Below are 45,386 nucleotides of genomic sequence, written 5' to 3' on the forward strand. Positions count from 1 at the left end.
AATGCCTGTGGACCCATTGACGAGTAGATTCGGGAACTTGGCTGGCAATACGACAGGTTCATAAGATGTATCATCAAAGTTCTCAATGAACTCAACCGTATCTTTACCGATATCCCTCAGTAATTCGGAAGCAATACCAGAAAGGCGGGCTTCCGTGTAACGCATGGCCGCTGGTGGATCACCATCAACGCTCCCATTATTCCCATGCATTTCAACAAGTTCTTGACGTAATTTCCATCTTTGACTCATCCGTACCAAAGCTTCATATACAGAGCTATCACCATGTGGATGATAGTTACCGATGACAGTACCTACTGTTTTAGCCGATTTTCGGAAAGCTTTGTCATGTGTATTTCCTTCTTCATACATGGCATATAAAATTCTTCGTTGTACAGGCTTTAGCCCATCCCGCACATCGGGAAGGGCACGTTCTTGAATAATATATTTACTATAGCGTCCAAACCGGTCGCCTATTACTTCTTCTAAAGGTAAATCCATTAAGTTCGCTTCTTCGGCCACTTTGTTCACTCCTAGTTAACCAGTCTATCATTTTCCAGTATTGTGTCGTTCTCTTCTAAACCGAATTCGACATTGCTTTCAATCCATTTCCTTCTTGGTTCAACTTTATCGCCCATCAACGTTGCTACACGTCGTTCTGCTTTTGCAACGTCTTCAATGGTCACACGTATAAGCGTCCTAGTTTCTGGGTTCATCGTCGTTTCCCATAACTGGTCATCATTCATTTCACCAAGACCTTTATATCTCTGAATGGTATAACCGGATTTATACTTCTTCAATAATTCATCCATTGCACGTTCGTCCCAAGCATAGTCTTCCTTGTATGTCTTCCCCTTACCTTTGGAAATTTTAAATAAAGGTGGTAGGGCAATGTAGATCTTCCCATGCTCTATTAGTGGTCTCATATATCGATAGAAAAAAGTCAGCAAAAGCACTTGAATGTGCGCGCCGTCCGTATCAGCATCCGTCATGATGATGACTTTTTCATAATTCGAATCTTCTATCGAAAAATCTGCTCCGACGCCTGCATTAATCGTATGAATGATGGTTGAAATCTCTTCGTTTTTGAAAATATCATCGATTTTGGCCTTTTCTGTGTTAATGACCTTGCCTCGAAGCGGAAGAATCGCTTGAAAACGCCTGTCTCTTCCTTGCTTTGCGGAACCACCTGCGGAATCACCCTCTACGAGAAACAACTCGTTTTTGTTTGGGTTTTTCGATTGCGCAGGCGTTAATTTACCACTAAGTAACGCATCTTTTCGTTTGCGCTTTTTACCATTTCTTGCATCTTCACGTGCTTTACGGGCAGCTTCTCTTGCTTCTCTTGCTTTAATCGCCTTTTTAATCAACAACTGTGCAATTTCAGGATTTTCTTCAAAGAAAAAGGTCAACTTTTCACCTAAGACATTTTCCATGGCACTTTTTGCTTCAGGTGTCCCGAGTTTACTTTTCGTCTGCCCTTCAAATTGCAATAAATCTTCTGGAATACGGACTGAAATAACAGCTGTCAAACCTTCACGAATATCGTTTCCATCTAAATTTTTAGCCTTTTCTTTCAATAACTGCTTGTTTCTTGCATATTCATTGACTGTACGGGTAATCGCCGTTTTCGCTCCAGACTCATGCGTTCCTCCGTCGATTGTTCGCACATTATTGACAAATGACAGGATGTTCTCTGAGTAACCATCATTGTATTGGAATGAAAAATCGACTTCAATTTCATTGTGGATACCTTCAAATGAAATGATTTCATGTAATCCGTCTTTTTCTTCATTCAGATAAGCAACAAATGCTTCAAGACCTTCTTCATACAAGAATTCATCTTTCATATCATTCCGTTCATCAATCAATTCAATTTTGACACCTTTTAATAGAAAGGCAGTTTCTCTTAGACGCTCAGCTAATAATTCATATTGAAAGCGTACCGTTGAAAAAATCGTCGGATCCGCTTTAAAGGTAATCTTTGTACCAGTTTTATTCGTATTTCCATGTTCTTCAAGTGTGGTAGCTGGCTTCCCACCATTTTCAAATCGCTGACGAAACTTCTTTCCATTCCTGAAAATATCAACTTCAAGCCATTCAGATAGTGCGTTAACAACGGAAGCACCAACCCCATGCAAGCCACCACTGGTCTTGTAACCACCTTGGCCGAATTTACCTCCTGCATGAAGTACCGTCAGAATAACTTCCGGCGTTGGCTTTCCGGTCTTATGCATGCCTGTTGGCATTCCGCGTCCCGCATCAATGACTGAAATTGACTCATCTTTATGTATCTTTACGGTAATCACTTGTCCATAACCCGCTAACACTTCATCAACAGCGTTATCAACAATTTCAAAAACTAAATGATGCAGTCCCCTATGATCCGTGCTGCCAATATACATACCAGGCCTTTTACGGACTGCGTCTAGACCTTCGAGCACCTGAATCGATTCATCGGTGTAATTCTGCTTATGATCACTCAATCAAATAACTCCCTTCCAAAACAACTCATCTATTTAATTTCGCTAATTGTTCTCTGTACATTTCACGATAGAAACAGAAAATCCCTGCAAGAGAGCAGAGATTTCAACCAATTGGTTAAGAATTTCCGATTTGTACAGCATGTACAACTTTAATGCATAAGTCCATTATGACGGTAAAATCATGTTCTTTCAATATACCATAAGCTTCTTCATTTTCTACACCTAGTTGAGCCCAAAAGACTTTGCAATCGGTTGTGACTGCATCTTTAGCGATATCCGGAAGAAATTCAGATCGTCTGAACACATTGATGATATCAATTGACTCTGGTACTTCAGCTAATGTTGGATAACTTTTTTCACCAAGCACTTCATCGACTGTAGGGTTGACGGGAATAATCCGATATCCATTTTCCTGCATGATTTTCGCTATTTGATAGGATGTTCTTTCCGGCTTATCGGATAGACCTACGACAGCAATGGTTTTGGCATTCTGTAAAATATTTTTTAGCGTTTCGTTCGAAGGGTTCTGCATAACCGTTCACTCCTTTGCGCTTCTTACCTATTAGAATAGCTTTTTTTGAAATTATTCTCAACTAATCAGTTAGGTACTTGCATAATTACTTCTTCTTTATTGCTATAACTTCTGATAAAATAACACTAGGTCTTAAAGACAGATGGTAACTACCTTACAAGAAACATGTTACAAAATTATTTGTAAAGGGAGAGTTTCAATGGACTATGTTATATATTCTATTATTGCATATTTATTAGGGTCAATTCCGTTCAGTTTGGTCATCGGTAAAACTTTTTATCAAACGGACATTCGCGAACACGGTAGTGGAAATCTTGGAGGCACCAACACATTTCGAGTACTCGGATGGAAAGCCGGTTTGGCTGTAACCATTTTGGACATCTTAAAAGGTACACTTGCTGTTGTGCTTGTCTATCTTTTTGCCGCACAGTTGGAACCCTTAATCGTTGGTGCATTTGCGGTAATCGGGCACTCATTTCCGTTGTTTGCCAAATTTAAAGGCGGGAAGGCTGTAGCCACTTCTGGTGGTGTGCTTCTTGGGGTTAGTCCATTATTATTTGCTATTATTTTTGTTTCGTTTTTCGTCTTTTTAAAGATATCAAAATACGTCTCCCTATCATCCATGCTAACAGGCGTTGTCGCCGTTATTGTTGCGCTATTCATGAGACATATCGGATTGATTATCGTGACGGTGTTATTGGCTACTTTTGTAATCTATCGTCACACGGATAATATTAAACGAATCAAAAATAAAACGGAACCAAAAATTACATGGCTTTAACGTTTGAGTGATGGGAATAAAGAACAATAAGAGGTGAATATACAGTGAAAAAGATACATGCGTATCGTTTGATGATTGGAATGCTCTTCGTAGTCGTTCTCATTTTATTGTTCTTGCCAACACTTTCCGACAAAGAAACAGAAACGTCCTTCGACTCTGAAGCACACGAAGAAACTCGATACTCTAACCTTTCCTCAAAAAACAAACCTAGCTATGAAACATCCATTACATTGAATGCTATTGGTGATATTCTCGTGCACCAACCGGTTTATGAAGACGCCAAAACAGAAGACGGGTATAATTTTAAGCCAATGTTCGAACCTGTAAAGTCATTGATTTCGGATGCAGACATAACCATCGCTAACCAAGAAACGATTTTAGGTGGTGCAGAACTTGGCCTTTCAACATATCCCTCATTCAACTCACCGTATGAGGTTGCTGATGCTCTCCAATATGTCGGCGTGGATATCGTGTCCATGGCAAACAATCATACATTGGACCGTGGTGAGCAAGCAATCATGAATGCAACGGATTATTTAAGGAAAATTGATATGCGCTATGTTGGATCCTATCGTAATGAAGAAGATCGAAACACGCCTCGTATCCTGACTAAAAAAGATATTTCAGTCGGCTTTCTTTCTTATACGTATGGAACGAATGGCATTCCGGTCCCAGAGGGAAAAGACTATTTAGTCAATTATATTGATCAGGAAAAAATAGTAACGGATATTGAAAATTTACAAGACAAAACAGATTTCGTTGTTGTCAGTATGCATTTCGGCACACAATACGAACCTTTGCCGAATGACGAACAAATTTATCTAGTCGATTTACTCACGAATAACGGAGCCGATGTCATCATCGGTCACCACCCTCATGTGTTGCAACCCGTGGATTGGATCTCAAGCGAAAATAGCCATGATCGTTTTGTTATGTACTCACTAGGTAACTTTTTATCCAATCAAGATGGACTTGATCGAAATATCGGTGCAATCTCACAAATTAAACTCACAAAGAAAAGAACACACAATGAAACAAGTTATCAGATTTCAGATGCTCAAATGATTCCAACGTATAATTACTCAGAGAACAATCGGAATTTTAAGATTGTCCCTCTTTCAGATGCTGATCAATATGACTTAAAAAATGCTGATCAAATTTACCAAGAAACCATCAAACATTTGCAATCATTCACCGATAAAATTGACTTTCCGACAAACTTCGGGGCGGTTCAATAAATTGAAACAATCCTTTTGAATCGTGTATACTAGAGGTTGTGGTTACAGTGAGATTGCTTTAACCAGAAAGGAGATCTAGATATGGACAACTCATACAATCCAAAACAACTTCCCAGTAAAGAAGAAAGACATAAATTATTCGGTTCTGTACCGCCAGGACCTCGAACAAAGCCTCATGAAAAAGAAAAAATGAAGGATTTACAAAATACAAAGCAAAATTTCTTATTTGAATTAGATGCAGTTGGTATTTCAAATGTTAAACATCCGATTGAAATTACTAGTTCGATGGTACCGGAGACACAGACGACAATCGGTAAATTCTACTTTGCTTCCTCGATCTCCCAAGATTCAAAAGGAACAAATATGAGCCGATTTACTGAACAATTGCATCATTATCATAGCGAAGGTTTTACCTTGAGCATTGAATCATTGAAGCAATTTACCCGTGATTTAAAAGAACGACTTGAACAAAAAGACGCAGAAGTGAAAGTCGAGTTCCCTTGGTTTTTTGAACGTAAAGCCCCTTATACAGATATGGCTGGGATGAACCATGCAGATGCTTGGATTCACGTTCGTTATGATGAGCATGATCATCACCAAATAACTGTCGGCCTTTCCGGTAAAGTGACTACTTTATGTCCTTGCTCTAAGGAAATTAGTGAATATAGCGCGCACAATCAACGAGGTAACATGACGATGGAAGTTGAGCTTGTCGAAGATTTTGATGAGCGTCAAACAGATTGGAAGGCCATGTTGCTTGAAGCTGCAGAATCCAATGCCAGTGCAAGAATCCATCCTGTTTTAAAACGACCGGATGAAAAAATGGTTACTGAGCAGGCTTATGAAAATCCACGATTTGTCGAAGATATGGTACGCCTTGTAGCTGCTGATCTTTATGAACTTGATATCATTGAAAAGTTTTACGTTGCGTGTGAAAACGAAGAATCCATTCATCTACATGATGCAATCGCTTCGGTAACTTATGATAAACGTACGGAATAATGATAAAAAGGTCTGTTGTGTATGAAATATTTGTTGATTGGGCTAGTCAAATTGTATCGGAAATGGATTTCACCACTTCTAGGACCCTCGTGTAGGTTTCAGCCTACATGCTCTGAATTTAGCTTAACCGCTATCCAGCGCTTTGGCGCTTTTAAAGGGTTGTATTTAAGTATAAAAAGAATCTTGAAATGCCATCCATTCCATCCTGGCGGCTTCGATCCTGTACCTGACCTGAAGAAACAGGAAAAATCTAACCATTCATAAGGTTGATTGTCAATTTGAAATAGGCATAAAAAAAAGCTGTTCCTTTCCATCCGTTTGGATTAAAGGAACAGCTTTCTCTATTTAAATCGATTTAATTGTTCAAGCATACCTTCTGCTTTTAAAATATCTTCTTGGAAACTTCCAATCAGGTCATAATGAGGATACTTTTCGTGGAAATCAATCCATTCTCTTTTCAACCCATGTTTCTTTCCCCAAGCAACTAGCTTCTCTACATCACAACAACCGACTTTAGTGACGGTTTTCATGGATGGAAAACGATGATCTAACCAATAATGTGTTAAAAAAGCAATTTCTCCGTTTTCAACGTCTTTTTTCCATTGAACAAGCTCTTCTCTTTTAATTCCAAATGCCATTTTTTACGACTCCACTGCATTTAAATAAGTCTCATGTAGTTTAGGGAAATGCTTTTTGATTGAAATCGGTCTAAAATTCGATTTTTTGACGCAAACATGGGTCGATGTACCAGTAACAGATAGCTGATTATCTTCTGTATAAACTTTATATGAATAAGTTACACGAAACCCATTATATTCTGATATTTTCGTTTCGACTCTCGCGGTTTGTCCATATCTCACAGGCGTCTTATAAGATGCTTGTATGTCTATGACTGGTGCTAAGATCCCTTCTTGTTCCATCGCTAAATAATCAAATCCTAACTGTTCAATCAGCCGGGTCCGTCCGATTTCAAACCAAACAAAATAATTTGAATGATAGACAACCCCCATTTGGTCTGTTTCTTGATAACGTACTGTAACATCTGTTTCATTGATAACCATTTTGCTTCTCCCTTTCTTTTCTCTTTAATCTTATCTTATCGTATCATATTTTTTGGTAAATCCGCATGAATGAAGAGGAGTTATCGCTCATACTTGATATTTTAAAGAGGGAATATTTTCTCAAGGAAGATGCTTACTTTAGTTTACATAATAATAGTTATGTAACTTAAATTGTTTTGTACGATGTAAAAATACCCCGTACAAAGAAAAAATTCTTCGTACGAGGTAGTCCATAAGTTTAATCTTCTAGACGTTGCTGATACGCATGTTCATCTCGAACTTCATCTCTCATCGCTTCTAGTGATTCTCTTCTTTTCTCATTCTTTTGTCGTATTTGTTCCTTCTGTTCGTCAGAAGCTGTTTCCATTGATGCTTCTGCTTCTCTGAGATTTTGAATCGTATGTTGAATATTTTCTTGTAGTTTCTCAACGTTATCCGAACGATCATCTGGATTTGGATTTCTATCTGACACAATAACCACTCTCCTTCTATTCTTTATTCATTGAGTAGTTTGTCAGAATAGGTGAATGTTATGCATGAGGACTAGCCTGCTTGACCACTTCAAACTTCTGATCCAACCGATCATATATTTTATCGATTTCTTTTGGATCTTTCATGATTCGGTCTTTTTCCTGCTGAATCAGTGTTTGAAAAGATACTTGGTTATTTCTTCGCATCAATCATAACTTCCTTCCTACATAGATTTTCGATTTACATCTACTATGTAGAATTGTCCAATTAAAGCTTTTTTATACTTAATCAAGCTTTTTTATTTTTTCTTCCATCTCTTCATAAGTCATCGGACCAACGTTTTTAGGAAGTTGGATAACCCCATCAGAATTCACAAAATATGTTACAGGCATACTCATCGCCTGGTAACGAAGAAGAACTTTTCCAGATTCATCTAGTAGAATTGGAAAAGTAAGATCTCTTTCTTCCACGAACTCACGAACTTTATCAACTGACGCCTCGGAGTGCAACGCATTCACAGCAACGATTTCTACATCATCATATTTCTCTTGAATTTCTTGCATATGAGGCATTTCCTTTCGGCAAGGTGGGCACCATGTTGCCCAAAAATTCACGAAAACTTTTTTACCTTTAAAATCTTGTAATTGTTTTGTTTGACCATCCAACGTTTTCAACTGAAAATTCGGCGGTACATCGCCGACTTCAATATCTGTTGTGTCTACATCCATTCCTTCTGGCTGAATGAACATCATTCCATCTTCAGCATCGTTTTGAGCATTTTGGTTATCTTCCACAATATTATATACAATCACACCGCTCAGTGTAATGACCACACCTAGTGCGATCAGTCTTTTGATAATCATACGGGGCTTCCTCCTTTATTCTTCTCACTCACGATAATAATGCATGCGATTAAAGAAAACGTAATTTCAATCATTTATTCCATCATATCAAAAGAAAAGTTTCATCAGTAACATGGAAGATAACAAAACTGTGAAATACGTAGCTTTCTGACCATCATTGAATGCAAAAAACCCGAGAGTCGACAAATTCGACTCTCGGGTTTACTTTTTATTTAATCCTTACACTGTTTCTAGTTTGTTACGTAGGACAAGTTGTAAGATACCACCATGACGGTAATAATCTAACTCAACGTCACTGTCGAAACGTGCAACGACTTCGAATTCAGTCTTCTTGCCGTCTTCATCAGTCGCAGTTACTTTTACGAGACTTCCTGGTTTAACGTCTTCGTTAACGTCAACATCAAATGTCTCTTTACCAGTTAGACCAAGTGATTCAATCGTATCGCCTTTTTGGAACTGAAGTGGCAATACACCCATCATCACTAAGTTTGAACGGTGAATTCTTTCAAAGCTTTCAGCAATTACCGTTTTGATCCCTAGTAAGTCTGTACCTTTGGCAGCCCAGTCACGGGAGCTTCCCATTCCGTAGTCACTACCTGCGATAACAACCAAACCAGTGTCATCCTCTTGATAACGCATTGCTGCATCATAAATAGGCATAACTTCTCCAGTTGGCCAGTACGTTGTATAACCGCCTTCTTTTCCGTTGGCAATTTCATTACGGATTCGGATATTTCCGAATGTACCTCTCATCATAATTTCATGGTTACCACGACGAGAACCGTAAGAGTTAAAGTTACGTGGTGAAACATCTTTTTCCATCAAGAACCTACCTGCTGGCATATCTTTTGGAATCGCACCAGCTGGTGAGATATGGTCTGTTGTTACTGAATCACCAAACTTACCGATGACACGTAGTCCATTAAGTGGTTTGATACTTTCAGGATCTTTCGCCATGTTCTCGAAGAATGGAGGATTTTGAATATATGTTGAATTCTCATCAAAATCGTACAATGGCTGATCCGTTGTTTCAATTTGGTTCCATTTTTCATTGGAGTTGAAAACAGATTCATATTCTTTACGGAAGATCTCTGGTGTGACAACTGCATCAATTTGTTCTTGAATTTCATCAGATGCTGGCCAGATATCTTTAAAGAACACATCGTTTCCTTCACGATCTTGACCTAATGGTTCATTCATAAGATCGATATCGACTGTACCAGCAAGTGCATAAGCAACAACTAATGGTGGTGAAGCCAAGTAGTTTGCACGTACAAGTGGGTGGATTCGACCTTCAAAGTTCCGGTTACCGGAAAGAACAGAAGAAACAGTTAAATCAGAATCTGCAATTGCTTTTTCGATCTCCGGTAATAATGGTCCAGAGTTACCGATACAAGTTGTACAACCGTAACCAACCAAGTTAAACCCTAACTGATTTAAGTATTCCATTAAACCTGAGTTTTCAAGGTAGTTTGTTACAACTTTTGAACCTGGTGCCAATGAAGTTTTAACATAAGCAGGAACATTCAATCCTTTTTCAACAGCATTTTTCGCAAGCAAACCTGCACCTAACATAACATGTGGGTTAGATGTGTTTGTACAAGACGTAATTGCTGCGATCGCCAACGCACCTGTTTTCATTGTTGCTTCAGTTCCATCGTTAAATTTAACGACAGCTTCTTTAGCAACTTCCTCATCACTCAATCCAAACCCTTGGTTACCTTGTGGAGCAGTTAGAGATTTGTTGAATGATTCTTTCATATCAGAAAGTCTGATCAAGTCTTGAGGACGTTTTGGTCCAGATAGATTTGGCTCAATCTCAGATAGATCGATTTCAACCAAGTCTGTGAATTTAGGGTCTTCTTGATCAGGTGTATAGAATAAATCGTTCTTCTGTAAATATTCTTTGACAAGAGCGATATGTTCTTCTGAACGACCTGTCAAACGTAGATATTTAAGTGCTTCTTCATCAACTGGGAAGAAACCACAAGTCGCACCATATTCAGGTGCCATGTTGGAGATCGTTGCACGGTCAGCAAGCGGCATAGATGTTAATCCATCTCCAAAGTATTCTACGAATTTACCAACAACGTTTTTCTCACGTAGCACTTGTGTAACTTTTAGTGCTAAGTCAGTTGCTGTTGCACCTTCTGGGAAATTACCAGTTAATTTAACACCGATTACCTCTGGTGCAGGGAAATATGAAGGCTGACCAAGCATTCCAGCTTCAGCTTCAATACCACCGACACCCCAGCCTAATACACCTAGACCATTGATCATCGTTGTATGTGAGTCAGTACCGAACAATGTATCAGGGAATGCATCATACGTACCGTCGTCTTTTTCGATTTCATGGACAACATTTGCAAGGTACTCCAAGTTTACTTGGTGAACAATACCTGTTGCTGGTGGAACAGCGCGGTAGTTGTCAAAAGCTTTCTGAGCCCAATGCAAGAATTCATAACGCTCCATGTTACGGTCAAATTCCATTTCCATATTCACGCGAAGTGCATCAGGTGAACCATATGCGTCTACTTGTACGGAGTGGTCAATAACTAGATCAACAGGTACTTCAGGGTTGATTTGGTCTGGGCTTCCACCCATATCTACCATTGCTTTACGCAAAGAAGCCAAATCTACTACAGCTGGAACACCAGTGAAGTCTTGCAAAATGACACGAGAAGGTTTAAATGGAACATCCACCTTTTCACCTTTCACCCACTGAGCTAATTTCTCAACATGCTCATCCTTGATGACGTGTCCATCATACTGTCTTAAAACAGATTCTAGTAGGACACGGATTGAAAAAGGTAATTCGGAGATCTTTCCTAGACCTTTTTCTTCCAATGCTTTCATGTGGTAATAATTGTACGTTTTGCCATTCAATTCAAATTGTTTTTTGGCATTAAAAGCATTATTGTCTGCCATCATTGTTACCCCCTTAATTATGTAGTTTAATTGATTAATAGATTACTTAAAGACATAGTTACAGAATTCTCATTGACTCTGCCGTATTACATTTTATATGAAAATAGGTTATAAGTAAAATAATTAACCGGAAATTTTTCTTTGGTATTCGACAATTCACTTAAAAACATGACGCTCAAGGCAAAAAGATCTTTGATGACACTTAGTCGGTGTACCCGATACAGTCGAGTGAACAAAGATTATACCGGTTGTCCTATAGAAGTGTGCTATAACCTCGAGTGAGCTGAAACGTACGCTGGAATGTCCTATAGGAGTTCTCTATAACCTCGAGTCAGTTGAAATGTATGTCGGAATGTCTTATAGAAGCACTCTATAACCTCGAGTCAGCTGGAATGTATGTCGGAATGTCCTATAGGAGCCTTCTATAACCTCAAGTCAGCTGAGATATATGTCGGAATGTCCTATAGAAGCTCGCTATAACCCCGAGTCAGCTGGAGAGTACTTCGGAAAGCTACTTACGTTTCAAATAGGATTCGAAAGTTGCTGCCTCCCACATCTCGGTCTTCTATCTCTAAGTTCGCACCATGATTTTTTATGATTTGCTTGGTCACCATTAAACCGAGGCCTGTCCCATTTTGTTTCGTTGTAAAAAATGGTTCTCCGATTCTTTCTTTCATTTCTTCAGGGACACCTGGACCTTCATCCAATACTTCGATCAATAATTGATCTTTCGTATGGATGTGGATCTCTATCGTCCCACTCTCTCCCATTGCTTCTATGGCATTTTTGATTAAATTAATTAGCACCTGTTTGATCTGTGATCGGTCACAATTCAACATATATTCTTCTCGGTCAAATTTCTTGCTTAATCGGATGTCATGCATACGAGCTTGGGAATTCATCAACAGACATACTTCTCCTGCCAGCTCCATCAAATTCTCTTCCTTGAATTCATTGGGTGAGGGTTTGGCAATAAATAGTAATTCTTTTGAGATTGCTTCGATTTTTTCAATTTCTTCTTTCATGATTTTTAAGTAAGTATCTCCATTATCCATGCCTGCTTCCATGAGTTGTAAAAATCCTTTTAATGAAGTGAGTGGATTGCGAATCTCATGAGCGACACTTGCCGCTAGTTGGCCAGCGCTTGACAGTTTCTCCGATTGGATCAATAAATTTTTAGTTTCCAGAATACGCGTAATATCTTTAGATAAAAAAATATAAAACGTTTCTCCTGTTTGGTCGTATACCATTTTTCCCATAGATATTTCATGACGTTTCAGCTCATTGTTTACATTAATGACTCGAAAAACATCTTTTTTAATGGAATTAACTTTCAGTTGATTGATCTCTTGTTGGAATTTTTCAGAATCAATTGAATCAATGAATGTAAAGGCAGATTTGCCAATTACCTTTTCTCGTGAGAATCCAACTTTCTCTATTGAATATGATACATATTGAATAATTAATTGTTCATCACAGATAAAAAAATAATCACTCATCTGCCCATCAATCCATTGAAAAACTTTCTCTACAAATTCTTCATTACAGCCATTTTCATGCATTCATTCTCCACCAACCCTCTTTGTTAAAACATTAATACAAATTATGAGGAGAGATAACAGATTATTACACCTGTTTATAATAATAGCCAAAAAGAAGTAAATTGTCTAAAATTTTTAAATTATCAAGTGACATTTTCATGAATTTGTAACGGTTATTCGATTGAGAATCGTCACTCTTCGTCGTATAATGAGAATAGATTTGTATTGATTTATTGAAGAGAGTGAAGGATATTGGATACATTCATAGCATTACTGATTATTGGTTGGACAACGTTGATGGTCGTTCTGATGGGAATCGGTGGCTTTTTCATGTTTCGGAAGTTCTTGAAAAAGATGCCTAAAGCAGATGGAAAATCAATTATTGACTGGGAAGAATATTATATCGATGAATCACTGCATATGTGGGATGACGATTCGAAAAAACTTCTCAATGAATTAGTTGAACCTGTACCTCAGTTATTTAGGGATGTCGCTAAACAAAAAATCGCAGCGAAGATTGCCGAGCTAGCGCTAGCAAGACGTAAAGAAAAGATCACGTTAGATGTCATGATTGAAGGATATATTAAAGCAACGCCTAAAAGAGACCATAAATTTTTGGTCAAAACGCTCAATGAAAAAAATATCGATTTTAACCGGTATGAACACTTGTTAGAATTATAAAAGGTAAAGAGCTGCATGAATACTTGCAACTCTTTACCTTTTATTTTGGAATCATTTGTTTTTGAAAGCTTAAGAATTTGATAAGCATGACCATCCGCCATGTAAATAACATACCGAATGCAAGCAAGTAAAACATTCCAGCTAACTCACCAAGTTCAATGTATTGGCCCATATATTGTTTCGCGACAAGTCGACCAACCAATAATATTCCTAAAATAATCGGAAACATTTTAGAAGGCTTTAAATAAATGTCTCCGTCTTTATGTTCGAAATTCGATGTAAAAATAAGAAATAGCGAAAATATAATCCCAACACCTAATGCTTCAGCTACTTGAATCCATTCAATCCTGAAATATGGAAAAACAAACATCAACGCTCCTGTACTCATAAACAATGGAGGCAATATGATGCGCTTCACTGATGTCGGTCTATTCGCTGCTTTCATACGAACAAAGACCATTCCGATCGCCATAAAAAAAGCAACAATGGATGCAGCAATGACAAAAAACGTTTTCATGACTTTACATCCCTGCCTGTTCTTGTGAATCTTCCTTTTGATCAGTTGCGATTGTCAATATAATTGTCATTGTGACACCGACAACAGTTAAGTACACCCCTAAGTCAAAAATCATTGCGGTCGCTAGCTCTGTTTCACCCATAATTGGCAAATTAAAATACCCGAACGTTTGGGTTAAGAATGGTTCACCGAAAACAAAAGCTCCGATGCCTGATAACGTAGCAACCAACAAACCGATTGTCAGCATTGCACGAAAATTAATTGGCAATACTTTTGACATATTATCAAATCCATAAGTGATATACATGAGAATAAATGCTGCCGCGGTCATTAATCCGCCAATAAATCCCCCGCCTGGTGAATTATGACCAGCAAAAAACAAATACACAGAGAACCCTAATAGAATGAAGGCGATTAACTGTGTCATTGTGCGTAAAATTAGGTCATTGTAATTTTTCATCAGTAAAATGCTCCCTCAGCTGATTTGTTCTATGTCTTATTCTAATATACTTGTGTAATAGGAATCAAATACATACTTAAAGGCCAGTGAAACCGAATAGGTTTGCCAAATAAGCCGTCAAAATGCGTAACCAATCAAGAAACAATGCAACCCCGAGGAAAATCAAAATATATCCCCCGATTCTCATAATCTTTTGTGAATTTCGTTTTAACCAGCCCATTCGATCGATAAAGAATGACAAGATAAAAAATGGAATCGCAAATCCTAAAGAATAAGCTGACATCAAAATGACGCCAGAATCCGGGTTGGTATAGGCCAACGAGATGACTGCTGCTAAAATCGGTCCCGTACATGGTGTCCAACTCATGGAGAAAGCTGCACCAATTAAAACAGAACCAAAGTATCCTGATGGCCGATTTTTAAAGGTGACTTTTCGTTCCTTCATTAGAAAATCAAAGTTAAATACACCCAACATGACAAACCCAAAGAAGATGATTAATAGTGCACCCACTTGGCGAATTAAATCACGGTATTGAATGAGAAAATCTCCAATTACGTATCCTGAAAATCCAAGCATAATGAAAATGGAAGAAAAACCGATTAAGAAAAAGAGTGTATGTAGCATACTTCGTTTTCTTAACATACCCTTCTCATTTTTCAATTCTTCTAAACTCATTCCAGTAATATAGGAAAGAAATACCGGATAAAGCGGCAATACACATGGTGAAATAAACGAAAGAAATCCCGCTCCAAATGCGAGGAATATATTTACGTCCGCCAATTCGCTCACGCTCCAATCAAATTAAAACTTTAACCCACTTTCAGATTAACAGATCGACCGCCAAATATAGAATAAAAGGATTGACAGTTTCATGACGATCTATTAGAAAGACAAAAAAGGGTAAGCATTCGATCCGCCTGCTCACCCTTCATCGTTATTTTTTCTTCTTTTTGTCTTGATTTTCCATTTGTTGTGTCATACCACGCATCATTTGATTGATCTTTTTCTGTGATGGTTTCTGACCCATTTGCATCATCATTGTACGTAACATTTGCTCATTAATTGGTGGGTTTTTCTTCAAGTAATTCATCATTGTCTTTCTGGCGATAAAGAAACCTAAGATCAGCCCGATTACCAATGTTGCAAGAGCAATTAATACAACCCAAATCGTGCTCATGCTTCTACTTCCTCCTTCTTGTTGACTCGTACACATTATATTAAAACGAATCACTAAAAACAATAGCAATATTCATATGAATAATAACAAATTTTATGAATAGTTCACATAATCAAGTGAGGTTCCGTAAAAGAACCTCACTTTGAGATTATTATTTACCCATAAGCTCTTTTGCTTCTTTAACAACATTTTCTACCGTGAATCCGTATTTTTCAATGACGACATCTCCTGGTGCTGATGCGCCGAATTGATCGATTCCAAGCACAGTTCCGTCTAAGCCGACATAGCGTTCCCAACCGAATGGTGAGGCCATTTCGACGGCCAGTCGTTTAGTGACTGCTTTAGGTAATACTTCACTTTTGTATTCAGTAGATTGTTTTTCAAATCGATCCCAGGATGGCATGCTGACCACTTGTACATCAATACCATCTTCTTTTAATTTTTTACTTGCCTCATAAACCAATTGGACTTCTGATCCTGAAGCCATCAGGAGTAAATCTGGAATCTCTTTCTCAGCTTCTTTTAGAATGTAGGCACCTTTTTGTACACCTTCACTTGCACGTTTATTAGTCTCCGGAAGTACAGGAAGTCCTTGACGTGTCAATACGAGTGCTGTTGGGTGTCCTTCTGCTTGAATAGCCTGCTCCCATGCAGCTTTTGTCTCATTCGCATCTGCTGGACGAATTAACGACAAGTTTGGCATTGCACGTAAAGAAGATAGCTGTTCGATTGGTTCGTGTGTCGGTCCATCCTCACCAACAGCGATTGAATCATGTGTAAACACATAGGTTACCGGTACACCCATTAGTGCAGATAAACGAATGGCTGGGCGCATGTAATCACTGAATACGAAGAATGTTCCTCCGTATACTCTTAAGCCGCCATGAAGCGCCATTCCATTCATGGCACAAGCCATCGCAAACTCTCTGACACCAAACCACACATTCCGACCGCTGTATGTTGGATATTTAAAATCATCTTCTTCTTTTACAGCTGTCTTATTTGAACCAGCTAGATCGGCACTTCCACCGATGAAGTTTGTGATTTTTGATGAAATTGCATTGATGATTTCACCAGAGACGGCTCTCGTTGCAACAGGCTTTGTGTTTTCGTCATAGCTAGGTAGGTCAACATTCCAGCCTTCCGCTAAATTTCCTGCCAATGCGTTTTCAAATTCTTTTGCCAACTCTGGATAAGCTTCTTTATACTTCTCCATCATTTCATTCCATTGGTTTTCAGCTTGCTGGCCACGCTCAGCTACTGTTTTTTCAAAGTGCTCTTTCACTTCTTCTGGAATATAAAAATCTTCTTCGAATGTCCACTTATAATATTCTTTTGTCATTTTCGCTTCATCAGAGCCTAATGGTGCTCCGTGAGCATCTGATTTACCGGATTTCGACGGTGAGCCATATCCAATGACCGTTTTAACTTCAATCATTGTCGGTTGCTCTTTATTTGCTTTCGCATCCTTCAACGCTTGCTCAATCGCTTCCGTATCATTTCCGTCTTCCACGCGAATGACTTGCCATCCGTAAGCTTTATAGCGATCTTCTACACTTTCTGAGAACGCACGATCCAAGTCACCGTCCAATGAAATATCGTTTGAATCATACATCACAATTAACTTTCCTAGCTTTAAGTGACCTGCAAGGGAAGCTGACTCTTGAGAAACACCTTCCATTAGGTCACCATCACCGCAAATCGCATACGTGTAATGATCAACGACTTCAAAATCATCACGATTATACTGGGAAGCCATATATCTTTCAGCCATCGCCATACCAGTAGCCATTGCAATTCCTTGGCCCAGTGGTCCAGTTGTTGCTTCCACACCGTCTGTATGACCGAATTCCGGATGTCCCGGTGTATTCGAACCCCACTGACGGAAGTTTTTAATGTCATCTAGAGAAACTTGATAACCTGATAAATGTAACAATGAATATAACAACATTGAACCATGACCAGCAGAAAGAACAAATCGATCACGATCAAACCAATTTGAATTCTTTGGATTCTGATTCATTACCTTTGTCCATAACGTATAGGCCATTGGAGCAGCCCCCATTGGCATACCTGGGTGACCAGAATTTGCTTTTTCAACTGCATCAATCGACAACGTTCGAATCGTATTTATTGCTAAGGACTCAATATTCTCGCTCATCTTATAGAAGACTCCCTTCACTTCTTTATTCCATTCTCAATGCTATAATTAATTTGTTCATTTGACAAGTTATTTCAAAGGTCACACAAACTCTTTCGAAATTCCGACAAATTTGTCATTTAAAAAAGGTGCAAACCAAATCTGATTTGCACGTTTAATGTTCCTTACGTCTTTTCTCTTCTTTTAATTTCTCCGGTGTCACATCGGTACCTTCCGGATCGACTACTTTAATGGATTTTAAATGATTTTTGAATGCTCCGCGAAATTCCTGTAAATATTCTTCTCTCAATTCGCGCTGTTCTTCTTTTTCGCTTTTAGACAATCCTTCCGATTTACTTTTCTTCGATAGTTCACTGATGCGGTTCAATTTATCTTTAGAAAGCATGAAATAAACTCCTTTTTTCAACTATTTATCCGTATTTTAAATGGTTTTGTGATTTTAAACAAGAATTCTGTATAAACAACGAACGAACGTTTGCTATCCAGGCTCTTTATTGGTATACTACAAATAGTAAATAAAGACGTAGGGGTGAAAGAAAGTATGAAGAAACTATCCAAACGTCAGAAGGACATATTCGACTTTTTAGTAAGCGAAGTAAAATCAAAAGGATATCCACCTTCTGTTCGTGAAATTGGAAAAGCTGTCGGGCTTGCATCCAGCTCAACCGTCCATGGTCACCTATCCAGGCTAGAAGACAAAGGCTTTATTCGTCGCGACCCGACAAAGCCACGCGCCATTGAAATCATCTATGTAGACGAAAATGCTGTACATGAACGGGAAGCAATCTATGCACCCTTAGTCGGAAAAGTAACAGCCGGTGAGCCAATAACGGCCGTCGAAAACATTGAAGAATATATTCCTCTTCCAGCTGGGATTGCCGCTTCCGAAGAGAACATATTCGTCCTTACCGTTCAAGGTGATAGTATGATAGAGGCCGGGATTTTTAATGAAGATCTTGTGATTGTTCGGAAACAAGCAACCGCTGATAACGGAGATATTGTAGTCGCGATGACTGAAGAAAATGAAGCAACTGTTAAACGGTTTTTCAAAGATAAAAACAACTACCGTTTGGAGCCAGAAAACCCAACGATGGAACCGATCATCTTGGATCAGGTTACCGTTTTGGGTAAAGTGATCGGACTGTATAGAAATATTCATTAATACGCCAAACACTTGAATCGACAACCGGTTCAGGTGTTTTTTATGACATTCAACTAAATAAAACACATGAATTTAACCACAAATTCACGTATTTTGATCTATTTTCATTTCTGATTGAAAACCGTTACTTTGTTCGTTTTTTCGGACTACATAAGTTATTGCTCTAGCATACAGCCACATGGATTCACCATCACGAACGGTTTGAAACGCCAAAGGTTCAACAAAACGATTAATTTTTTCCCATCCCTTATAGTGAAAATCCAACTCTGACAGCAACTCCTCAGTTGGCTTGTCAATCTCCATCGTCTTTTCTTCTTGTTGATCAGATGCTTCTGCATTAATGATGATGCAGTTGATGCCTCCTGGCTTCGTCCCTCTTTCCATGCGCGTTAGTACTTCTCTAAATGCAGTTTCTGAGCTTGTATGTTCCAAACTGGATACAGCGATAATAAAATCAAATTGATTTTCTTTCATTCGATAGTCTCCTATATCGGATTGTACAGCTTCAACTACTTGCTGAACGTCATATTCCTTCGCATAATGATTCAGCTTCTCAACAGCTTCTTCGAGTAAGTCGACACAAATTATTTTGCCACCTCGGTTATCGATGTCCTTTGCGATTGGAATGCTATGCCGGCCGACTCCAGATCCTAAATCTAGTATTCGTAAATTTGGTTTTTGACGAATAAGCTGAAAGGCATCCATGACAGCAGGAATCGGTTCTTCCAACCAAGTTCCTTCTTCGAAGAGTTCGTGTTTTTCATAAAATTGTTGATGGTATTCTTTTTCTTCTTGGCGAATTTGCTTCGTTTCTTTGTCCATGGGTACCTCCGAGTGTTTTTTATTTATCTATACCCCACTCGGCTCTTGCCATAACAAAAAAGAAGCAGCTAGATTCACTTCTCTAGCCACTTCTATGCAAAGTGTCCTCCAATTTTTTTGCTTCGATCCAGAGCAATTCCACCCGTTGTATAGCTGCTCGCTCGAAGAATGGCTGTTGAACCGTATTTTTCACGGATATGGTCCATGACTTCTCCGACACTTCTTTTTTTTGCTTGATTTTCAAATAAATCGAGCTGCGTACCCACCTCATCATTCAGATTGGTTAATGTGACAAATGCCCGACGAATTTTACTTTCTCCATCATAAAATTTATGGAATAAATGCAGACACATCTCATAAATATCTAAGGTTTCATTACTTGCGACGTCCCGTGAAACCGAGCGACTGAATCCGCCTCCTGTTTCAGTTGAATAGCCGATCCCTAGATGTACGGTACGTCCTTCTTTCGCATCTCTTCTCGCCCGTCTGCATGCTTCTTCACATAAATCGAGCAAGCAAGCATAAATTTCACTTTTTTCATAATCTCTTAAAAGCGTCATTCCATGACCGTAACCTTTTTGTTCATCTTTGGTGAAGTTTCCGGTAACCGGACTTAAATCAACACCCCACGCATGCCAATAAAGCTGTTCGCCCATAATTCCAAAACGTTTTTTCAATGAAGTCAGTGGCGTATGAGCCAATTGGCCAAGTGTAACGATTCCCATTCGGTTCAAGTTGCGCATCATCCGCGAACCGATGCCCCAAATCTTTTCGATAGGAATCGGCCAAAGCAATCGGGAGACGTCTTCGTATCGACATTCGGCAATTCCGTCCGATGCCTTTTTGGCATGAATGTCCATGACGACCTTTGCCAAGAATTTATTGTCACCGATCCCGACAACACACTCCATACCAAATTGGTCACGGATATTTTGTTGCAGGAGCTCCGCGATTTCATAAACCGATCCATACAAACGCTCCAATCCATCGACAGTCACCCATAATTCATCCACTGAATAAACGTGGACGGACTCTTTCGGAACAAAGTCGGTAATCATTTTTGTGATCTCTACAGAGACGTTTAAATAATCTCCCATATGGGCTGGTGCAATTAAAATGTCCGGTTCATCCGGCAACTCAAAATAACGGCTGACATTAGAGATGCCATACTTTTTCTTTAAGGCGGGAGAAGCGGCGAGCACAATGCTTCCACTCCGATTCGGGTCTCCTACCACCGCAAGCAACGTCGTCTGTGGATCGAGCCCGCGCTTAATGCATTCGACACTTGCGTAAAAAGATCTCATATCAATACATAACACATCATGTCTCGGATAGATTGAATAATCCACTGTTTCTTCCATCCTGTCTTCTCCTTCCACGCATTGTTATTCAATCTGTAAAATATTTTCAATGGAAATAAACTTTCGATTATCTTGTTGATCCGTAAAACGAATCGATCGTGTACTTGGTTCCATATACATTACACGCAAACGCTCTTTGTGATATGTGCCTGCGTTATAATACGTCACCTGAATCAATGATTGATTTATATAGGCCTCTTGAAGCAACTGTTCATTCCATTCAATCTGTTGTTCATCAATAGTCGGTTTCTTTTCATAACGGTCCTCTTGCCATAACTCTTGCAAAATTTCCACATGCTCAGGCAGCATGAGCGAGGACCACTTCATCGTTCCACGGTCCTTATGCATCGATTATGCCCCCATTTGCTCTTTTCTTGTTCCTACCGGCAGTGCAGCTAAAATATTTTCTCGATTAAAACGTCTCACCTGACGCTTATAAAAACAATAAGCAAGGATATGATCCTCGGAAACAGCAATCACTCGAACCACACGCTGGGTAGTCGTGCCATTTTTCTTTATATAAATCACTTCAAGTTTTGTTTTTTCTCGCAATGAACGATTGAATAAGTTATTCAATAGCTATCCCTCCAACAGAACGTTTGTTTTGTGAACGTCTGTTCGTAGTATACCACAAAACTTAATTATGTAATACAGAGTTTTACACTTTTTTTCGCACTGAAATTGAATGGATGCATAGAAAATGCAGTCACAACAAGGTTCATTAAACAAAAAAATCCCTCCAGTTATTTTCTGGAAGGATTTCTGATTGAAAAATTCAAGCCCCTAAACCATGCAGATTTAAGGGCTCGAGTTCTATTAAAATCCGTTCAAATATTGCTCTCTTTCCCATGGATGGACTTGGGTTCTAAACATATCCCATTCAATCTCTTTGGATTCAACAAAATGATTCAATAGGTGTTCACCCATCGCCTCTCTCATGACTTCATCTTCCACTAATTTTTGAAGGGCTTCATAGAGAGTTGCAGGTAAATCGAGTACACCGTTTTCTTCTCTTTCTTTTTTGTTCATCGCATAAATGTTACGGTCGACTGGTGTCGGCACATCAAGGTCATTTTCAATGCCGTCCAATCCTGCCGCCAACATAACTGCCATTGCCATATATGGATTGGCTGCCGGGTCGACACTACGTACTTCGATTCGTGTGCTCAATCCACGAGATGTTGGTACACGAACTAGCGGGCTACGGTTTTGTGTTGACCAGGCGACATAACATGGGGCTTCATAGCCTGGGACCAATCGTTTATATGAGTTAACGGTTGGATTAGTCACCGCAGTGAAGTTAACAGCGTGTTTTAAAATACCTGCTGTAAAATGATAAGCTGTTTTGCTTAATTGCTCTTCACCTTGCTCATCAAAAAATACGTTTTCGCCTTCTTTAAACAACGACATATTTGCATGCATTCCGGATCCGTTTACACCAAACAATGGTTTTGGCATAAAGGTCGCGTGTAAACCATGTTTACGAGCAATTGTTTTAACCACAAGTTTAAACGTCTGAATATCATCACAGTGTCTGATGGCATCTGAATATTTAAAGTCGATTTCGTGCTGGCCTGGTGCGACTTCGTGGTGGGAGGCTTCAATTTCAAAGCCCATCTCTTCAAGTTCTAACACGATATCACGTCGGCAATTTTCACCTAAATCAGTAGGTGCCAGATCGAAATAACCGCCTTTGTCGTTTAATTCCATCGATGGTTCACCCATCTCATCTAGTTTGAATAAGAAGAACTCAGGTTCTGTTCCAATATTGAATGCTGTAAAGCCTAGTTTTTCCATTCGTTCTAAGTTTCGTTTTAAGTTATAGCGTGGACAACCTTCGAAAGGTGTTCCGTCAGGATTATAAATATCGCAAATGAAACGAGCGACTTTTCCTTTTTCGGAAGTCCATGGAAAGACAACGAACGTATCCAAATCTGGATGCAAGCGCATATCAGATTCTTCAATACGTACAAATCCTTCAATCGAAGAACCATCAAACATCATTTCGTTATTTAATGCTTTTTCGAGTTGGCCTAATGGAATTTCAACGTTTTTGATTGTTCCTAGTAAATCGGTAAATTGAAGTCGGATAAATCGAACATTCTCCTCTTCAATCCTTTTGTACACATCTTCTTTTGTGATTTTTGACACTGTTCTTTATTCCTCCTGATATAATAAAAACTTTTATTTTTGAGGGGATCAAAATAGTAACGATGTTAATAAGTCGCACCTGTTTAGGAATGATAAAACCTGGACAAGTCTCCACGATTGATGGAAGTATGATGAACATATCCTGATTCCATCAATTCTTTTCTTAAGAGACTGTGCAACTCGTCCTCAGTTAAATCTGTACGGTAGCTTTCTCTCACTCTTTCGCTTATTCCCTGTTCCTTCATGCCTAAAACTTCTTTTATTCCTGCAATATTAACGCCTTTATCTTTTAATTGTTTGATTTCCAATAGTCGATCAACATCGTTAAAAGAAAACAAACGCTGTTTTCCTTTGGATCGCGTTGGTGAAATCAATTCTTTTTCTTCATAGTAACGAATTTGCCTAGGCGATAATTCAGTGAGTGTCGTTACAATACTAATCGAGAATAACGGCAAATCCTTTCGATCCATCGCTACCATTTTCATCCCTCCATAAGTAAAGTATATTTTTAGAAAATTAAGTTGTCAAGGAATGTTAAGAAAGTTGACACACACCTGACTTGAAAAATTAGCTCGTCATTGGGTTGTATTTATTGAATTATTCTTTGGTAATCTGGTAATCATTTAAAATAAAAAATGAATCTGGACCAAAAGAAACCTGCCGGTGAAAAAATGAATATTTCTTGAGAAGAAGGTGCGTCTAACCACAAATATCGGGCGGATTGATTCATGTATCGGGCGGTTAGAGCGGCTGATCGGGTGGCTTGACGCGTTTGTCGAGCGGCTCGATGCGCTTGTCGGGCGGCTCGACGTGTTTGTCGGGCGGCTCGATGCGCTTGTCGGGCGGTTCGATGCGCTTGTCGAGCGGCTTGACGCGTTTGTCGGGCGGTTCGACGCGTTTGTCGGACGGCTCGAGATTCCGCTGGGATAAATTAGATTTGGATAAAGAAAAAATCCGAACGATGATTCATAAATATATGAATCGGTTCGGATTTTATTAGTATAGTATTTCTCAAGGCGTTTGTCCCAATAGATTGATAGACTTTTATTTGTTTAATGCGATGACACTTTTGACAATGGCTAGTTTAACATGTTCATACGTGAGGCCGCCTTGAACATAGAGCGTATACGGTTCGCGTATCGGACCATCGGCAGTTAATTCAAGACTGGCTCCCTGAATGAAGGTACCTCCGGCCATAATGACATCATCTTCATAGCCTGGCATACTACTCGGCTCAGGTGTCACATAAGAATCGATTGGTGATTGCTTTTGAATCATTTGGGCAAATTGAATCATTTCCTCTGCACGATGAAATGAAATCGACTGAATGAGATCTGTCCGAGCATCATTCGCGGTTGGTTCTGTTTTATACCCATGGTCACTCAACAGCTGTGATGTAAAATATGCTCCTTTCAAAGCTTCGCCGACAACATGCGGGGCCAAGAAAAACCCTTGGAACATTTCATGCAGACTATAGAGGCTTGCTCCAGTCTCTTTACCTAATCCTGGAGCAACCAACCAGTTTGCACACTTATTGACTAACTTTTCTTTTCCAACAATGTAACCGCCTGTCTTCGCAATACCGGCGCCTGGATTTTTGATTAACGATCCAGCCATCAAGTCTGCTCCCACTTCACTTGGCTCGTATATCTCCACGAATTCACCGTAGCAATTGTCGATGAATATAATTGCATCTGGTTTGATTTTACGAACTTCGTCAATCATTTCTTTAATTTCCATCACAGTAAATGAAGGACGGTCAGCGTATCCTTTTGACCGCTGGATTGCGACCATTTTTGTACGATCATTAATCGATTCTTCAAGATTTGAAAAATCAACACTGCCGGATTCTGTTAATGGCAATTCATTGTATAAAATGCCATAGTCACGTAAAGAGCCATCGACATTCTCTTCAATTCCAATGACATCTTCAAGCGTATCGTATGGCCTTCCCGTCAAATAAAGTAATTCATCCCCCGGCCTCAGGACACCAAACAGGCATGTGGTGATTGCATGGGTTCCTGAAACAATTTGCGGGCGCACTAATGCGTCTTCTGTGCGAAAAACGGTTGCGTACAACTCTTCTAATTTTTCTCGACCGATATCATCATACCCATAACCTGTCGATGGCGTGAAGTGAGATTCACTCACGTGAACTTGTTGAAAAGCATTCAATACTTTTTCTTGATTTGTCGTAACAATTTCTTGAACTTGCGAAAATTGTTTTGTTAATGATTGTTCTGTTTGTTGGATCATTTGCTTCATTTGGTCATTCATTTACATTCGCTCGCTTTTTCATTTCATTGTATATTGGTGAATTTGGGTCAGCATACCCATCTACTAGGTATTGTTCTTGCTCTTCATCAAAGTGTTCATCTTGTACCATTGTTTCTTGTTTTAACCGATGAAGTAACGTTCCCTCATCTTTTGGTACAGCCACTTTATATTGGTTCCACTCTTCTTGTAACGTTGATTCAATTTTTTGTAATAACCGTTGTAAATCATCGGAATTTTTTGCACTAATAACGGCGTTCGGAGATGAATAAGGCGTAAACTCTTCTGAAAGTAGATCCGCTTTATTATAAACCGTCAACATAGGAATTTTTTCTGCTCCCAAGTCTTCTAGAATCGAGTAAACCGTTTTCTCTTGTTCGATTGCCCGGTCATTTGAGGCATCTACCACATGTAAGATAAAATCAGCTTCCAATACTTCTTCCAAAGTAGACCGAAAAGCTGCAACTAATGTTGTCGGTAGATCTTGAATAAAGCCGACGGTGTCGGAGATTAATGCTTGGAAACCGCTGGATAATTGTAATCTTCTTGTCATTGGATCCAGTGTGGCAAAGAGTTTATCTTCTTCAAACGAAACACTGTTTGTCAGTCGATTAAATAAAGTCGATTTTCCCGCATTCGTATAACCGACAATCGATATTTGGAAAGCCGAATTCTTTTTTCGTCGTTCACGATATTGGCTTCGCTGCTTAACCACTTGCTTCAGCTGTTTCTTAATATCATTGATGCGACTTTGTATATGTCTGCGGTCCGTTTCAAGTTTTGTTTCACCAGGTCCTCTTGTCCCAATACCGCCTCCTAAACGTGAGAGCGCACGACCTTGTCCATGTAGTCGAGGAAGCAAATACTCCAATTGAGCCAGTTCGACTTGGAGTTTCCCTTCTTTCGTATTCGCACGCATAGCAAAAATATCTAAAATTAACTGCGTTCGATCGATGACAGATATGTCCCAGTGTTTGTTTAAGTTTCTGATTTGAGACGGAGATAACTCACCATTCATAATGGCAAGCTCAATCTCATTTTCTTCAATATATTGCTTGATCTCTTCTACTTTTCCAGTACCGATATACAATGAGTTGTGTATTTTTTCTCGCTTTTGCGTAAATACGTCAACAATTTCTGCATTCACCGTATCGGCTAGTGCACGTAATTCATTCAATGATGTCAGAAATGTATCGTCTGAATCCTTTTGGGTTTGACAGCCGATCAATATGACACGTTCTCGTTCACTCATGCAAAAACTCCTTTAGCTTGTTCGTCCTTACACTTATCCTTCCCTATTATAACCAGATTGCTCAAAGAATTCATCTTTTGCTATTGAGTCTTACAGATCATGATGAATAGGAATGATTTTTGAAAGCTTGGTTGAAATTCGTTTTTTCATTGTAAAGTGACAGGCAAAACAAAAAGCCCACCAACAAACTGGTAGGCTCTTAGGTTCAACAACAAACGATATTATGAGTCCAAATCAACATTTTTCGATGGGGCAAACGTAGAAATCGCATGCTTGAAAATTAATTGTTGTTTCCCATCTGTCTCAATTAAAACAGTGAAATTATCAAATGATTTAATCACACCTCTTAATTGGAATCCGTTCATCAAGATGACGGTTAAAAAGACTTTTTCCTTTCTTAATTTGTTCAAATACGTATCTTGTAAGTTTGTTGTATTTGCCATTGTATAATTCCTCCTCTTTCTATCTACTACTTTTAACTATTCTCTCCATTTAGAAGAAATCCTTCTAAATCAGCCAAAATTGTTTTAAAGTTTTCTTCTGGATGTCTTGGATTAATTTCATACCAGTGAATCGCAGGCACTTTATTTCGAAAATAGGTTAATTGCCGCTTCGCAAAACGCCTTGTGTTCCGCTGAATGAGCTCGATGGCTTCTTGTTTATTATACTCACCCTGCAAGTAAGGAATGACTTCTTTATATCCAATTCCTTTCATCGGTTGAACTTCGGCGCCATATCGATCATATAATTGTTCAATTTCTTCAAATAAGCCTTGGTCGACCATGTCAAGTACGCGTTGGTTAATGCGTTCATATAAAAGTGGACGATCCATGGTGAGTCCGATGATATAAGAGTCATAGTGCGAGGTGTTTTGTTGTTCTTGTTCATAGTCAGATAGCGGCTTTCCTGTTGTATCATATACTTCCAGTGCTCTAATGACTCTTCGTATATTGTGTGGATGAATCTTCCTTGCTTGCTCTGGATCGACTTCCTGCAACCGTCTGTAAAAAGGCTCGATTCCATCTTGTTCGATCTGTTTAAGCAACCTGTCACTGTATTGATGATCACGCTTCACACTGGAAAAGTTAAAGTCATATAATGCAGCTTGTACATAAAAACCTGTACCACCAACAAGCACGGGGGTTTTCTGCTTGTCATGAATCTCGTATACTTTTTGTTTCACATCTTGTTTAAAGTCGGAAGCAGAGTACTCCGCGTTCGGTTCCAGGAAGTCGATCAGGTGATGAGGTATACCTTCTTGTTCTTCTAATGTAGCTTTCGCAGAACCAATATCAAATTCTTTATAAATTTGAATGGAATCACCATTAATGACTTCTCCGCCGACTTGCTTACTAATTTCGATCCCTAGTTTTGTTTTACCAACAGCCGTTGGACCAACCACACTAATGATTTTTGGTTTCATACAAGTTCTCTCCAGTCATTCTTACATAATCCGTTTGAACATGCGTTGAATTTCGTAATCACTGAAATGAACGATGACCGGACGGCCATGTGGGCAAGTGAACGGATCATTACATCCACCCAGTTCTTCGAGTAAGTATTCCATCTCTTGGTGACTTAAGTTGTGATTCGCTTTAATCGATCGTTTACACGACATGAGGATGGCCGCTTCTTCCCTTATTTTCACTAAGTCGATCGTTTTCTCATTAATGAGTTCATCGACCATATCGCGAAGAATTCCTTCTTCCTCACCTGCCGGGAACCAACTCGGATAGGAACGAACCAAAAAGGACTGGTCCCCAAAAGGCTCTAAAAATAATCCAATGGCTTGCAGTTGTTCTTGGTTTTGTTCAATGGTTGTTGCTTCTTGGTTGGTAAATTCAAAATGCAACGGAACAGCAAGCTGCTGTGTTTCTTGCTCGGGATTGCCGAGCTTCTCTTTGTAAAATTCATACTTAATCCGTTCCTGAGCAGCGTGTTGGTCGACCATATAGAGACCTTCTTCATTTTGAGCCAAAATATATGTTCCTCTTAGCTGACCAATCGGATACAACCGTGGTAACCGAGAAGCAGTTGGCTTTTCTGCATCATTTACATGTTCATCCACATTCGTTGGCATTTCAATGTCTTCAATCGGTGGCTCTTCTACCTGTTGGACAGGTACTTGTTCACTGCTCTTTTCAAACATTTGGTTCGTATGATTGCTTTCTCGTGATGTAAAGCCACTCCACTTTTCCGGTACAGGATCATTTCGTTTTACATAAGAAAAATCCAGAGCCGTTTGTTCAGATTTCTCTTTCTCTTTCTTCGACACATCCGGAATTAATCGTTGGGCATGCAGAAGATTATAAACCGCTTGCTTGACTACATCGAAAAGCTCTTTTTCTTTACTGAAACGCACTTCCGTCTTCGCTGGATGAACATTCACATCAATCAAATATGGATCCATATCTATTTTAAGAATGACGACAGGAAATCGTCCAATCGGAAGTAATGTATGATAGCCTTCTAAAATCGCTTTATTGATCGTGTAATTTTTGATATATCGACCGTTCACAATCAATGTCATATAATTTCGATTGGATCGTGTGACTTCCGGTTTGGCGGCATAGCCCCTAATGGTGTAATCCAATGACTCTTCTTCCAATGAAAGCATTTGTTGAGCTACATTTTTTCCGTAAATTTGCTGAATGACTTGAAGTAACTTTTTATTACCTGGTGAAAAAAAGATACGTTTGCCATTATGGTGACATTCAAAGCGAATCTCATCATGCGCGAGCGCCATTCGATTCACTAGGTCCATGATATGTCCGATTTCAGTATGGACTGTTTTCAGATACTTTAAACGGGCGGGTGTATTATAAAATAGATTCTCAACAGTTATTTCCGTCCCACGCCGCTTTGTATGCTTTTGTTTCTCGATGATCTCTCCGCCATGAATCTTCATTTCCGTTCCACTTTGATCACCCGTAGACGTACGAATCGTCAAATGGCTGACTGAAGCAATACTTGCAAGCGCTTCTCCACGAAATCCTAATGTTTTTACACGGAATAATTGTTGCTCATTTTTAATTTTACTTGTTGCATGACGAAAGAAAGCCTTCTCAGTATCTTCCTCCGTCATTCCCTCTCCATCGTCTGTCACCCGAATTAACCGTAATCCCGCTTCATCCAGTTCGATTTTAATCCAACTACTACCTGCATCAATAGAATTTTCGATAAGCTCTTTGACAACAGAAGAAGGTCTTTCTACGACTTCCCCTGCAGCAATCTTATTCGATAATTCATCCGGTAGCTGTACAATTTTATTCATCGTCTCCTCCTTTCTACTCTAGGTTTTCTTTTAATTGATAAAGTAAATTCATGGCATCCATCGGTGTCATCTTCATTAAATTGGCTTCTTTCAATCGGTCAATGACTTCAACATTTGCTGTAACTGGGAGTGTTCCTTGATCTTCTTCGAAAAGTGTCAGCTGTTCTTGCGGTTCTTCTTCTCTTAAAACACTTGTCGCCTCAAATGATTCAAGTAATTGATAAGCCCGTTGAATAATATCTTCCGGCAAGTCGGCTAGCTTGGCAACGTGAATCCCGTAACTCTTGTCTGCCTTACCTTCCTTAATATGGTGAAGAAAGACCACTTCTCCATCTTCTTCATCCACTTCAACATGAACATTCCGTAATCTTGATAAACTCTTATCCAAGCTTGTCAGCTCATGATAGTGCGTAGAGAATAGTGTTTTAGCACCAACTTGTTGATGAATATATTCAACAATCGATTGGGCGAGCGCCATCCCATCGTACGTACTCGTTCCACGACCGATTTCATCCAATAAAATAAAGCTTCTTTCCGTAGCATGACGAACGGCATGTTCAGCTTCCATCATCTCGACCATAAACGTACTTTGTCCGGAAACTAGATCATCAGCAGCGCCGATTCGCGTGAAGATTTGATCGAATACAGGCATTTCCGCTTCAGTCGCAGGAACAAAACAGCCGACTTGGTTCATAATAATCATTAAAGCAACTTGGCGCATATACGTACTTTTTCCGGCCATGTTCGGACCTGTAATTAAAAGTATGTCCGTCGATTCATCCATTTGAATGTCATTTGGTACAAACATTTCTTTCATGACTTGTTCGACGACTGGGTGGCGTCCTTCGCGAATACGAAGTTGCTGCTCATCATTCAACACAGGTTTTGTATAGTTATTTTCTTCACTCACCATCGCAAAACTTAATAGGCAATCAATTTTACTAATTTGTTCTGCCAGCGTTTGAAGTGCGGGAATATAAGATTTGATTTGATCACGAAGTTCGAGAAAAAGCTCATATTCTAACGTTGTGCTTTTTTCTTGCGCTTCCAAGATCATTCGCTCTTTTTCTTTCAATTCAGGCGTCACAAATCGTTCAGCGTTCGCCAACGTTTGCTTGCGTTCGTAACGACCTTCAGCAAGATGTGCCAGATTTGCTCTTGTCACTTCAATATAGTAACCGAATACTTTATTGAATCCGACTTTTAATGATTTAATTCCTGTTTCTTCTCGTTCTTTTGCTTCAAGCTCAGCAATCCAACTCTTACCGTTTCGATTTACTTCACGATATTCATCTAACTGCTTATGGTAACCATCTTTAATAAGGTTTCCTTCTGTAATTAGTACAGGTGGATTTTCTGCTAGTGCAGCGTCTAAAATCTCGAAAATTTCTTGGTAAGACTCTACTTCAGACAGTAATGATGATACAGAAGGATGATCAAACAAATTCAACAATTGTTTAATTTGCGGTAATGCACCGAGTGAACGTTTCAACTGTAACAAATCACGTGCATTTACATTACCGTATGAAATTCTTCCGGCCAAGCGTTCGAGATCATAGACATTTTTTAATGATTCCCGAAGTTCGTCCCGTTCCATAAAGTGCTCCATCATCGTGTGCACTTGTTGATGACGCTCAGCAATTTGGCCTTTTGAAAGCAATGGGCGATCAATCCACTTTTTTAATAACCTAGACCCCATCGCCGTTATCGTTTTATCCAAAACAGAAAGCAATGTTCCTTTTTTACTTTGGTCTCGTAACGATTCAATCAGTTCTAAGTTTCGCTTAGAATATAAGTCAAGCTTCATATAATCATTTAACTCTATGAATTGAACTGCTTGCAAATGAGCTAGAAACCGTTTTTGCGAACGGAAAATATATTGAAATAAATACCCGAACCCATGAACCAAGCGAGTATCTTCAAGTCCCGTCACTAATTTCTGAAATTCTTTTGGTATTTGATTGTCATGCTCAGACGATAACGTCACATCTAAATAATGCGTCAATGTTTCTTTTAAATCCTCTGGAAAATCTGTCGGTAAAACGACTTCTTTTACTGGACGATTATACAGTTCTCCAATGACATCCTTAATATTGCCATTTACCTTACTGACAAAGGACTCACCAGTGGAAAGATCAACATAAGAAACAATGAAGTCATCTTCGAAAAGATACAGCGAGGCCAAGTAATTATTCTCGTTTTCCTTCAACATATTTCCTTCCATAATGGTACCAGGAGTGATGACTTGAATGACTTCTCGTTTCACCACACCTTTCGCCATTTTAGGATCTTCCACTTGCTCACAAATGGCTACTTTATAACCTCGGTCGACTAACGTTTTTATGTAATTTTCAGCAGAATGATAAGGAACACCGCACATTGGAATCTTTTCTTCTTGTCCTCCAACCCGTTGAGTAAGTGTAATTTCCAATTCCTTCGCTGCTTTTAATGCGTCATCAAAAAATAGTTCGTAAAAATCTCCTAGACGAAAAAATAGAAATTCATCTTTATATTCGGATTTAATATTCAGATATTGTTGCATCATCGGTGTATATGTTGTCATTCTTACGTCCCCCAATTGCTTAACTGTCTCTTATTATAGCATAGTGGAATTCGAATCTTCAGCAACTGAATCAATGAAAAAAATAACAGACTGACCATTATGATCAGTCTGCTTGTGATAGAATCGGCCATTAATCGTTCACTTCAATATCCGCTAATTCGGACTCTAAGTCATCAAAGTCTACTTCATTTTCATCAAAGCCTTCTGGTTCGATTTTTGCCCAGACCTTCGTTTCACCGATGAGATCAACGACAAACTCTCTTTCCAAATCTACTTTGATTTGATTTCCTTTTTCAGCAATCTCACATTCTAACGTATTTGGCTGCTTTGTTGCTCTTGCAATAACGTCGAAATCATCACTGATTGTATTACGATCTTTCATTGCAATTGGTACTTTATCAACGTATTGTTTTCGCTCAGTAATGACACCCGTTTTCGTATTATTGCTGTAAGAGTACCATACGTTAATATCATATGAACCACTCACTTCTACAATATGTCCCCGTTTACGTGCTTCGTATTGATGGTTAATGATCCAGCAACCAAGGATACTGTTCGGTCTATAATTGGGTGAACACATATGAGAGGTTTCACTGAATTTTTTTCCTTTGCCGCAAACAGCCTTCGTGATAATTTCACGATATTCACGATCACTCATTAACATTCCTCCTCCTTTAATCAAGCCACTTTATCTTATGCTGCCTGGGTGTTTGTTGTGATTCTTGTTAAGGTTTAGGCTATTGTTCTTTTATAATTATGACAATGCCTAAGAAAAGGTGATTTAAAGGAAGAGAAATTTATATGAACGACGAATCCAATTAAAAGAACAGCTTAAATGCAATGATGGTGAACCGTTAGTCGATAATCGAAAAGTTTCGAAGTTTCCAGGGTTTGCTCTTCGATTGGCTACCTTGCTCAGACAGTTGTCCGCTGATCGTAATTGATTCTCCACGTTCATATTTTTTATGTTCAATCTCAAATGGGCGAGCAATCGAATGAGCTTCAAACATGAAAGGCAACAAATCATTTTGAATTGACTGCATGCCCTCCCAATCTTCCACGTCATCATCTCCACTGTAAATCATAAACTCGGTATCCCCTGAGGTAAATAAATCTGAGCCACTTTGTACAACCACACCTCGCCATTCGACTGACTCATTGTACAGAAAGCGGTCGAACGTATCCTGGTGAATGTCCTCATCTAAAGAATAAAAATGCTCAGTAAACGTATCAAAACGATTCAGCTTTTGATTTCTGAATGATTCAACAAAAACTTGTTGCTCTGCAGACATGTAATAACCTTTATGTAAACCCTCAACAGCCTCCCGGGCCTCCAAAACCTTTTGGACACCATCGATTTCAGAGCTAAATCCAGATACAAACACACCGATATTTTCTTTTGTCACCGCAAATGGAATCTCTTCAAACTGCTCAGTATATTTAGGTTCTTTAAATTCAAAAATGGTTATATCACCAATACGGACAGCTTCTGTGATTCCTTGATAATTATCCGTATAGTTAGTCGTCACATCTTCGTCTTCTCCGTCCAATAAATTCGAGTCATTTAACCACTGATACACATTTTCCAATTGATATACTTGGGTGTCTTTTTCAGTTGAAGGATCAATATCAGAAGTACAGGCACCCATCAAGAGAACAACTAACAAACTAATGATGACGATTCGATAATTCATACGTACATCCTTTCTCGGTAAGAGAATTTGGCGAGTGTTCATCTTCCAATTACTTCAGAATTTTAATTAAGAAAAAAGTAGTTCAAATTAGAAGCACTCGTTAAAGTTGCTTCTAACTGAACTACTCGAATAAGAAACTAGCTAATGCTAAAATTAATTACGATTAGCTTCACATGCATGCACATCTTCATCAGACTCGCCAACAATTTCATTCGTCACTTCATCTGCAATTGTTTTTGTCACACGTTGCAAAATGTCATTGACGACAACTTGAGAGTCTTTAAATTCTTGAACGATCGGGATTTCATCCAATTCTTTTTGATAGCGATCCAATTCAGCTTCAACTTGCTCAAGTGCACCATGTTTATCATAGTGTTGCAAATTAACGGCTTGTTTTTGTAATGCTTTGATTTTCGCAATATGAGCTTGGACCTTTTTATTTTCGTTTATTTTAATTTCTAATTGTCTGAAGCGATCGATCTCTTCGATTTTTGAAAGCTTTTTCGCTAACTCTTGTGCTTCTTCAATTACTTGTTTTCTTGTATATTCTGCCATTTAAATCACCTCTACTTGTTCACTCGCTGCTTTTTCTACCATTGTACCATCAAGTGACCAAGTTTTCGTATTTGTTATTTTAACTTCAACGATTTCTCCAATAGCCGATTTTGGTCCCTCGAAATTGACGAGTTTCCCTCTTTCTGTATAACCCGCTAAGACTTCATCGTTCTTTTTACTCGTGCCTTCTACAAGTACTTTTACTGTTTTATCTTGATATTTCTCCATCGCTTTAAGTGAATATTCATTAACGATTGCATTCAAACGTTGTAGACGTTCTTTTTTCTCATCCATAGAAATTTTATCATCGATTCTGGCAGAAGGTGTTCCTTCACGTGGTGAATAAATAAACGTGTATGCACCTTCAAATCCGACCTCATGGTAGAGAGAAAGCGTTTCTTCAAATTGTTCATTCGTCTCATTCGGAAAACCAACGATAATATCGGTTGTCAATGCTGCATTCGGAATTGTTTCTTTAATTTTTCGCACCAATTCCAAATAGTTTTCACGGGTATAACGACGTGCCATGACACGTAAAATGTCTGAGCTTCCTGATTGAACAGGTAGGTGGATATAAGGCATTAAATTGCCGCCTTTAGCCAACACTTCAATTAATCGATCATCAAAATCACGTGGATGGGAAGTGGTAAACTTCACGCGTGGAATATCGATTTTACGAATTTCATCCATCAGGTCGCCTAGACCGTAATCGATATCCAAATCTTTGCCATAAGCGTTAACGTTTTGGCCCAGCAATGTAACTTCCTTGTACCCTTGTGCGGCTAAATGGCGAATTTCTTGAATAATATCTTCTGGACGTCGGCTCCGCTCTTTACCACGCGTATAAGGCACAATGCAATACGTACAAAACTTATCACAACCATACATGATATTTACCCAAGCTTTGATTTTTCCGTGACGTCGTTTTGGCATGTTTTCAATAATGTCGCCTTCTTTAGACCACACTTCGACAACCATTTCCTTACTCATATAAGCATTTTGAACAAGTTGTGGTAGACGATGAATATTATGCGTACCGAAAATCAAGTCCACGTATTGGTATTTTTTAAGAATCTTGTTAACGACAGACTCCTCTTGTGACATACATCCGCATACACCAATAATTAAATCCGGGTTTTCCATTTTCAATGGTTTGAGGTGACCGATTTCACCAAAAACCTTATTTTCAGCATTTTCCCGGATTGCACAAGTATTCAGCAAGATGATATCCGCTTCTTTTGTTTCTGTCGTTGCCTCAAATCCCATTTCTGTCAAAATTCCTGACATGACTTCTGTGTCATGTTCATTCATTTGACAGCCATATGTACGGATCAGAAATTTACGCCCTTCACCGATACTTGCTAATTCTTCTGGAATTTCAAAATCATCATGGTATTGGACTTCTTTCTTCAGCCGTTTTTTGGCTTTTTTCATATTTGGTGGTTCATAGGTCGCTTCAAAATATTTCATAAAATCATCTGAAGTTTTTTCTTTTATACGCGACAAGTTATCCTGCTCATTCTTTTCGGCAGGATCGACTGGATTCACTTGATTCAGCTCTTTTCGCTGTTTTTCATTCATAATGAATCTCCTTTCAATAAAAAATCTATCTCAACGAACTTATATGGTCATTCGTACATGTTAACAGTATATCGACTTTATCTTATTTTAACAACACAATCATGACAGTTACAAAGGAAATGTGAGAAAATCGACACATTTATCATCTCATAATTAAAACTGGCATTGAAATATAGTTTCAATGCCAGTCAGTGATTCAAATAATTTCGTACTATCTTTTAATTATCTAGGTTCTACAATTAACTTGATTGCTGTTCGTTCTTCTTGGTCAATCATGATGTCTGTAAAGGCTGGTATACAAATTAAGTCAACGCCACTAGGAGCGACAAATCCTCTTGCAATGGCTACTGCTTTCACAGCTTGATTCAATGCTCCGGCACCAATTGCTTGAATTTCTGCTGAACCTCGTTCACGAAGCACGTTTGCTAAAGCACCTGCTACAGAGTTTGGATTCGATTTTGCTGAAACTTTGAGTATTTCCATTACTAGTTCCTCCTTCATCAGCTAAATTGATTTCATCACTAATCTATTCATCATGACTGGAACCTATTACATTAATTATGAATCACTTGTCCGAAAAATTCAAATATTCAACTAAATTTAATATGGTCATCATTAATCAGTATTCGCTTTATACGCTTAGCTATACCCGTTGATTCTTCAACTGAAACGATGACTCCACTGAGAACAGTTCGATTGGTTTCCGGTACTTCAAAGCGGACAGGTAAGGATGTTCTGAATCTTCTAATAACAGATTCGATTTCTGTCCCTATCACACTGTCATAAGGACCCGTCATACCGACATCGGTAATGAAAGCAGTACCCTTAGGCAATATTCGTTCATCTGATGTTTGGACATGGGTATGTGTGCCAACCACACAACTCACACGACCATCTAGATACCAACCAAAAGCCTGTTTTTCACTCGTCGCTTCCGCATGAAAATCGACGAATATAATTGAAGTTCGTTTTTTAGCCTTCTCAATTAGCGTATCAATCACTTGAAATGGGTCGTCCAATGGAGGTAAAAAAGTTCGTCCTTGGATATTAATGACTGCAACTACCTTGTCATGAATGTTCATAAATCGCATACCAATTCCAGGTGTTCCTGTTGGGTAATTTGCAGGTCGAACAATCCGATCGGCATCATCAATAAAATCGAATATCTCTTTTTTATCGAACGTATGGTTACCCATCGTGATCATATCTGCGCCCCACTCAAGGAAGTTATGGTAGATGGGTTTCGTAAGACCCTTACCGTGAGCCGCGTTTTCTCCATTCACAATAGTTAAATCTGCTTTGTATTCTTTCTTTAAATTAGGTAAATGTTCTTTTAATGCTGTTCGTCCTGGTTTGCCAACAACATCACCGATAAACAAAATGTTCATTTTCAATTTCCTTTCTACCGTTCAATACATTTATCGTTGCATAATCTGATTAGTGAGTCAAAAGATTGATAGGTGTGATTTATGTACTACACCTAGACGTTTTTCAATGTAATCATCATTAAGGTTAAAAAATGCCAAAAGCGCTGAACTTTCGTCAGTCTTTTGGCATTTTGCTTATTTTGCGTATTCAACAACGCGTGTTTCACGGATGACTGTTACTTTGATGTGACCTGGATACTCCAGACCTTCTTCGATCTGTTTACGAATCTCTCTTGCTAATTGAATAGCTGTTGCATCATCGATATCATCTGGGCGGACCATAATTCGAACTTCACGTCCAGCCTGAATGGCAAATGATTTTTCGACACCTTCATAAGAATCGGCAATCGATTCTAATTTTTCAAGTCGTTTAATATAGTTTTCCAACGACTCACTTCTTGCTCCTGGGCGAGCAGCTGATAGAGCATCAGCAGCAGCCACTAATACGGAAATGATGCTTGTCGGTTCCTCATCACCATGGTGAGATGCAATCGCATTGATGACAACAGGGTGTTCTTTATACTTCTGAGCGATTTCCTTACCAATTTCAACGTGACTGCCTTCTACTTCATGATCCACGGCTTTTCCGATATCATGCAATAAACCAGCTCGTCTGGCAAGTTGCTCGTCTTCACCAAGCTCTGCGGCTAGAAGTCCTGATAAATAGGCGACTTCCAATGAGTGCTTCAAGACGTTCTGACCATAACTTGTACGGTAGTTTAATCGGCCGATGATCTTGATGAGATCAGGGTGTATTCCATGTGCACCAATTTCGAACGTAGCCTCTTCACCAACCTCACGGATATAGTCATCGACTTCGCGACGGGATTTCTCCACCATCTCTTCAATCCGAGCTGGGTGAATTCTTCCGTCTTGAACGAGATTTTCAAGTGCTATCCGTGCAATTTCTCTGCGTACTGGATCGAAGCCAGATAAAATTACCGCTTCTGGTGTATCATCAATAATTAGGTCAATACCAGTCAATGTTTCCAAAGTACGGATATTTCGTCCTTCCCTACCAATGATTCGTCCTTTCATTTCATCGTTAGGCAAGTTGACGACAGACACAGTCGTTTCCGATACATGCTCTGCTGCACAGCGCTGGATTGCTAAGGAGAGCAGCTCTTTTGCTTTCTTATCCGCTTGCTCCTTGGCTTTCGTTTCTTCACGTTTAATCAATAATGCCGTTTCATGTGCCATTTCTTTTTCTACTCGGTCAAGAATGATTTGACGTGCTTCCTCTTCCGTAAAGCCTGAAATACGTTCCAGTTCTTTCTGCTGTTCAGCAACCATTTCTTCCACTTTGCTTTCCGCTTTATTAAGTTGTTGTTGTTTTTCTGTCAAGGATTCTTCTTTCTCTTCTAACATCAGCTCACGTTTATCCAACGTTTCACTTTTACGATCAAGGGTTTCTTCCTTGAGCATCAGACGATTCTCTTGTTTCTGGATTTCTGAACGTCTTTCGCGCAACTCTTGTTCTTGCTCTTGACGCAATTGGTGATTTTCGTCCTTCGCTTCTAACAGCGCTTCACGTTTCGCTGATTCTGCGTTCCGCTCACCTTCTTCGACAATTTGCTTAGCAAGCTCTTCAGCACTAGAAATTTTCGCTTCTGCAATCTTCTTACGAATAAGATACCCAACAACAGTACCGACAACTAAAGCAAGCAAAATGGAGATGATAATGATCGGTAAACTATCCATACGTTCACCTCCTCTTGCTATTCATTTTTTTCAATTGATCCAATTGTTTTGTTTCAGTCGGTAATGTACAATCTTGTCATCATTTTTTGACTTAAAAAATGAAAATTATACACTTTCATTTTAAGCCTGTCCATAAATCATGTCAAGGAAACCTCCGAAATCGTACAACAATTTCGACAAAAGATTTTATGTTTATTAAAGTTCAAAAAAATCAATCGTTTGAAATTGAGTTCAATCCTTCAATTTTATCGGTATGGTTTTCATTAAAAAAGACAAAAAAGTAGTTCAATTGAAGGGCAAATTGAGGTTTGCACACTAAAACTGAACTACTTTATATTAAAGAACAGCTTCTTTTCGTTTATTCTTACACTAAATTAGGAGAACTAGTTTAGATCGAGCTCTTCCTGATCTTCTGCTTGTTCCTCATCAGGTTCTTTGCCAGATATATTGTAGGCATCTCGTAATTCATCATACACGCTTTCATAGATATCTGGATTATCCAAGAAGAATTGTTTTGCATTTTCTCTACCTTGTCCAAGTTTTTCGCCTTGGTAAGAATACCATGACCCGCTTTTCTCAACGATATCTTGATCCGTTCCTAAATCAAGGACTTCTCCTTCTTTAGAGATTCCTTTTCCATACATAATATCCACTTCAGCTTGACGGAATGGTGGGGCTACCTTATTCTTAACGACTTTAAGGCGCGTTTTGTTCCCGACCATTTCATTTCCTTGTTTCAACGTTTCAGCACGTCGAACTTCTAATCGAACAGAAGAATAGAATTTTAATGCCCGTCCACCAGGTGTTGTTTCAGGATTTCCGAACATTACGCCTACTTTTTCACGGATTTGGTTAATAAATATCGCTGTCGTTTTCGACTTATTAATTGCACCAGAAAGCTTTCTTAATGCTTGGGACATTAAACGAGCTTGAAGACCGACGTGCGCATCGCCCATCTCTCCCTCAATTTCAGCTTTCGGTACTAAAGCAGCAACAGAGTCAATGACAACAATATCGATTGCTCCACTACGGACTAATGCCTCAGCAATCTCAAGTGCTTGTTCACCCGTATCTGGTTGTGATAATAGTAATTCATCAATATCTACACCTAGGTTCTTCGCATAGACTGGATCAAGCGCGTGCTCTGCATCGATAAATGCTGCTTGTCCTCCCTGCTTTTGTGCTTCAGCAATCGCATGCAAAGCAACCGTTGTTTTACCAGAAGATTCTGGACCATAGATTTCAACAATTCTTCCGCGTGGATAGCCGCCAACACCGAGTGCAATATCTAAACTTAGTGAACCAGAAGATACCGTTGAAACTCTCTGTCCTTCACTTTCGCCTAATTTCATGATGGAACCTTTACCAAATTGCTTCTCTATTTGCTTTAAAGCCATATCAAGTGCTTGTTTACGCTCACTCATTAATTTTCCCCCTTCATTTAACTAACTCTATCATACTATGATTTTAGCATTTTGCCAACAAAAAAGCGAATATCTGTTCTGCCGTTTTCTCCTAGAGAAAATATGGTTATCTGTAGGAGAAAACGGCGTTTTCTAGTTGGGGTAATTGATTTTTATATAGTTTAGAAAAAATTTTAAACCTTGCTTCGTCGCTTGTTGTCGAATTTCATTTCGCTTACCGGTCAAGTTTAATTTTTCACAAAGAGTCGGCCCTTCTTTACTGGAAACAGCTATGAAAACAGTTCCGTTTGAATGACCATCGACAGGTTCATTTCCAGCAACACCTGTAAAGCTAATGGACAAGTCTGAACCCATTAACACTCTTGATCTCTCTGCCATCGAACGAGCACATTCCTCACTGACAGCTCCAAAACGTTCTAAAATTTCTTTTGGAATGTTAACAACATGCTGCTTGACTTCATTCGTATAAGATACGACCGCACCTCGAAAAACGTCTGATGCACCCGATTCAGAAACGATTTGAGATGCAAAAAGTCCACCTGTTATACTTTCGCAAGCTGAGAATGTCAGCTGTTTGTCGCGTAATTTTTCAATGAGCTGTCTTTCCAACGTGTTCGGTCGATCGCCGACGTAGTAATTTGAAACACGAGATAAGACTTGTTCCTGTAAACGATCCAATAACTGATCTGCTTCTTCTTTTGAAACACTTTTTGCTGTTAACCGAATCGTAACATGGCCATCTCCAGCAAGAGGCGCAATCGTTGGATTTGATTGCTCACGAATAAGGTCGATTAATTCGTATTCAATAGCCGATTCGCCAATCCCTTGGAAATTCAACTCACGACTATACAGTTGATATTGCAAGAAATCACGTGCATACAAGTCAGGAATTAGACGGTGATTGACAAGCCATTTCATTTCCGTAGGTACCCCGGGTAGGAAATACCATACGGTTTCTTCGTGTCGGTAACATAAGCCCGGAGCCATGCCAACTTCATTTTGAAAAACAGTAGCACCCGAAAATGAAAGGGCTTGTTTTCGATTGTTTTCCGTCATTTTCATTTCACGTTTCTGATAGAAATCCTCTATCTTTTTCATCGTATCTAAGTCGGTTTCCAGCGAACAACCGAATAGGTCACAAGCTGCATCACGTGTTAAATCATCATCTGTCGGTCCGAGGCCTCCAGTGACGATTACAAGATCTGATCGGCTTTGAGCGAGTTTGAAGGCTTCATATAACCGTTTTCGATTATCACCAATTGTTTGACGATGGTAAACGTTTAAACCAAGTGTCGCCATCTTTTCCGACAACCAAGTTGCATTCGTGTCATCAATCTGGCCAAGTAGCAATTCTGTGCCAACGGATATAATTTCACATGTTTTTTCGTGACTCATTTAGAATCCCTCATTACATGCCAGTTTTTCATGAAATACTCCACCCCGGAGAGAACGGTAACGAAAGCGGCCAAATATAGAAGTATGGTTCCGATGGGAAAATCCAAATAAGAGAAAGGAAAATGATGAAGCAATAAAAAGGCTGTTGCACTAATTTGCAATACCGTTTTCAACTTTCCCATATTACTTGCAGCAAGCACAATTCCTTCACCGGCTGCCACTAAACGAAGACCGGTTACTGCAAATTCACGGCTGATAATCAAGATGACCAACCATGCCTCAGCCATTCCTAACTCGACTAAACAAATCAAAGCCGCCGAAACTAGTAATTTGTCAGCTAATGGGTCTAAAAATTTCCCTAAGTTTGTAATCAAATTATATTTACGGGCGTAATATCCATCGACCCAATCTGTGACTGAGGCAATGATAAATAAGATCCCAGCCAACATGTGTGATAAAGGAAGGGACATTGCACCTATTGAATATGTACTCCAATCAAATGGCACAACAAGCAAAATAATGAATAATGGAATCATAAAAATTCGTGAAAGCGTAATTTTATTAGGTATATTCATACAATCTTCCTCCAAGTTTGTTTCTTCTATATTTAATTATAAAAAAGGAATCCTTTGCTTTAGGCAAAGGATCGAACGTTAATCACGATAAGCTTACGATGCTGAAGGTTCCCAGAGTATGTGGATTTTTTGATGGACTTCTTCATTTGCATCGATTGGATAATCAAATTCAACACCATTGATGGATAGGTTAACGACAGAAGCTTTACCGATATTCAGCTCGACAAGATTCGACCCAGATGCATCTATTGTTAACGGCGAATCATCAGATGTGTAAACTCGTTCATCTCCATACTTTTCAACTACTTGTCCATCTTCTAACCCGTGAACCCATAAATATGTTTCACCATCAATTTCAAATTCAAGCTCCAAATTTTCCGCTTCAGTCAAACGAACTGTCGTCAATGGCGTTGCTGCATCCTCATCTACTTCTTCGACAGAAAGGCTAGGCTGCTCTGTCTTTTCAGGTTGTTCCTCATTTCCATCTCCTGATTGGTCGGATGACTCATCACCATCTGTCGTGTCTTTGTCGGCAGATTCATCAGTTGATTTTTCTTCCTCCGTGTCAGGGGCTATAATTTCCGAACCTTCTTCACTTCCTGTAGAATCTTCATCCTTCGTTAAGGCGGGATGGATATAATTCACATACGAATACCAAATGCCAAAAATAATTCCAATCACCAGAACAAATACCAATAACTTTGGGAGAAAAGAAAAAAAGGCATTATTACCACTTCTGGAATCTTTTCGTGAAGGTGTAGAAACATATTCATACGACACATCATCCGTCTGAGGCAGTTCATTTTTATGTTCTTCTAACAGCGAAGTGGAATCGATTCCTAGAACTTCAGCATATTCACGTATAAAAGCACGCACATAAAAATTTCCCGGCATTTTACTCCAATCATTTTCTTCGATTGCGGTTAAGTAACGGGTCTGAATTTTCGTTTCACTTTTTACTTCTTCAAGCGAAATACCCTGATTTAACCGTTCTTCTTGTAATCTTTTACCGATTTCCATAGCTATCCACCGTCCACTTTAAAAGTCAAACATTGAAAATTCATCACTTTGATCAGGTTCAAGACTTTTGTAAGTGATCTCTTGATCGGTATCACTTCGCAATTCAATAAAATAATCAAAGTCATCCAATGTGTAATCCGATTGCTGTACAAATATATCCGGGTGTTCAACAACTTTCACCGCAGGTATTTGCATCACTTCACGTAATACTCTCCAGTGATCCTCACCAAATTGCTTTGCTGAAACAACTCCGTCAATAATAAAAACATTATCCGTAGAATATTCATCCTTCATCAATTTAGTACGTACAGTTTGCTTTAACAACGTACTGGAAAGAAACAACCATCTCTTATTGGCAGAAACACTTGCTGCGACAATGGATTCCGTTTTACCGACACGCGGCATACCACGAATTCCAATAAGCACATGGCCACCTTTGTTAAACAGTTCAGCCATGAAGTCAACAAGCACACCTAATTCATCACGAACAAAGCGAAACGTTTTTTTGTCATCCGAATCACTTTTTATGTATCTGCCATGCATGACGGCTAGTTTATCACGAAGTTTCGGCCGTCTAAGTTTACGTACTTCAATCGTTTCCATAATATCCAGAATAATGCGTAAACGCTTGATTTGTCGATCATCTCTACTTAGTAGGAGCATACCACGACGAGCATCTTCAACACCATTAATCATAATAATGTTAATGGAAAGCATTCCCATCAAGGATGCGATATCACCGAGTAATCCAGGTCGATTATGCAAAATTTCATATTCAAAATACCAATCTTTTCGATCGTCCGTCATCTCTAAACACCCTTTTTCCCAAGGTAATCAAGAAGTACACTATCTATTATCATAAATTATTTTAGCAACTAGATAAAGCATATTAATAATATTCCCTCTTTATTTTTAAAAAAACTTTCAATTTCACTTCTTTCGCCCTAGTACATGTACTTTTTTATCATGGAATTTTCTATGTGGATCAATCTTTTTTAATTAAAGAGTTGTGATATTTTAAGATTGTTTTTAGGTGTGCAGTTTGTGTTTGTTGGAATACGTTCAGCGATTCTCATAATTTGCTATTGAATCATAGTTGTATAGTTCAGTTGAACAGGTCTTCGATATGAAGGCTTCTCCGTAAAGCCTTGTACTGTTTTACTCACTATATAATTGTACGCATGATTGGCTGGTTACCTACCAAATACCCGATCTATTCAACCGAAATTCGAATCTCACTTCCGATCCGGGTGATTAG

General features: G+C 39.0%; 47 protein-coding genes. 7 read left to right on the forward strand and 40 right to left on the reverse strand.

The window, feature by feature from the left end; all coding sequences use genetic code 11:
- From FPQ10_RS13270 to FPQ10_RS01355, 3 genes are all read right to left on the reverse strand, one after another.
- Positions 1-519 (reverse strand): DNA gyrase subunit A (locus tag FPQ10_RS13270; RefSeq protein WP_304503030.1); only part of this gene is annotated, 519 nt, incomplete at its 3' end.
- 11 nt (positions 520-530) lie between these two features.
- Positions 531-2,483 (reverse strand): DNA topoisomerase IV subunit B, encoded by a 1,953-nt coding sequence (gene parE / locus FPQ10_RS01350; protein ID WP_144159084.1) that lies wholly within the window; start codon positions 2,481-2,483, stop codon positions 531-533.
- Between the two features lie 115 nt (positions 2,484-2,598).
- On the reverse strand, positions 2,599-3,015 hold the full coding sequence (locus FPQ10_RS01355) for a CoA-binding protein (RefSeq protein WP_144159087.1): 417 nt from the start codon (positions 3,013-3,015) through the stop codon (positions 2,599-2,601).
- Between the two features lie 199 nt (positions 3,016-3,214).
- Between FPQ10_RS01355 and plsY the strand changes: the two genes are divergently transcribed.
- The 4 genes from plsY to yidD all read left to right on the forward strand — a co-directional run bounded on the left by plsY (position 3,215) and on the right by yidD (position 6,300).
- Complete coding sequence (plsY, locus tag FPQ10_RS01360) at positions 3,215-3,796, forward strand: glycerol-3-phosphate 1-O-acyltransferase PlsY (protein WP_144159090.1); 582 nt, start codon at positions 3,215-3,217, stop codon at positions 3,794-3,796.
- Between the two features lie 44 nt (positions 3,797-3,840).
- Entirely contained in the window at positions 3,841-5,034 is a 1,194-nt protein-coding gene (locus FPQ10_RS01365) for a CapA family protein (RefSeq protein ID WP_255439608.1), read from the forward strand.
- Between the two features lie 81 nt (positions 5,035-5,115).
- Positions 5,116-6,036 carry a GTP cyclohydrolase FolE2 gene (folE2, locus tag FPQ10_RS01370; RefSeq protein WP_144159093.1) on the forward strand — a complete coding sequence of 307 codons (921 nt, stop codon included), beginning with the start codon at positions 5,116-5,118 and terminating at the stop codon, positions 6,034-6,036.
- Between the two features lie 21 nt (positions 6,037-6,057).
- Positions 6,058-6,300: a membrane protein insertion efficiency factor YidD gene (gene yidD / locus FPQ10_RS01375; RefSeq protein ID WP_144159096.1), complete on the forward strand. Its 243-nt coding sequence runs from the start codon at positions 6,058-6,060 to the stop codon at positions 6,298-6,300.
- Between the two features lie 77 nt (positions 6,301-6,377).
- Here yidD and FPQ10_RS01380 read toward each other — a convergent pair whose 3' ends face one another.
- The 7 genes from FPQ10_RS01380 to FPQ10_RS01410 all read right to left on the reverse strand — a co-directional run bounded on the left by FPQ10_RS01380 (position 6,378) and on the right by FPQ10_RS01410 (position 12,921).
- On the reverse strand, positions 6,378-6,674 hold the full coding sequence (locus FPQ10_RS01380) for a hypothetical protein (RefSeq protein ID WP_144159099.1): 297 nt from the start codon (positions 6,672-6,674) through the stop codon (positions 6,378-6,380).
- 3 nt (positions 6,675-6,677) lie between these two features.
- Positions 6,678-7,097: an acyl-CoA thioesterase gene (locus tag FPQ10_RS01385; protein ID WP_144159102.1), complete on the reverse strand. Its 420-nt coding sequence runs from the start codon at positions 7,095-7,097 to the stop codon at positions 6,678-6,680.
- Between the two features lie 238 nt (positions 7,098-7,335).
- The gene (tlp, locus tag FPQ10_RS01390; RefSeq protein WP_144159105.1) at positions 7,336-7,569 is read right to left on the reverse strand and encodes a small acid-soluble spore protein Tlp; all 234 of its coding nucleotides are present in this window, start codon (positions 7,567-7,569) and stop codon (positions 7,336-7,338) included.
- Positions 7,570-7,627: 58 nt separating this feature from the next.
- A complete protein-coding gene (locus tag FPQ10_RS01395) occupies positions 7,628-7,774 on the reverse strand; it encodes an FbpB family small basic protein (protein WP_144159108.1) in 147 nt (48 codons plus the stop codon).
- Between the two features lie 78 nt (positions 7,775-7,852).
- Positions 7,853-8,431: a TlpA family protein disulfide reductase gene (locus FPQ10_RS01400; protein WP_144159111.1), complete on the reverse strand. Its 579-nt coding sequence runs from the start codon at positions 8,429-8,431 to the stop codon at positions 7,853-7,855.
- Between the two features lie 219 nt (positions 8,432-8,650).
- Positions 8,651-11,359, reverse strand: coding sequence for an aconitate hydratase AcnA (gene acnA, locus FPQ10_RS01405; RefSeq protein ID WP_144159114.1), 2,709 nt, complete (start codon positions 11,357-11,359; stop codon positions 8,651-8,653).
- A gap of 515 nt (positions 11,360-11,874) precedes the next feature.
- Positions 11,875-12,921, reverse strand: coding sequence for an ATP-binding protein (locus tag FPQ10_RS01410; RefSeq protein ID WP_144159117.1), 1,047 nt, complete (start codon positions 12,919-12,921; stop codon positions 11,875-11,877).
- Positions 12,922-13,149: 228 nt separating this feature from the next.
- Here FPQ10_RS01410 and FPQ10_RS01415 point away from each other — a divergent pair, with 228 nt between their 5' ends.
- Positions 13,150-13,581 carry a DUF2621 family protein gene (locus FPQ10_RS01415; protein ID WP_144159120.1) on the forward strand — a complete coding sequence of 144 codons (432 nt, stop codon included), beginning with the start codon at positions 13,150-13,152 and terminating at the stop codon, positions 13,579-13,581.
- 40 nt (positions 13,582-13,621) lie between these two features.
- Here FPQ10_RS01415 and FPQ10_RS01420 read toward each other — a convergent pair whose 3' ends face one another.
- The 6 genes from FPQ10_RS01420 to FPQ10_RS01445 all read right to left on the reverse strand — a co-directional run bounded on the left by FPQ10_RS01420 (position 13,622) and on the right by FPQ10_RS01445 (position 18,282).
- Positions 13,622-14,098 carry a CcdC family protein gene (locus tag FPQ10_RS01420; protein ID WP_144159123.1) on the reverse strand — a complete coding sequence of 159 codons (477 nt, stop codon included), beginning with the start codon at positions 14,096-14,098 and terminating at the stop codon, positions 13,622-13,624.
- Positions 14,099-14,102: 4 nt separating this feature from the next.
- Positions 14,103-14,558 carry a Na(+)/H(+) antiporter subunit B gene (locus FPQ10_RS01425; RefSeq protein WP_144159126.1) on the reverse strand — a complete coding sequence of 152 codons (456 nt, stop codon included), beginning with the start codon at positions 14,556-14,558 and terminating at the stop codon, positions 14,103-14,105.
- Positions 14,559-14,634: 76 nt separating this feature from the next.
- Positions 14,635-15,339 carry a cytochrome c biogenesis CcdA family protein gene (locus FPQ10_RS01430; protein WP_144159129.1) on the reverse strand — a complete coding sequence of 235 codons (705 nt, stop codon included), beginning with the start codon at positions 15,337-15,339 and terminating at the stop codon, positions 14,635-14,637.
- 154 nt (positions 15,340-15,493) lie between these two features.
- Entirely contained in the window at positions 15,494-15,736 is a 243-nt protein-coding gene (locus FPQ10_RS01435) for a YneF family protein (RefSeq protein ID WP_144159132.1), read from the reverse strand.
- Between the two features lie 151 nt (positions 15,737-15,887).
- Complete coding sequence (gene tkt, locus FPQ10_RS01440) at positions 15,888-17,897, reverse strand: transketolase (protein WP_144159135.1); 2,010 nt, start codon at positions 17,895-17,897, stop codon at positions 15,888-15,890.
- A gap of 154 nt (positions 17,898-18,051) precedes the next feature.
- Complete coding sequence (locus FPQ10_RS01445; protein ID WP_144159138.1) at positions 18,052-18,282, reverse strand: DUF896 domain-containing protein; 231 nt, start codon at positions 18,280-18,282, stop codon at positions 18,052-18,054.
- Between the two features lie 156 nt (positions 18,283-18,438).
- Between FPQ10_RS01445 and lexA the strand changes: the two genes are divergently transcribed.
- Positions 18,439-19,059 carry a transcriptional repressor LexA gene (gene lexA / locus FPQ10_RS01450; protein WP_144159141.1) on the forward strand — a complete coding sequence of 207 codons (621 nt, stop codon included), beginning with the start codon at positions 18,439-18,441 and terminating at the stop codon, positions 19,057-19,059.
- Between the two features lie 84 nt (positions 19,060-19,143).
- Here the strand turns inward: lexA and FPQ10_RS01455 are convergent, their stop codons facing one another.
- From FPQ10_RS01455 to FPQ10_RS01480, 6 genes are all read right to left on the reverse strand, one after another.
- Entirely contained in the window at positions 19,144-19,881 is a 738-nt protein-coding gene (locus tag FPQ10_RS01455) for a class I SAM-dependent methyltransferase (RefSeq protein ID WP_144159144.1), read from the reverse strand.
- Between the two features lie 92 nt (positions 19,882-19,973).
- Entirely contained in the window at positions 19,974-21,242 is a 1,269-nt protein-coding gene (locus FPQ10_RS01460) for a DNA polymerase IV (RefSeq protein WP_255439611.1), read from the reverse strand.
- Positions 21,243-21,266: 24 nt separating this feature from the next.
- The gene (locus tag FPQ10_RS01465; RefSeq protein WP_144159147.1) at positions 21,267-21,590 is read right to left on the reverse strand and encodes a YolD-like family protein; all 324 of its coding nucleotides are present in this window, start codon (positions 21,588-21,590) and stop codon (positions 21,267-21,269) included.
- 3 nt (positions 21,591-21,593) lie between these two features.
- Positions 21,594-21,818, reverse strand: a complete 225-nt coding sequence (locus FPQ10_RS01470) for a hypothetical protein (RefSeq protein ID WP_144159150.1) — start codon at positions 21,816-21,818, stop codon at positions 21,594-21,596.
- A gap of 240 nt (positions 21,819-22,058) precedes the next feature.
- Entirely contained in the window at positions 22,059-23,393 is a 1,335-nt protein-coding gene (gene glnA, locus FPQ10_RS01475; RefSeq protein ID WP_144159153.1) for a type I glutamate--ammonia ligase, read from the reverse strand.
- Positions 23,394-23,476: 83 nt separating this feature from the next.
- The gene (locus FPQ10_RS01480) at positions 23,477-23,872 is read right to left on the reverse strand and encodes a MerR family transcriptional regulator (protein WP_144159156.1); all 396 of its coding nucleotides are present in this window, start codon (positions 23,870-23,872) and stop codon (positions 23,477-23,479) included.
- Between the two features lie 214 nt (positions 23,873-24,086).
- Here FPQ10_RS01480 and FPQ10_RS01485 point away from each other — a divergent pair, with 214 nt between their 5' ends.
- On the forward strand, positions 24,087-24,323 hold the full coding sequence (locus FPQ10_RS01485; RefSeq protein WP_144159158.1) for a hypothetical protein: 237 nt from the start codon (positions 24,087-24,089) through the stop codon (positions 24,321-24,323).
- A gap of 114 nt (positions 24,324-24,437) precedes the next feature.
- Here the strand turns inward: FPQ10_RS01485 and FPQ10_RS01490 are convergent, their stop codons facing one another.
- From FPQ10_RS01490 to FPQ10_RS01575, 18 genes are all read right to left on the reverse strand, one after another.
- On the reverse strand, positions 24,438-25,670 hold the full coding sequence (locus tag FPQ10_RS01490) for a methionine gamma-lyase family protein (RefSeq protein ID WP_144159161.1): 1,233 nt from the start codon (positions 25,668-25,670) through the stop codon (positions 24,438-24,440).
- Positions 25,663-26,919: a GTPase HflX gene (gene hflX, locus FPQ10_RS01495; protein ID WP_144159164.1), complete on the reverse strand. Its 1,257-nt coding sequence runs from the start codon at positions 26,917-26,919 to the stop codon at positions 25,663-25,665. The genes FPQ10_RS01490 and hflX overlap by 8 nt, the downstream gene beginning before the upstream one ends.
- Before the next feature lie 221 nt (positions 26,920-27,140).
- Entirely contained in the window at positions 27,141-27,362 is a 222-nt protein-coding gene (gene hfq, locus FPQ10_RS01500; RefSeq protein WP_144159167.1) for an RNA chaperone Hfq, read from the reverse strand.
- Positions 27,363-27,394: 32 nt separating this feature from the next.
- Positions 27,395-28,342 carry a tRNA (adenosine(37)-N6)-dimethylallyltransferase MiaA gene (miaA, locus tag FPQ10_RS01505; RefSeq protein WP_144159170.1) on the reverse strand — a complete coding sequence of 316 codons (948 nt, stop codon included), beginning with the start codon at positions 28,340-28,342 and terminating at the stop codon, positions 27,395-27,397.
- Between the two features lie 21 nt (positions 28,343-28,363).
- Complete coding sequence (gene mutL / locus FPQ10_RS01510; protein WP_144159173.1) at positions 28,364-30,193, reverse strand: DNA mismatch repair endonuclease MutL; 1,830 nt, start codon at positions 30,191-30,193, stop codon at positions 28,364-28,366.
- 13 nt (positions 30,194-30,206) lie between these two features.
- Complete coding sequence (gene mutS, locus FPQ10_RS01515) at positions 30,207-32,756, reverse strand: DNA mismatch repair protein MutS (RefSeq protein WP_144159176.1); 2,550 nt, start codon at positions 32,754-32,756, stop codon at positions 30,207-30,209.
- Between the two features lie 130 nt (positions 32,757-32,886).
- Positions 32,887-33,414 (reverse strand): outer spore coat protein CotE, encoded by a 528-nt coding sequence (gene cotE / locus FPQ10_RS01520; RefSeq protein ID WP_144159179.1) that lies wholly within the window; start codon positions 33,412-33,414, stop codon positions 32,887-32,889.
- Between the two features lie 196 nt (positions 33,415-33,610).
- Positions 33,611-34,450, reverse strand: a complete 840-nt coding sequence (locus FPQ10_RS01525) for a hypothetical protein (protein ID WP_144159182.1) — start codon at positions 34,448-34,450, stop codon at positions 33,611-33,613.
- Between the two features lie 153 nt (positions 34,451-34,603).
- A complete protein-coding gene (locus FPQ10_RS01530; protein WP_144159185.1) occupies positions 34,604-35,005 on the reverse strand; it encodes a YlbF/YmcA family competence regulator in 402 nt (133 codons plus the stop codon).
- Positions 35,006-36,589: a tRNA (N6-isopentenyl adenosine(37)-C2)-methylthiotransferase MiaB gene (gene miaB, locus FPQ10_RS01535; RefSeq protein ID WP_370512018.1), complete on the reverse strand. Its 1,584-nt coding sequence runs from the start codon at positions 36,587-36,589 to the stop codon at positions 35,006-35,008.
- Positions 36,590-36,808: 219 nt separating this feature from the next.
- The gene (spoVS, locus tag FPQ10_RS01540) at positions 36,809-37,069 is read right to left on the reverse strand and encodes a stage V sporulation protein SpoVS (RefSeq protein ID WP_093855602.1); all 261 of its coding nucleotides are present in this window, start codon (positions 37,067-37,069) and stop codon (positions 36,809-36,811) included.
- Between the two features lie 107 nt (positions 37,070-37,176).
- The gene (locus FPQ10_RS01545) at positions 37,177-37,974 is read right to left on the reverse strand and encodes a TIGR00282 family metallophosphoesterase (RefSeq protein ID WP_144160147.1); all 798 of its coding nucleotides are present in this window, start codon (positions 37,972-37,974) and stop codon (positions 37,177-37,179) included.
- Positions 37,975-38,148: 174 nt separating this feature from the next.
- Positions 38,149-39,714, reverse strand: coding sequence for a ribonuclease Y (gene rny, locus FPQ10_RS01550; RefSeq protein WP_144159191.1), 1,566 nt, complete (start codon positions 39,712-39,714; stop codon positions 38,149-38,151).
- Between the two features lie 383 nt (positions 39,715-40,097).
- Positions 40,098-41,138 (reverse strand): recombinase RecA, encoded by a 1,041-nt coding sequence (gene recA / locus FPQ10_RS01555; RefSeq protein ID WP_144159194.1) that lies wholly within the window; start codon positions 41,136-41,138, stop codon positions 40,098-40,100.
- Positions 41,139-41,270: 132 nt separating this feature from the next.
- Positions 41,271-42,533, reverse strand: coding sequence for a competence/damage-inducible protein A (locus tag FPQ10_RS01560; protein WP_144159197.1), 1,263 nt, complete (start codon positions 42,531-42,533; stop codon positions 41,271-41,273).
- Positions 42,530-43,108 carry a CDP-diacylglycerol--glycerol-3-phosphate 3-phosphatidyltransferase gene (gene pgsA, locus FPQ10_RS01565; RefSeq protein WP_144159201.1) on the reverse strand — a complete coding sequence of 193 codons (579 nt, stop codon included), beginning with the start codon at positions 43,106-43,108 and terminating at the stop codon, positions 42,530-42,532. The genes FPQ10_RS01560 and pgsA overlap by 4 nt, the downstream gene beginning before the upstream one ends.
- 93 nt (positions 43,109-43,201) lie before the next feature.
- Positions 43,202-44,128, reverse strand: coding sequence for a helix-turn-helix domain-containing protein (locus FPQ10_RS01570; RefSeq protein ID WP_144159204.1), 927 nt, complete (start codon positions 44,126-44,128; stop codon positions 43,202-43,204).
- Positions 44,129-44,146: 18 nt separating this feature from the next.
- The gene (locus tag FPQ10_RS01575; protein WP_144159207.1) at positions 44,147-44,935 is read right to left on the reverse strand and encodes a YmfK family protein; all 789 of its coding nucleotides are present in this window, start codon (positions 44,933-44,935) and stop codon (positions 44,147-44,149) included.
- Positions 44,936-45,386 lie beyond the last annotated feature (451 nt).

Origin of the sequence: Allobacillus sp. SKP2-8 (assembly GCF_007559355.1) — a bacterium.
GTDB classification, from domain to species: Bacteria; Bacillota; Bacilli; order Bacillales; family Alkalibacillaceae; genus Allobacillus; species Allobacillus halotolerans.

Bases quoted from the DNA above. Each gene is read 5' to 3' on its own strand.
- FPQ10_RS01425 (WP_144159126.1), bottom strand. From the start codon at position 14,558: ATGAAAAATTACAATGACCTAATTTTACGCACAATGACACAGTTAATC.
- tkt (WP_144159135.1), bottom strand. From the start codon at position 17,897: ATGAGCGAGAATATTGAGTCCTTAGCAATAAATACGATTCGAACGTTG.
- FPQ10_RS01395 (WP_144159108.1), bottom strand. From the start codon at position 7,774: ATGCGAAGAAATAACCAAGTATCTTTTCAAACACTGATTCAGCAGGAA.
- recA (WP_144159194.1), bottom strand. From the start codon at position 41,138: ATGAGTGAGCGTAAACAAGCACTTGATATGGCTTTAAAGCAAATAGAG.
- FPQ10_RS01530 (WP_144159185.1), bottom strand. From the start codon at position 35,005: ATGGCAGAATATACAAGAAAACAAGTAATTGAAGAAGCACAAGAGTTA.
- FPQ10_RS01570 (WP_144159204.1), bottom strand. From the start codon at position 44,128: ATGGAAATCGGTAAAAGATTACAAGAAGAACGGTTAAATCAGGGTATT.
- FPQ10_RS01410 (WP_144159117.1), bottom strand. From the start codon at position 12,921: ATGCATGAAAATGGCTGTAATGAAGAATTTGTAGAGAAAGTTTTTCAA.
- FPQ10_RS01465 (WP_144159147.1), bottom strand. From the start codon at position 21,590: ATGCATAAGGACCGTGGAACGATGAAGTGGTCCTCGCTCATGCTGCCT.
- FPQ10_RS01420 (WP_144159123.1), bottom strand. From the start codon at position 14,098: ATGAAAACGTTTTTTGTCATTGCTGCATCCATTGTTGCTTTTTTTATG.
- plsY (WP_144159090.1), top strand. From the start codon at position 3,215: ATGGACTATGTTATATATTCTATTATTGCATATTTATTAGGGTCAATT.
- FPQ10_RS01445 (WP_144159138.1), bottom strand. From the start codon at position 18,282: ATGCTTTCTAAAGATAAATTGAACCGCATCAGTGAACTATCGAAGAAA.
- cotE (WP_144159179.1), bottom strand. From the start codon at position 33,414: ATGAGTGATCGTGAATATCGTGAAATTATCACGAAGGCTGTTTGCGGC.
- lexA (WP_144159141.1), top strand. From the start codon at position 18,439: ATGAAGAAACTATCCAAACGTCAGAAGGACATATTCGACTTTTTAGTA.
- hfq (WP_144159167.1), bottom strand. From the start codon at position 27,362: ATGGCAAATACAACAAACTTACAAGATACGTATTTGAACAAATTAAGA.
- yidD (WP_144159096.1), top strand. From the start codon at position 6,058: ATGAAATATTTGTTGATTGGGCTAGTCAAATTGTATCGGAAATGGATT.
- FPQ10_RS01435 (WP_144159132.1), bottom strand. From the start codon at position 15,736: ATGAGCACGATTTGGGTTGTATTAATTGCTCTTGCAACATTGGTAATC.
- FPQ10_RS01400 (WP_144159111.1), bottom strand. From the start codon at position 8,431: ATGATTATCAAAAGACTGATCGCACTAGGTGTGGTCATTACACTGAGC.
- FPQ10_RS01575 (WP_144159207.1), bottom strand. From the start codon at position 44,935: ATGACGGACGATCGAAAAGATTGGTATTTTGAATATGAAATTTTGCAT.
- FPQ10_RS01385 (WP_144159102.1), bottom strand. From the start codon at position 7,097: ATGGTTATCAATGAAACAGATGTTACAGTACGTTATCAAGAAACAGAC.
- FPQ10_RS01355 (WP_144159087.1), bottom strand. From the start codon at position 3,015: ATGCAGAACCCTTCGAACGAAACGCTAAAAAATATTTTACAGAATGCC.
- FPQ10_RS01560 (WP_144159197.1), bottom strand. From the start codon at position 42,533: ATGAGTCACGAAAAAACATGTGAAATTATATCCGTTGGCACAGAATTG.
- miaA (WP_144159170.1), bottom strand. From the start codon at position 28,342: ATGAAACCAAAAATCATTAGTGTGGTTGGTCCAACGGCTGTTGGTAAA.
- mutL (WP_144159173.1), bottom strand. From the start codon at position 30,193: ATGAATAAAATTGTACAGCTACCGGATGAATTATCGAATAAGATTGCT.
- FPQ10_RS01460 (WP_255439611.1), bottom strand. From the start codon at position 21,242: ATGGAAGAAACAGTGGATTATTCAATCTATCCGAGACATGATGTGTTA.
- FPQ10_RS01490 (WP_144159161.1), bottom strand. From the start codon at position 25,670: ATGAATGACCAAATGAAGCAAATGATCCAACAAACAGAACAATCATTA.
- hflX (WP_144159164.1), bottom strand. From the start codon at position 26,919: ATGAGTGAACGAGAACGTGTCATATTGATCGGCTGTCAAACCCAAAAG.
- FPQ10_RS01380 (WP_144159099.1), bottom strand. From the start codon at position 6,674: ATGGCATTTGGAATTAAAAGAGAAGAGCTTGTTCAATGGAAAAAAGAC.
- rny (WP_144159191.1), bottom strand. From the start codon at position 39,714: ATGGATAGTTTACCGATCATTATCATCTCCATTTTGCTTGCTTTAGTT.
- mutS (WP_144159176.1), bottom strand. From the start codon at position 32,756: ATGACAACATATACACCGATGATGCAACAATATCTGAATATTAAATCC.
- FPQ10_RS01545 (WP_144160147.1), bottom strand. From the start codon at position 37,974: ATGAACATTTTGTTTATCGGTGATGTTGTTGGCAAACCAGGACGAACA.
- FPQ10_RS01455 (WP_144159144.1), bottom strand. From the start codon at position 19,881: ATGGACAAAGAAACGAAGCAAATTCGCCAAGAAGAAAAAGAATACCAT.
- FPQ10_RS01525 (WP_144159182.1), bottom strand. From the start codon at position 34,450: ATGAATTATCGAATCGTCATCATTAGTTTGTTAGTTGTTCTCTTGATG.
- folE2 (WP_144159093.1), top strand. From the start codon at position 5,116: ATGGACAACTCATACAATCCAAAACAACTTCCCAGTAAAGAAGAAAGA.
- FPQ10_RS01480 (WP_144159156.1), bottom strand. From the start codon at position 23,872: ATGGTAGCGATGGATCGAAAGGATTTGCCGTTATTCTCGATTAGTATT.
- pgsA (WP_144159201.1), bottom strand. From the start codon at position 43,108: ATGAATATACCTAATAAAATTACGCTTTCACGAATTTTTATGATTCCA.
- acnA (WP_144159114.1), bottom strand. From the start codon at position 11,359: ATGGCAGACAATAATGCTTTTAATGCCAAAAAACAATTTGAATTGAAT.
- spoVS (WP_093855602.1), bottom strand. From the start codon at position 37,069: ATGGAAATACTCAAAGTTTCAGCAAAATCGAATCCAAACTCTGTAGCA.